Here is a 56,291-nt window from a genome sequence, read left to right as displayed (position 1 = left end):
ATCACCGACTTCGCGCCCACGAGCAGGTCGTACGCCTGGATGGTGCCGCCGCCCGAGCCGTACGCCACCAGCCGTCCCTCCGGGGCGAGTGCCGCGAGGGCCGGGGTGAGCAGCTCACCGCCGACCGCGTCCAGGGCGTAGTCGACCGGGGTGCCCCAGCTGCCGTCGGTGTACGTGACGACGTGGTCGGCACCGAGACCGCGGACGAAGCCGGCCTTGGCCGGGTCGGAGACGGCTCCCACGACCCGTCCGGCGCCGCGCGTCCTGGCCAGCTGCACGGCCAAGTGGCCGACGCCGCCGGCGGCCGCGGTGACCAGGGCCGCCTCGCCCGGCTGAGGGCGGGCCGCCTCCAGGGCGCCGAGGGCGACCAGGCCGCCGCGGACCAGGGCGACCGCGTCCACGGCGCCGGCGCCCCCCGGAACCGGGGAGGCCATGGCCTCGTGCAGGAGCGCGGCGTCGGCATACCCGTGGCCGGGGCAGAGCCCGGTCACCCGGTCGCCGGTGCCGAAGCGGGTGACGCCCTCGCCGACGGCCAGGACCTGCCCGGCGATCTCACCGCCGAGCGGGGCGGGTTCGGCCGCCTCGGTGACCTTGCGTACCGCCGGGAGCGTGACGCCGATCGCCTCCGCGCGCACGAGCAGCTCTCCGGGGCCGGGCTCGGGGAGCGGGGCCTCCTCCACGAAGAGGGGGCCACCTCGGGATTCGTAGCGGACGCGGCGCATCGCACCTCCGGGGTGGTCGTGCCTTCCGACGAAGTCGTTGGGGGGCCCAACGGTATAGGAGGATCATAGGAACACCCAACGATTTGCTGGTTAGGCTGCGGCCATGTCGGAAACCCCCCTCCCCGCGATCCGCTCCCTGCCCAGCTGGCTGCTCGGCCGCGCTGCCGCCCGCGGCCGGGCCCTGGTGGCCGAGGCGCTGGCCGAGGAGGACATGCGGATGTGGCACCACGTGGTGCTGTCCGCCGTCCGCGACCTCGGTCCCGTCGCGCAGGCCGACCTCGGCCGCGGGGTGGTGCTGGACCCCAAGGACCTGGTCGGCGTCCTCAACGACCTCCAGTCGGCGGGCCTGGTGGTGCGCGAGCCGGACCCGGTGGACCGCCGCAAGAACGCGGTGTCCCTCACGGAGTGCGGAGCACGGCTGCTGAAGCGCTGCGAGAAGGCGGCCCGCGCGGCCAACGACGAACTGCTCGCACCGCTGTCGGCGGCCGAGCGGGAGCAGTTCACGGGGATGCTGCTGCGGATATCGGGCACGGCGGACTGACGGCACCCCCGCGTCTTCGCGAAGGCGGGCCGAGACGGGGCCCTGCGGCGCAGGGGGGCGCCCCCGCAGGTCGGGGCCCCGCCGCCGTGTCGCGGAGGAACCGGTTCAGCCCTGGGCGGCCGCGGCCCGCAGGGTGATCCGGTCCTCACCCGCGTACACGTTCATGGAGCTGCCCCGCAGGAAGCCCACCAGCGTCAGGCCCGTCTCGGCGGCGAGGTCCACCGCCAGCGAGGACGGGGCCGACACGGCCGCCAGCACGGGGATGCCGGCCATCACGGCCTTCTGCGCCAGCTCGAAGGAGGCCCGGCCCGACACGAGCAGGATCACCCGCGACAGCGGCAGGTCCCCGTTCTGCAGGGCGCGGCCGACCAGCTTGTCGACCGCGTTGTGCCGGCCCACGTCCTCCCGGACGTCCAGCAGCTCGCCCTCCGCGGAGAACAGGGCCGCCGCGTGCAGGCCACCGGTCCGGTCGAAGACCCGCTGGGCCGCGCGCAACCGGTCGGGGAGGCTCGCGAGCAGCTCGGGGGTGATCCGGACCGGGGGAGTGTCGGCGATGGGCCACCGGGCCGTGGTGCGCACCGCGTCCAGCGACGCCTTGCCGCACAGGCCGCAGGAGGACGTGGTGTAGACGTTGCGCTCCAGCGTGATGTCGGGGACCACCACGCCGGGGGCCGTCTTCACGTCGACCACGTTGTACGTGTTCGACCCGTCGGCCGTCGCCCCGGCACAGTAGACGATGTTCGCCAGGTCCCGCTGCCCGGCCAGCACCCCCTCGCTCACCAGGAAGCCCGCCGCCAGCGCGAAGTCGTCCCCCGGGGTGCGCATGGTGATCGCCAGGGGCTTGCCGTTCAGCCGGATCTCCAGGGGTTCCTCGGCGACGAGCGTGTCGGGGCGGCTGGAGACCGCCCCGTCCCGGATGCGGAGAACCTTGCGTCGTTCCGTGACTCGTCCCATGTCCTGATCAGTCCCGGTTCTGTACGTGCTGGTAGCCGAAGCGGCCCTTGATGCAGAGGTTGCCGTGGGTCACCGGGTTGTCGTGCGGCGAGGTGACCTTCACGATCTCATTGTCCTGCACGTGCAGCGTCAGGTTGCAGCCCACGCCGCAGTACGCGCACACCGTGGTCGTCTCCGTCTGCCGCGACGCGTCCCACGTACCCGCCGCCCGCATGTCGAACTCGGACTTGAAGGACAGCGCGCCCGTGGGGCACACCTCGATGCAGTTCCCGCAGTACACGCACGCCGAGTCGGTCAGCGGCGCGTCGTGCTCCACGGCGATCCGGGCGTCGAAACCGCGGCCCGCGACCGAGATCGCGAAGGAGTTCTGCCACTGGTCGCCGCAGGCGTCGATGAACTTGTAGCAGAGGATGCACGTGTCGTAGTCGCGCACGTACAGGTCGTTGTCGATCCTCGGCTCCTCGTTCAGCCGCGCCGCGTCCGGGCCGAAGCGGTCCGGCTTCGCCTGGTACTCCTTGAGCCACCCGGCGACCCTCGGCGTCGTCGACAGGTCGACCGAGGACGCGAGCAGTTCCAGGACGGCCTTGCGGCTGTGCCGGGCGCGCTCGGTGTCCGCGTGCGCACCTCCATTCCCGGCTCGGCCTTGCGGGAGCAGGCCGGGACGAGCGTCCTGGCCCCCTCGACCTCGACGACACAGACCCGGCAGGCGTTCTTCGGCCGCAGGGTGTCGCCCTCGCACAGGGGAAATATTGTCCACAGTATGGAGGTTGGGGCGGCAAGGGTTCGCGCGCCGACCGTTCGGCGCATGCGGGATACCGCTCATCGCATACGGTCGACGTGCCGCCTTCTCAACTCCCGCGCGGATGTCTACCGTCCGGGGTTCATGAGTCCCCCAGTCGCGCCCCCGGGCTGGAGCCGCTGGCTCGTCCCGCCCGCCGCTCTCTCGGTACATCTCTCCATCGGCCAGGCCTACGCCTGGAGCGTGTTCAAGCCACCCCTGGAGTCCGCGCTCGGACTCAGCGGCACACAGAGCGCGCTGCCTTTCCAGCTGGGCATCGTCATGCTGGGCCTGTCCGCCGCGTTCGGCGGCACGCTCGTGGAGCGCAACGGCCCCCGCTGGGCCATGACCGTCGCCCTGGTCTGCTTCTCCTGCGGCTTCCTGCTCTCCGCGCTGGGCGCGTCGTTGGAGCAGTACTGGCTGATCGTCCTCGGCTACGGCTTCGTCGGCGGCATCGGCCTCGGCATCGGTTACATCTCACCCGTCTCCACGCTGATCAAGTGGTTCCCGGACCGGCCCGGCATGGCCACCGGCATCGCCATCATGGGGTTCGGCGGCGGCGCGCTCATCGCCTCGCCGTGGTCGGCACAGATGCTGGAGTCGTTCGGCAGCGACAGCTCCGGCATCGCGCTCGCCTTCCTCGTGCACGGGCTGTCCTACGCCGTCTTCATGCTGCTGGGTGTGCTGCTGGTCCGGGTGCCTCGCGCCGAGAAGCCCGCGCAGAGCGGGCCGAGTGTCCCCGCCGGCCCGCAGGTCTGTGCGAACCAGGCCGTCCGCACCCCGCAGTTCTGGCTGCTGTGGCTCGTGCTCTGCATGAACGTCACCGCCGGCATCGGCATCCTGGAGAAGGCCGCGCCGATGATCACGGACTTCTTCGCGGACACCTCCACCCCGGTGTCGGTGACGGCCGCCGCCGGTTTCGTCGCGCTGCTGTCGGCGGCGAACATGGCGGGCCGCATCGGCTGGTCGTCGACGTCCGACCTCATCGGCCGCAAGAACATCTACCGCGTCTACCTGGGTGCCGGCGCCCTGATGTACGCGCTCATCGCCCTGTTCGGCGACTCCTCCAAGCCGCTGTTCATCCTGTGCGCGCTGGTCATCCTCTCCTTCTACGGTGGTGGTTTCGCTACGATTCCCGCCTATTTGAAGGATTTGTTCGGTACGTACCAGGTCGGCGCCATCCACGGGCGGCTGCTCACCGCCTGGTCCACGGCCGGGGTCCTCGGGCCGCTGATCGTGAACTGGATCGCCGACCGGCAGGAGGAGGCGGGCCGGCACGGCGCGTCCCTGTACGGGCTGTCCTTCGTCATCATGATCGGACTGCTCGTCGTCGGCTTCGTCGCCAACGAACTGGTACGGCCCGTCGATGCCCGCCACCACGTCCCCGACCCGCAGGAGGCCGCCCATGTCCGGCGAGAGCAGTCAGAGTCCGCCTAGCCCGGACCGGCGGTGGCTGATCGCCTTCGCCTGGGTGTGGGTGGGGGTCCCGCTCGCCTACGGGGTGTACGAGCTCGCCCGCAAGGCGACGCAGCTGTTCACCGGGTAGGTGCCGGGCGGGACGGGCGCCGGTGCGCCGGGCGGGCCGCGGGGGAGCGGGATGGGCGTTCGACAGGTGTCCGGGCGTCAGAACTGCTGACCGAAGCTGACAACCCCGGCGCTCGATTCCTGTCGTCTTGGCTGGCGTCGTACCCGTGAGTCACTGATCAGACTGGTGGATCCGCTACCCAAGGCAACGAGGGGGACCCACCCAATGAACGGCTCGCGCATCGCCGCCGTCGGCCACTACCAGCCCGCCAAGGTGCTCACCAACGAGGACCTGGCGGCGCTGGTGGACACCAGTGACGAGTGGATCAGGAGCCGGGTGGGCATCCGAACCCGCCACATCGCCGGCCCCGACGAGCCGGTCGACGAACTGGCCGGCCACGCCGCCGCCAAGGCCCTGGCGGCGGCCGGGCTGACCCCGGCGGACATCGATCTGGTGCTGGTCGCCACCTCCACCGCCGTCGACCGCTCGCCCAACATGGCGGCCCGGGTCGCGGCCCGCCTGGGCATCCCGCAGGCCGCCACCATGGACCTCAACGTCGTGTGCGCCGGCTTCACCCACGCCCTGGCCACCGCCGACCACGCCGTCCGTGCGGGGGGCGCGAGCCGGGCGCTGGTCATCGGGGCCGACAAGATGTCCGAGGTGGCCGACTGGAGCGATCGCAGCACGTGCGTGCTCGTCGGCGACGGTGCCGGGGCCGCGGTGGTGGAGGCCGCCGACGAGCCGGACATCGGCCCGGTGCTGTGGGGCTCGGTGCCCGAGATGGGCAACGCGGTGCGCATCGAGGGCAACCCGCCGCGCTTCGCCCAGGAGGGGCAGAGCGTCTACCGCTGGGCCACCACGCAGCTCCCGCCCATCGCGCGCCGGGCCTGCGCGCGGGCCGGGGTGGAGCCGGCCGACCTCGCCGCGGTCGTGCTGCACCAGGCGAACCTGCGCATCATCGAACCCCTCGCGGAGAAGATCGGCGCCGTCAACGCGGTCGTCGCGCGCGATGTCACCGAGTCCGGCAACACCTCCGCCGCGAGCATCCCGCTGGCGTTCTCGAAGCTGGTCGAGCAGGGCGCCGTCGCCTCCGGCGACCCGGTGCTGCTGTTCGGCTTCGGCGGGAACCTCTCGTACGCGGGGCAGGTCGTGCGCTGCCCCTGAGCGTGCGCCGCCCCCGGCTGAGGGGTGGTGTGACGCGGTCAACTCCCCGAAACCCTGGCTCTTGTGCGCCGTAGACTGCAGACGAAAGACAATCAGTACCGACTCTGCGGCGATACCGGCTCGCGCCGCGCTGTGCACGGCCCTGCCGAGGAGGGGGACCGCGATGCTGTCGACAGGCCTGCCCCAGGGGGCGGTACCCAAGCTGGAACGCCCGGGTCCGCTGCGTGACCGTGTCTACGAGGCACTGCTCGAACTCATCACCACCCGTGCGCTCCAGCCCGGCCAGCATCTCGTCGAGAGCGAACTCGCCGGGCATCTCGGGGTCTCCCGGCAGCCCGTGCGCGAGGCGTTGCAGCGGCTCAACACCGAGGGGTGGGTCGATCTGCGGCCCGCACAGGGCGCGTTCGTGCACGAGCCGACGGAGGAGGAGGCCGATCAGCTCCTCACGGTCCGTACGCTCCTGGAGGCCGAGGCGGCCCGGCTCGCGGCGGCCAACGCCGACAGCGCGGGCATCGCCGCCCTGGAAGCGCTGTGCGCGGAGGGCGAGAAGGCCGTCGAGGCCGACGACGTGGACGGGGCCGTCGCCGTGAACGCCCGCTTCCACGCCAAGATCATGGAACTCGCCGGCAACGCGGTCCTCGCGGAACTGGCCGCCCAGGTCGACCGGCGCGTGCGCTGGTACTACACGCCGGTGGCCCGCCGGCGCGGCCACCAGTCCTGGATCGAACACCGCGAACTGATCGTCGCGGTCTCCGACCGGGACGAGCAGCGCGCCACCCAGCTGATGCGCGCCCACACGGAGCACACGCGACGGTCGTACCACGCGCGGGCGCGCTCCTAGGCGCCGGACCGTCCGGGGCGCCGGGCTGTCGGTGCCGCCGGATTCGTTTCGCCCGGCCCGCCGGTTGCCGGCGGGAAGGCGCGGGAGACGGCGGCCCCTGGACAGGGGCCGCCCTGCCCTCGCCTTTGTCCTGTGAGTGGAAGAAGTAGAGGGCAATTCCTGCGCGACTTCTTCCCACCCTCGGCAGCCGCTGCTACGTTCCCTCCGAAAGCAAGCCACCGAGGTAGCGGAAAACCGGCGCGCACAGGCCGATTGGGGCGGGGAGGGGCTCGTGAGACGCATGACCGCACGACCCGCGAACGCCCATCAGGCCCGACTGCTCAAGCTGTTGCGCGACGGCGGACCCAACTCCCGTGCCCAGCTCGGCGACCAGGTCGACCTCTCGCGGTCCAAGCTGGCCGTGGAGGTGGACCGGCTGCTGGAGACGGGGCTGGTCGTGGCGGACGGACTCGCCGCCTCGCGCGGCGGCCGCCGCTCCCACAACGTCCGGCTCAACCCCGAGCTGCGCTTCCTCGGCGTCGACATCGGCGCGACCTCGATCGACGTCGCCGTCACCAACGCCGAACTGGAGACCCTCGGGCACCTCAACCAGCCCATGGAGGTGCGCGAGGGCCCGGTCGCGGTCTTCGAGCAGGTCCTGGCACTGGCCGCGAAACTGAGGGCCTCCGGGCTCGCGGAGGGGTTCGACGGCGCCGGCATCGGCGTCCCGGGCCCGGTCCGCTTCCCCGAGGGCATCCCGGTGGCACCGCCGATCATGCCGGGCTGGGACGGCTTCCCCGTGCGGGAGGCGCTCAGCCAGGAGCTGGGCTGCCCGGTCATGGTCGACAACGACGTGAACCTCATGGCGATGGGGGAGCAGCACGCGGGTGTCGCCCGCAGCGTCGGTGACTTCCTCTGCGTCAAGATCGGCACCGGCATCGGCTGCGGCATCGTCGTCGGCGGTGAGGTCTACCGCGGTACGACGGGCAGCGCCGGCGACATCGGGCACATCCAGGCCGTGCCCGACGGACGCCCGTGCGCCTGCGGCAACCGGGGCTGCCTGGAGGCCCACTTCAGCGGCGCCGCGCTGGCCCGCGACGCCATGGAGGCCGCCCAGCAGGGGCTTTCGGCCGAACTGGCCTCGCGGCTGGACACCAACGGCCAACTCACCGCTGTCGACGTCGCCGCCGCGGCCTCCGCCGGTGACGCCACCGCCCTCGATCTGATCCGCGAGGGCGGCAACCGCACCGGCCAGGTCATCGCCGGCCTGGTCAGCTTCTTCAACCCGGGCCTGGTGGTGATCGGCGGCGGGGTGACCGGCCTCGGCCACACCCTGCTCGCCGCGATCCGCACCCAGGTCTACCGCCAGTCGCTGCCTCTGGCGACCGGCAACCTGCCCATCGTCCTGGGCGAGCTCGGTCCCAGCGCCGGAGTCATCGGCGCCGCCCGGCTCATCAGCGACCACCTGTTCTCACCCGCGTAGTCCCTTCACAGCACGGCTCACCAGCACAGCGCCCTGCTCTGCCCTGCCCTGCCCTGAAACACGCCTGCTCGACAAGCGCCCTGACACCGGCCCGTCCGCCAAGGGGAATCCGCATGGCACCAGAACCACCGCTGCTCAGCATGTCCGGCATCACCAAGTCGTTCCCCGGAGTCCGGGCCCTCGACGGCGTCGACCTCGACGTCCAGGCCGGTGAGGTGCACTGCCTGCTCGGCCAGAACGGAGCCGGCAAATCGACTCTCATCAAAGTCCTGGCCGGCGCCCACCAGCCCGACACCGGCCGTCTGCGCTGGCGCGGCGAGGAGGTCGCGCTCCGCTCGCCCATTGCGGCCATGCGCCTCGGCATCGCCACCATCTACCAGGAACTCGACCTGGTGGAGCACCTGTCCGTCGCCGAGAACGTCCATCTCGGGCATGAGCCGACCGCCGCGGGATTCGTCGTGCGCGGGAAGGTGGCCAGGGCGTCAACCGCCTCTCTGCTCAAGCGGCTTGGACATGCCGAGATCGACCCGGCCCGGCTCGTCGGGGAGCTTTCGGCGGCGCAGCAGCAGATCGTGTCCATGGCCCGGGCGCTCTCCCACGACGTACGGCTCATCGTGATGGACGAGCCGTCCGCCGCCCTCGACCCGGACGAGGTCGACAACCTCTTCCGCATCGTCGGCGACCTCACCGCCGCCGGAGTCGCCGTCGTCTACATCTCGCACCGCCTGGAGGAGATCCGCCGCATCGGCGACCGGGTGACGGTGCTCAAGGACGGCCGGGCCGTCGCGAACGGACTCCCGGCGAAGTCGACCCCGACCCGCGAGGTCGTCGCGCTGATGACGGGCCGCAACGTCGAGTACGTCTTCCCGGACCGGCGCGTCACACCGCCGCCCGCCGAACCCGTCCTGACGGTCCGAGGGCTCTCCAGACAAGGGGAGTTCGAACCGTTCGACCTGGAGGTGCGGCCGGGTGAGATCGTCGGCCTGGCCGGACTCGTCGGCTCGGGCCGCTCCGAGATCCTGGAGACCGTCTACGGCGCCCGCAGACCGACGACCGGTCAGGTGCTGATCGGCGGCAAGGCCCTGAAGCCGGGCAGCGTACGGGCCGCCGTCCGGGCCGGACTCGGGCTCGCTCCCGAGGAACGCAAGGCGCAGGCCCTGCTGATGCTGGAGTCCGTCACCCGCAATGTGTCGGTCTCGTCCATGTCCCGCTTCTCGCGCGGCGGCTGGATCGACCGGGGCGCCGAACTCGGCGCCGCCCGGGCCGCGACACGCGAACTGTCGCTCCGGCCCGACAACCCGTCCGTGCCCGTGCGCACCCTGTCGGGCGGCAACCAGCAGAAGGCCGTCCTCGCCCGCTGGCTGTTGCGCGGCTGCAAGGTGCTGCTGCTCGACGAACCCACCCGCGGCGTCGACGTCGGCGCCCGCGCCGAGCTCTACGCCGTCATCCGCCGGCTGGCCGACGAGGGTCTCGCCGTGCTGCTGGTCTCCAGCGAGGTGCCCGAGGTGCTCGGCCTCGCCGACCGCGTCCTGGTGCTGCGTGAGGGCCGTGTCGTCCACACGGCACCCGCGCGCGAACTCGACGAACACCGCGTACTCGACCTGGTCATGGAAGGAAGCCCGGCGTCATGACGCAGCCCGTCTCCCCGCCACGGGACAGCACGACCGACAAGGTGCCCCAGGCCCGGCCCCCCGCCTGGCACGGCGTGATCGCCCGCGCCGACGTCCGCACCCTCTCGCTGGTCGGTGTGCTCGCCGCGCTGATCCTCATCGGCGGCATCACCAAGCCCGACGAGTTCCTCGACACCCGCAATCTGCAACTCGTCCTCACCCAGGCGTCGGTGATCGGTGTCGTCACCGTCGGCATGACCTTCGTCATCGTCTCCGGCGGCATCGACCTGTCGGTCGGCGCGATCGTCGCCCTCGCCTCCGTATGGGCGACCACCGTGGCCACCCAGGAGTACGGCTTCGCCGGCATCCTCTTCACGGCGATCGTCGTCGGAGTCGGCTGCGGCCTGGTCAACGGGGTGCTCATCGCCTACGGCGCGATGGTGCCGTTCATCGCCACCCTCGCCATGCTGGCCTCCGCCCGTGGCCTCGCCCTGCAGATCACCGACGGCAAGACCCAGATCGTCACCGTGCCGTCCGTCCTGGACCTGGGCGAGCGCGACGCCTACGTCCTCGGTGTCCCGCCCCTGGTCATGGTGTTCGCCGTCGTCACCGTCATCGGCTGGCTGGTCCTCAACCGCACCACCTTCGGACGCCGCACGGTCGCCGTCGGCGGCAACCCGGAGGCCGCCCGGCTCGCCGGCATCGACGTCCGCCGCCAGCGCCTCTACCTCTACCTGCTGTCGGGGCTGTGCTGCGGCATCGCCGCGTTCCTGCTGATCGTCCTGGCCGGCTCCGGCCAGAACACCAACGGCAACCTCTACGAGCTCGACGCCATCGCCGCCGCGATCATCGGCGGCACCCTGCTCACCGGCGGCCGGGGCACCATCACCGGCTCCGTCCTCGGCGTCCTGATCTTCACCACGATCACCAACATCTTCGCCCTGAACAACCTGCAGAGCGACGTCCAGCAGATCGCCAAGGGCGCGATCATCGTCGCCGCCGTGCTGGTCCAGCGCCGTACCGCGAGCACGACCTGAGGAAAGGGTTCCCCGCCATGCCAGAGATCACGAGCCGCAGAGGGCTGCTCTTCGGAGCCGCCGCCGTCTCCGCCGGTGCCCTCCTCACGGGGTGCACCAGCAACGAGCCGTCCGACCCCGAGGACGAGCCGGCGGGCAACAACCAGCCGGCCGCCGACGACAAGCCCGGCAAGCCGGTCACCATCGGCTTCGCCGGCCCGCAGGCCGACCACGGCTGGCTCAACGCCATCAACGACAACGCCAAGAGCCGCGCCGAGAAGTACCCCGACGTCACCCTGGAGATCACCGAGGGCTCCAACGACACCGCCCAGCAGATCGGCCAGATCGAGACCCTCATCAACAAGAAGGTCGACGTCCTGGTCGTGCTGCCCGCCGACGGCAAGGCCCTCACCCAGGTCGGCCTCAAGGCGATGCGCGCCGGCATCCCGGTGATCAACCTCGACCGCATCTTCAACAGCCCGCAGGCGTACCGCTGCTGGATCGGCGGCGACAACTACGGCATGGGCCTCAACGCCGGGCACTACATCGGCGAGAAGCTGAAGGGCACGTCGGGCGCCCGCGTCATCGAACTGGCCGGCCTGGACAACCTGGAGCTCACCAAGCAGCGCACCCAGGGCTTCGACGACGCCCTGAAGAACTACCCCAACATCAAGAAGGTCGCCCGGCAGGCCGCCGAGTTCACCGTCGAGTCGGGGCAGGCCAAGATGGCCCAACTGCTCCAGGCGCAGTCGACGTTCGACGCGCTGTGGAACCACGACGACGACCAGGGCGTGGGCGCGCTGCGCGCCATCGAGCAGGCCGGGCGCGACGACTTCCTGATGGTCGGCGGCGCCGGCGCGCTCTCCGCCTTCCAGGCCATCAAGCAGGACGACGGGGTGCTCAAGGCGACGGTGCTCTACCCGCCGACCATGGCGGCCTCCGCGATCGACCTCGCCCGGGCCCTCGGCCAGAGCAAGGGCATCGGGGGCCTCGCCGAGTTCGAGATCCCGTCGTCGCTCACGCTCTACTCGGCCGTCGTCGACAAGACCAACGTCGACCAGTACATGTCCACCGGATTCAAGTGAGCCACCCCGCACCCCCCACGTGCGCCACCCCCACCAGGACGAGGAGGACATCCGTATGGGACAGCCGCAGCAGCCGTCGGAAGGGCCCGAGAAGGGCAAGCCACCCCTGCGCGTGGGAATGGTGGGCTACGCCTTCATGGGCGCCGCCCACTCCCAGGGCTGGCGCACCGCGGGCCGCGTCTTCGACCTGCCGCTGAACCCCGTGCAGGCCGTGATCTGCGGCCGGGACGCCGCCGCCGTCCGCGCGGCGGCCGACCGGCACGGCTGGGCCTCCACCGAGACCGACTGGCGGGCCCTCGTGGAACGGGACGACGTCGACCTCGTCGACATCTGCACCCCGGGCGACTCTCACGCCGAGATCGCCCTGGCCGCCCTGGCCGCGGGCAAGCACGTCCTGTGCGAGAAACCCCTCGCCAACACCGTCGAGGAAGCCACCTTGATGGCGCTGGCGGCGGAAGAGGCCCACACGCGGGGCCAGGTGGCGATGGTCGGGTTCAACTACCGCCGGGTGCCCGCCACCGCCCAGGCCCGCCGCATGGTCGCCGAGGGCCGCCTGGGCAGGCTGCGGCACGTGCGCGTGACATACCTCCAGGACTGGCTGGTCGACCCCGCGTTCCCGCTGACCTGGCGGCTGCGCAGGGAGCAGGCCGGCTCGGGCTCGCTGGGCGATCTGGGGGCGCACATCGTCGACCTCGCGCAGTACCTGGTGGGGGAGCCGCTGGCGGGTGTCTCGGCGCTGACCGAGACCTTCGTCAGGGAACGGCCCCTGCCCACCGGCGCGACCAGCGGGTTGTCCGCCGTCACATCCGCCGGCACCGGCCAGGTCACCGTCGACGACGCCGCGCTGTTCACGGCCCGCTTCCTCTCCGGTGCCCTCGCCACCTTCGAGGCCACCCGCTACGCCACCGGCCGCAAGAACGCCCTGCGCATCGAACTCAACGGGGAGCGCGGCTCGCTCGCCTTCGACCTGGAGCGGCTCAACGAGCTGTCCTTCCACGACGGCACCGAGCCGGGCGCCGAGGCCGGCTTCCGCCGGATCCTCGTCACCGAACCCGACCACCCCTACCTGGAGGCCTGGTGGCCGCCGGGCCACGGCCTCGGCTACGAGCACACCTTCGTCCACCAGGCGCGCGACCTCGTCCACGCGATCGCCGAGGGCCGCCGCCCCGAACCCTCCTTCGCCGACGGGCTGCAGGTGCAGCGCGTGCTCGCGGCGGTCGAGGAGAGCGCCGAGAAGAACTCCGTCTACACGCCGATCGCGGTCTGAGGAGGCCCCGAATATGCCGCGCACCTTCACCCTGTTCACCGGCCAGTGGGCGGACCTGCCCCTGGAGGAGGTCTGCCGCCTGGCCCGCGACTTCGGCTACGACGGCCTCGAACTCGCCTGCTGGGGCGACCACTTCGAAGTCGACAAGGCGCTGAGTGACCCCTCCTACGTGGGGTCGAGGCGACAGCTCCTCGACAAGTACGGCCTGAAGTGCTGGGCGATCTCCAACCACCTGGCCGGCCAGGCCGTCTGCGACGCCATCATCGACGAACGCCACCAGGCGATCGTGCCGGGAGCGGTGTGGGGCGACGGCGATCCGGAAGGGGTCCGGCAGCGGGCCGCGGAGCGCATGAAGGACACCGCCCGGGCCGCGGCCGCCTTCGGCGTCAACACGGTCATCGGCTTCACCGGCTCCGCCATCTGGCACCTGGTCGCCATGTTCCCGCCCGCCTCCGACGCGATGATCGAACGCGGCTACCAGGACTTCGCCGACCGCTGGAACCCGATCCTGGACGTCTTCGACGCCGAGGGCGTGCGGTTCGCGCACGAGGTGCACCCCAGCGAGATCGCCTACGACTACTGGACGACCCGGTGCGCCCTGGAGGCCGTCGGGAACCGCCCCGCGTTCGGCCTGAACTTCGACCCTTCGCACTTCGTGTGGCAGGACCTCGACCCGGTCGGCTTCCTCTGGGACTTCCGCGACCGGATCTACCACGTCGACTGCAAGGAGGCCCGCAAGCGCCTCGACGGACGCAACGGCCGGCTCGGTTCCCATCTGCCCTGGGGCGACCCGCGGCGCGGCTGGGACTTCGTCTCCGCCGGGCACGGGGACGTCCCGTGGGAGGACGTCTTCCGGATGCTGCGCTCCATCGACTATCAGGGCCCCGTCTCGGTGGAGTGGGAGGACGCCGGCATGGACCGGCTCCAAGGAGCTCCCGAGGCCCTGACCCGCCTCAAGGCGTTCGACTTCGATCCGCCCAGCGCGTCCTTCGACGCCGCGTTCAACAGCTGAACAGCGCGCCCGGCGCTGGTCGGGAGCGGGGACCGGCAGCATCGCCGATCCCCCCTCCGGCCTGCCCGGATCCCGCTTTGTCCTGGCACGGGAGGAAGTTCGGCCGAGTCGGTCGCAAGGGGTGTTCGCCCCGGACGGACGCGGTTACCGTCCTTGATGTGTTCAGGACACACACACCTCCGGGGTGACGGCGCACCCCGGCGCCCGCACCGCACGCCCACGCACCCACCCCGTACGGCCCACCCCGTTCCCGGAGGGATTTCGTGCACAGAACCGGACTCAGAAACACCCGCACTCCCAGGCGGCCCGGACTTCGCACCACCGTCGCCCTGTTCACCGGCCTGCTCCTCGCCGTGGGCACCCCGGCCGGCGTCGCCGGCGCCCACCCCGGACACCCCGAACACGACGAACCGGCAGCTGCCGAGGGCCAGTTCCAGCAGGTGCCGCTCGCCAAAGGCGAGCCCGAGACGGGCGAGCCGATGTCGCTCGCCGTGCTCCCGGACCGCAGCGTCCTGCACACCTCGCGCGACGGTACGCTGCGCCTCACCGACCAGGGCGGCGTCACCAAGGTCGCCGGCAAGATCCCCGTCTACAGCCACGACGAGGAGGGGCTCCAGGGCGTCGGCATCGACCCGGACTTCAAGAACAACCGGGCGATCTACCTCTACTACGCCCCGCCGCTGGACACCCCCGTGGGCGACGCCCCCGAGACCGGCACCGCAGAGGACTTCAAGAAGTTCGACGGCGTCAACCGCCTGTCCCGCTTCGTCCTCAACGCCAACGGCACGCTCAACATGTCCAGCGAGAAGAAGGTGCTGGACGTCGCGGCCTCCCGCGGCATCTGCTGCCACGTCGGCGGCGACATCGACTTCGACGCGGACGGCAACCTGTACCTGTCGACCGGCGACGACACCAATCCCTTCGCCTCCGACGGCTACACCCCGATCGACGACCGGCCGGGCCGCAACCCGGCCTTCGACGCCCGCCGCAGCTCGGCCAACACCAACGACCTGCGCGGCAAGATCCTTCGCATCAAGGTCGCCGAGGACGGCTCCTACACGATCCCGGAGGGCAACCTCTTCGCCCCGGGCACCGACAAGACCCGTCCCGAGATCTACGCGATGGGCTTGCGCAACCCGTTCCGGATGAGCGTCGACGACAAGACCGGCATCATCTACGTCGGCGACTACGGTCCCGACGCGGGCGCCGCCGACCCCAAGCGCGGCCCGGCGGGACAGGTCGAGTTCGCCAAGGTGACCAAGCCCGCCAACTTCGGCTGGCCCTTCTGCACCGGCGACAACGACCCCTACGTCGACTACGACTTCGCCACCAAGCAGTCCGGCGAGACGTTCGACTGCAACGCCCCGAAGAACACCTCGCCGTACAACACGGGCCTGGTCGACCTGCCGCCCGCGCAGGCCGCCTGGATCCCGTACGACGACGGCTCCGTGCCCGAGTTCGGCAGCGGCTCCGAGTCCCCGATGGCCGGCCCCGTCTACCGCTACGACCCCGAGCTCGACTCCGGCGTGAAGTTCCCCGAGGCCTACGACGGCGACTTCTTCGCCGGTGAGTTCGGCCGCCGCTGGATCAAGCGGATCGAGCAGACCTCCGACGGACCCGACGGGTCCGTCGCGAAGATCAACGACTTCCCGTGGACCGGCACCCAGATCATGGACATGGAGTTCGGCCCCGACGGCGCGCTCTACGTCCTCGACTACGGCGTCTCCTGGTTCCAGGGCGACGAGAACTCCGCGCTGTACCGGATCGAGAACGCCGAGGACGGCTTCTCGCCGATCGCCGAGGTGAGCGCCGACAAGACGTCCGGCGCGGCCGGCCTGAAGGTCACCTTCACCGGATCCGCCAAGGACGCCGACTCCCCGGTTCTCACCTACAGCTGGGACTTCGGCGACGGCACCAAGGGCGAGGGCCTCAACCCCACCCACCGGTACAAGAAGGCCGGCACCTACAGCGCCACCTTCACCGCCAAGGACCCCGAGGGCAACACCGGCAACGCCAGCGTCCGGATCGTGGTCGGCAACACCGAGCCCAAGGTGACGATCGAGACGCCGGCCAACGGCAGCCTGGCCGCCTTCGGCCGGCCCGTCCCGTTCAAGGTGAAGGTCACCGACCCCGAGGAGACGATCGACTGCTCCAAGGTCAAGGTCACCTACAGCCTGGGCCACGACTCCCACGCCCACGAACTGACCAGCGAGATGGGCTGCGAAGGCACCCTGAAGCCACCGCCCGGTGACGGCGGACACGACCCCAACGCCGACATCTACGGCGTGGTCGGCGCCAGCTACACCGACGGCGGCGCGAACGGCCAAGAGGAGCTGACCGGCACCGCCCGCACCGTCCTGCAGCCGCTGCACCGCCAGGGCGAGCACTTCACCACCCAGTCGGGCGTATCCGTCATCGACAAGACCGGAGCCAACGGCGGCAAGACCGTCGGCGACATCGACGACGGCGACTGGATCTCCTTCTCCCCCTACCGGTTCGACGGGCAGAAGAAGATGACCGTACGGGCCTCCTCCGGTGGCGCGGGCGGCTTCCTCGAACTGCGCACCGGCTCGCCCGAGGGACCGCTGCACGGCTCGGCGTACATCCCGCCGACCGGCGGCTGGGAGACCTTCCAGAACGTCGACGTGCCGCTGCGGTCGCTGCCGAGGAAGACCACCGACATCTACCTGGTCTTCAAGGGCGGCGAGGGCGCGCTGTTCGACGTGGACGACTTCGAGTTCTCCAAGGAGCCGTTCAAGGGCGGCAAGAAGGTCCTGGTCTTCTCCAAGACCGCCGGCTTCCGCCACGACTCCATCCCGGCCGGCATCACCGCGCTGAAGGAACTCGGCGGTCCCGCCGGCATCACCGTCGACGCCACCGAGGAGGCCAAGCAGTTCACCACGGCCAACCTCGCCAAGTACGACGCGGTCGCCTTCCTGTCCACCACGGGCGACGTCCTCAACGCCGACCAGCAGCAGGCGTTCGAGAACTACGTGAAGAACGGGGGCGGCTACATGGGCGTCCACGCCGCCGCCGACACCGAGTACGACTGGGAGTTCTACGGCGGCCTCGTCGGCGCCTACTTCCACTCGCATCCGGCCATCCAGAAAGCCACCGTCCGCGTCGAGGACCACGACCACCCGTCCACCGCGCACCTGGGCGAGACCTGGGAGCGCACCGACGAGTGGTACAACTACCGCACCAACCCGCGTGAGCAGGCCAAGGTCCTCGCCACCCTGGACGAGACCACCTACCAGGGCGGCACCATGAAGGGCGACCACCCGATCGCCTGGTGCCAGAGCTACGGCGGCGGCCGGTCCTTCTACACCGGCGGCGGCCACACCAAGGAGTCCTACGCCGACGAGGCCTTCCGCGCACACCTGCTCGGCGGCCTCCAGTACGCCACCGGCCAGGTCAAGGCGGACTGCAAGCCGAGCAAGGACTACCGGACGATCTTCAACGGCCGGACCCTGGACGGCTGGAAGCAGGCCGGCCCCGGCACGTTCGTCGTCAAGGACGGCGTGATGGAGTCCGAGGGCGGCATGGGCCTGCTCTGGTACCAGGCCAAGGAGCTGAAGTCGTACTCGCTCAAGCTCGACTGGAAGATGCGGGGCGACGACAACTCCGGGATCTTCGTGGGCTTCCCCGCCTCCGACGACCCCTGGTCCGCGGTGGACAAGGGCTACGAGATCCAGATCGACGCCACGGACGCACCCGAGCGCACCACGGGCTCCGTCTACTCCTTCAAGTCGGCCGACATCAAGGCCCGTGACCAGGTTCTGCGGCCGCCCGGCCAGTGGAACTCCTACGAGATCAAAGTCCGGGGCGAACGCCTCCAGGGGTTCCTCAACGGAGTCAAGATCAACGACTTCACCAACAAGGACCCCCGGCGGAGCCTGACCGACGGCTACATCGGCCTGCAGAACCACGGCGCCGACGACCAGGTCTCCTTCCGCAACATCCAGCTCAGGGAACTGCCCGTCCAGGGCCACTGAACGGCGGCGGGCGGGGGACGCCGGATCCCCGCCCGCCGTCTCCCTCCCTCTCACCCCGGGTTCGCGTACGACCAGGAGGCTGCCCATGTCCGCGTCCCTCTCCCGCCCGCGTGTGGGGGTGTGGCTGATCGGAGCCCGAGGCTCCGTCGCCACCACCGTCGTCACGGGGTGCGCCGCCGTCGCCGCGGGACTGCACCCGCCCACCGGCATGGTGACCGAAACACCGGCATTCACCGGCAGCGGCCTGCCCGCCCTGTCCGACCTCGTCTTCGGCGGCCACGACACCCTCGACTGCCCCCTGCCCAAACGCGCCGAGACCCTCACCGCCGGCGGCGTCCTCCCACCCGGCGTCGCCACCGCCGTCGCCGCGGAACTCGCCGCCGCCGACCGGGAGATCAGGCCCGGCGGCCCCACCCCGGGCGACACCAGGAGCGAGGCCGACCTGATCACGGCCTTCACCCACGACATCCGCGACTTCCTGCACCGCCACGCACTGGAACGGGCCGTCGTGGTGAACGTCGCCTCCACCGAACCCGCCTCCCACGGCCCCGAAGCCCCGCTGCCGGCCAGCACCCTGTACGCGTTGGCCGCCCTGCGCGCGGGCTGCCCCTATGTCAACTTCACCCCCTCCGAGGGCATCCACCACCCCGTCGCCGCACGCGAGGCCGAAGAAAGCGGCCTGCCCTTCGCCGGCCGGGACGGCAAGACCGGACAGACACTGCTGCGGGCCGTGCTGGGGCCGATGTTCACGCAACGGGCGCTCGAGGTCCGGGCCTGGTCCGGCACGAACCTGCTCGGCGGCGGCGACGGGGCGGCCCTCGCCGACCCGGCCGCCGCGGCGGCGAAGAACGCCGGCAAGGAACGCGTCCTCGCCGACACCCTCGGCACCGTCCCCGAGGGCGAGGTCCACATCGACGACGTCCCCGCCCTCGGCGACTGGAAGACCGCCTGGGACCACATCGCCTTCGACGGCTTCCTCGGCACCCGCATGATCCTCCAGACCATCTGGCAGGGCTGCGACTCGGCCCTCGCGGCGCCCCTGGTGCTGGACCTGGCCCGGCTGACCGCCCGCGCCCACGAGACGGGGCTGTCCGGCCCGCTCGACGCCCTCGGCTTCTACTTCAAGGACCCGGTGGGGGACGGGCCCCCGGGGCTGCCGGAGCAGTACGAGGCGCTGGTCCGGTTCGGGCGAAGCCTCGCGCAGTCCGGTGGAAAGGATCGTGGCACGCGGCCGGTGAAGGGCTCCGAGGAGACAGGGGAAGCCCCGTGACGCTGCGCGAGAGCCTGTGCGGGTGGCCCGGCGGTGCGCCCGGCATCGGCCCGGAAACCGGTGGCGGCGCCCAGGCCCCCCGCCCATGCACCGACCGCTCCCACCGGAACCGCGCCTGGGCGGAACTCCTGCGCCTGCCCGCCCTGTTCAGTGTCCCCGGGGACGCCCTGGCCGGTACGGCCGCCACCGGCTCGGCGCCCAACTCCCGCACGGTGCTCGCCGTCGCCTCCTCCCTGTGCCTGTACGAGGCCGGCATGGCCCTCAACGACTGGGCCGACCGCGACGTGGACGCCGTCGAACGCCCGCACCGCCCCCTGCCCTCCGGCCGCATCAGGCCGGCTGCCGCCCTCACCGCGGCCTGCGCCCTCACCGGAGCCGGACTGGCCCTGGCCGCCCGCGCGGGCCGCCCGGCCCTGGCCGTCGCCGCACCCCTGGCGGCGACCGTCTGGGCGTACGACCTCGGCCTGAAGCACACGCCCGCCGGACCCGTGGCCATGGGTGCGGCCCGCGGCCTCGACCTGCTCCTGGGAGCCGCGGCCACCACCGGCCGTACCCGCGAGGCCCTGCCCTCCGCCGCCCTCCTCGGCACCCACACCCTGGCCGTCACGACGGTCTCCCGCCAGGAGGCACAGGGCGGCTCACCCCTGCCACCCCTGGCGGCCCTCGCGACGACCGCTCTGCTCACCCGGCTGCTGACACGGCCCTCCGCAGCCCAGCCGAGACGCCCCCGGCAGGCCACCGTCACCGGGATGACCGGACCCCGGGCCGCCCGGCGCCCGGGGCAGGACCGGGCAGCGCCGCTCGCCACCGCCCTCGGGGCCGCCTACGCCACGACGACCGCCCGCCCCTACGTCCACGCCACCCTCAACCCCTCGCCTCCTCTCACCCAACACGCCGTCGGCGCCGGCATCCGCGCCACCATCCCCCTCCAGGCCACTCTCTGCGCGCGCTCCGGGGGCACGGTGTCCGCCCTCCTCATCGCGGTCCTCGCCCCCCTCGGAGCCCGGTTCGGGAAGAGGGTGAGCGTCACATGAGTCGTGATGCCCGCAGCTTCGAGAGCGGTGCCGGCTCCTCACGGGCATCCGGCGCCCAGACCGCCGCCTCGCCCCGTACCGCCCTCGCCCCACCCGGCACCCTCACCTCCCTCCGCTTCGGCTACGGCACCAACGGTCTCGCCGACCTCCGGCTCGACGACGCGCTCGCCCTCCTCGCCGACCTCGGCTACGACGGCGTCGGACTGACGCTCGACCACATGCACCTCGACCCGCTCGCACCCGGCCTCGCCGCCCGCACAAGCCGGGTGGCGCACCGGCTGGCCGCGCTCGGACTGGGCGTCACCATCGAGACGGGCGCCCGCTATGTGCTCGACCCGCGCCGCAAGCACGGCCCGTCCCTGCTGGACCCGGACCCCGCGGACCGGGCCCGCCGCGTCGACCTCCTCCTCCGGGCCGTCCGGGTCGCCGCCGACCTCGGCGCCCACGCGGTTCACTGCTTCAGCGGTGTCGTCCCCGACGGCACCGGCACGGACTCCGCGTGGAAGCGCCTCGCCGAGACCCTGACTCCTGTCCTGGACGCCGCCGCCTCCGTGGGCATTCCGCTCGCCGTGGAACCCGAGCCGGGCCATCTCCTCGGCACGCTCGCCGACTTCCACCACCTCCGCAGCGCCCTCGGCGACCCCGAACCCCTCGGCCTCACTCTGGACATCGGCCACTGCCAGTGCCTAGAACCCCTTCCACCGGCCGACTGCGTACGCGCCGCCGCGCCCTGGCTGCGGCACGTCCAGATCGAGGACATGCGGCGCGGCGTCCACGAGCACCTTCCCTTCGGGGACGGGGAGATCGACTTCCCGCCGGTCCTGGCGGCCCTCGCCGCCACCGGCTACCAGGGCCTGACCGTTGTCGAGCTGCCCCGCCACTCCCACGCGGGTCCCCACTTCGCCGCACACTCCCTCCCGTTCCTCCGCCACGCCGAGCGGACCGCGGCCACCACGCCGCCCGTCCCCGCCTTCCAGCAGACCGCGCCACCCCACGGCGCTCCCTCCGCCACCCATGAGGGGAGCAGCACCGGATGACCCGTCCCCGCACCACACCAGCGTCGAGAACCGAGCAGACCGAGAGCACCCAGGGCGCCCAGGACACCGCCCGGACCGCCGACGGCCCGGACGGCACCCCCCACCTCCCCAGCCGGGACACCGCCCCCGCCCTCGCCGACCTCCGCCGCCACCTCGCCACCCACCTCGACCCGGCCGCCGAGGCCTGGCTCGACCACGCCCTCGACGAGGCCGCCGCCCACCCCGGTCTCCACGGGCCCATCTCCGCATGGGAACTGCGCCTCGCCGAAGCCGGCCGGCGCTGCGGCCCGGCCTACGCAGACGCCGCGCGCGTCCTCATCCTCGACGCCGCCCGCGCCGACACCGACGCCCTGACCCGCGTCTACTTCCAGGGCACCGCCGACGAGCGCCGCGCCGTACTGCACGCCTTGCCCCACCTCGTCTCCGGCCCGGACGCCCTGCCGCTGACCGAGGACGCCCTGCGCGCCAACGACACCCGACTCCTCAGCGCCGCCCTCGGCCCCTACGCCGCCCGGCACCTGACCGCCCACCAGTGGCGGCACGCCGTGCTGAAGTGCCTGTTCACCGGCGTCCCCGTAGACCACGTCGCGGACCTGCCCCGGCGTGCCGCCGGTGACGGCGAACTCGCCCGGATGCTCGGCGACTACGCCGCCGAACGCGCCGCCGCCGGCCGAGCCGTCCCCGAGGACCTGTACCGCGTCCTGGACCTGACCGAGTCCGGCACCCCGGCCCCCGGCACGGGCCACCCCCACGGCAAGGAGTCCTGATGCGCATCTTCGACCCCCACATCCACATGACGTCCCGGACCACCGACGACTACGAGGCCATGTACGCCGCGGGTGTCCGTGCCGTCGTCGAGCCGTCCTTCTGGCTGGGGCAGCCGCGCACCTCGCCCGCCTCCTTCCGTGACTACTTCGACGCCCTTCTCGGCTGGGAGCCCTTCCGCGCCGCCCAGTACGGCATCGCCCACCACTGCACGATCGCCCTCAACCCCAAGGAGGCGAACGACCCGCGCTGCGCACCCGTCCTCGACGAACTGCCGCGGTATCTCGTCAAGGACAACGTGGTGGCGGTCGGGGAGATCGGCTACGACTCCATGACACCCGCCGAGGACACCGCCCTCGCCGCGCAGCTCCAGCTCGCCGCCGACCACGGGCTGCCCGCCCTCGTGCACACCCCGCACCGCGACAAGCTCGCCGGTCTGCGCCGCACCCTCGACGTCGTCCGGGAGTCCGCGCTGACCCCGGACCGCGTCCTGGTCGACCACCTCAACGAGACCACCGTCAAGGAGGCCAGGGACAGCGGCTGCTGGCTGGGCTTCTCCGTCTATCCGGACACCAAGATGGACGAGGAGCGGATGGTCGCGATCCTGCGCGCCCACGGTACCGGGCAGGTCCTGGTGAACTCCGCCGCCGACTGGGGCAAGAGCGACCCCCTCAAGACCCGAAAGGTCGGCGACCTGATGCTGGCGGAGGGCTTCGACGAGGACGACGTCGACCAGGTGCTGTGGCGCAACCCCGTCGCCTTCTACGGGCTCAGCGGCCGCCTGAACCTCGACGTCACCGCGACGGACGCCACCCACGAGGGCAACTCCGTCCTCCGCGGCGCGCCGAAGGACCCGCACGAGCCGGACAACGGCCCCGGCAGGCCGGCCGGCGTCCCCAACGCGGGGGCGTGAGCCATGCGCTTCCGCCACCCCGACGGTTCCACCGTCCACCTCGCCTACTGCACCAACGTCCACCCCGCCGAAACCCTCGACGGCGTCCTCGCCCAGCTGCGTGACCACTGCGAACCCGTCCGGCGCCGCCTGGGCCGCGACCGGCTCGGTATCGGACTGTGGCTCGCCAGGGACGCCGCCCACGCCCTCGTCACCGACCCGGCCGCACTGCGCAAGCTGCGCGCCGAGCTGGACCGGCGCGGCCTCGAGGTCGTCACCCTCAACGGTTTCCCCTATGAGGGCTTCGGCGCCGACGAAGTCAAGTACCGCGTCTACAAACCGGACTGGGCCGACCCGGAACGCCTCGACCACACCACCGCCCTCGCCCGCGTCCTCGCCGGGCTGCTCCCCGACGACGTCACCGACGGGACCATCTCCACCCTTCCCCTCGCCTGGCGCACCGCGTACGACGACGGCCGTGCGGAGATCGCCCGCACCGCGCTGCGCACCCTCGCCGAGCGCCTCGACGCCCTGGAGGAGCTGACCGGCCGCTCCATCCGGGTCGGCCTGGAACCGGAACCCGGCTGCGTCGTCGAGACGACCCACGACGCCATCGCCCCGCTCACCGCGATCGGCCACGACCGCATCGGCATCTGCGTCGACACCTGCCACCTCGCCACCTCCTTCGAAGATCCGCGCACCGCCCTGGACGCGCTCGCCGCAGCCCGCGTCCCCGTCGTCAAATCCCAGCTCTCCGCCGCCCTGCACGCCGAACACCCCCATCTCTGCGAGGTACGCGAGGCCCTCGCCGCCTTCGCCGAGCCCCGCTTCCTGCACCAGACCCGCAACGCCACGGCCGCCGGCCTGCGCGCCACCGACGACCTCGACGAGGCCCTCGCCGGTGCCCTGCCGGACGACTCACCCTGGCGCGCCCACTTCCACGTCCCCCTGCACGCGGCCCCCGCCGCCCCTCTCACCTCCACCCTGCCGGTCCTGGAATCCGCACTGACCCGGCTTGTCGGCGGCCCGGCCCCGCTCACCCGCCATCTGGAGGTCGAGACCTACACCTGGCAGGCCCTTCCGCCCGAGCTGCGCCCCAAGGGCCGCACCCAGCTGGCCGAGGGCATAGCCGCCGAACTGGCCCTCGCCCGCGACCTGCTGACGGACCTCGGCCTGAAGGAGCTGCCATGAGCAACGGCATCCATGAGCACCCCGGCCCGGCCACCACGGACCGCCCAACCCCCCTCCTGGTCCTCGACGTCGTCGGCCTCACCCCCCGTCTGCTCGACCACATGCCGCACCTCAAGGCGCTCGGCCTGTCCGGCTCCCGCGCCCCGCTGGGCACCGTCCTGCCCGCCGTGACCTGCGCCGCCCAGTCCACCTTCCTCACCGGCACCATGCCCTCGGAGCACGGCATCGTCGGCAACGGGTGGTACTTCCGCGAACTCGGCGACGTCCTCCTGTGGCGTCAGCACAACGGGCTCGTGGCCGGCGACAAGCTCTGGGACGCCGCCCGCCGCGCCCACCCCGGCTACACCGTCGCGAACATCTGCTGGTGGTACGCCATGGGCGCCGACACCGACATCACCGTCACCCCCCGCCCCGTCTACTACGCCGACGGCCGCAAGGAACCCGACTGCTACACCCGGCCTGCCGCGCTGCACGACGAACTCACCGCCGAACTCGGTACGTTCCCCCTCTTTCACTTCTGGGGCCCCGGAGCGGACCTCGTCTCCAGCCGGTGGATCATCGACGCGACCCGCCACATCATCCGCACCCGGCACCCCGACCTGACGCTCTGCTACCTCCCGCATCTCGACTACGACCTGCAGCGCTTCGGCCCCGACGACCCGCGCTCCCTGAAAGCGGCCACCGACCTGGACGCCGCCCTCGCCCCGCTGCTGGACGACGCCCGCGCCGAGGGCCGTACCGTCGTCGCCCTGTCCGAGTACGGCATCACCCGTGTGGACCGGCATGTCGACATCAACCGCGCCCTGCGCCGGGCCGGCCTGCTGGAGGTGCACACACAGGACGGCATGGAGTACCTCGACCCGATGGCGTCCCGCGCCTTCGCGGTCGCCGACCACCAGATCGCCCATGTCTATGTGCGCCGCCCCGAGGACCTGGACGCCACCCGGGCCGCCCTCGACGGTCTGCCCGGCGTCGAGCAACTCCTCGACGATCAGGGCAAGACGGCCCACCATCTCGACCATCCGCGCGCCGGCGAACTCGTCGCCGTGGCCGAACCCGACGCCTGGTTCACGTACTACTACTGGCTCGACGACGACCGCGCGCCCGACTTCGCGCAACTGGTCGAGATCCACCGCAAACCCGGCTACGACCCGGTCGAACTCTTCATGGATCCCCTCGACCCCTACGTCAAGGTCAAGGCGGCCACCGCACTGGCGCGCAAGAAGCTCGGCATGCGCTACCGCATGGCGGTCGTGCCCCTGGACCCCTCACCTATTCGCGGCAGCCACGGCCGCCTTCCGGCGAGCGACGACGACGGTCCGCTCCTCATCTGCTCCACCCCCCGCGCTGTCGGCGACCGCGTCGCGGCCACCGATGTGAAGTCACTGCTGCTCCGACTCGCCGGCCTCACCTGAGGTCATGACCCGCAGTGTCCGACTGGTCACAAGTGAAGCACTCACCACTGACAACGCCCCGCGATCACGAGGAGTTCCCCGCATGAGCCGCTTCTCCCAGCCCGACCCCGAGCTCGGTCACCGTCTCAGCAGACGAGGCATGCTCGGCGTGGCCGCCGGTGCCACCGCCGCCGCCCTGCTCGGCGCCGCGGCCCCCGCGACCGCCGACACGGCCGCCACCGCGTCCGGCGCCAAGGGCCGCGGCCGCCCCGTCCTGCCGCCCGGCCGGCTCGGCATCCAGCTCTACAGCCTGCGCGACAAGGTCTCCTCCCTCGGCTTCGGCCCCGTCTTCGCCGAACTGGAGCGGTACGGCTACGACGAGGTCGAGTTCGCCGGCTACACCCAGGGCTCGGCCGGTCCCATCACCCTCGCCCAGCTCAAGCGGCTGGCCCGCGACCACGGCCTGAACCCGATCGGCAGCCACGTCGGCTACTACTCCGACGACCCCGGCGCCTACACCTTCGCCCAGAACCTCACCAAGGTCCTCGACGACGCCCAGGCCCTCGGCCTCAAGCACATCGGCACCGCCTCCGGCCCGTTCCGCTACGGCTCGACCGTCGACGCCTTCAAGCGCGCCGCCGAGGACTTCAACACCTACGGTGCGGCGGCCAGGGCCCGCGGCATGAAGTTCTACCAGCACAACCACTCCGAGGAGTTCTCCTTCGCCACCGACAATCCCAGGGTCCGCCTCTACGACATCCTGCTCAAGGAGACCGACCCCGACCTCGTCCACCTGGAGATGGACATCTACTGGGCGTACGTCGGCCAGTTCCGCTTCTCCAAGCGGCCCGACGGCACGCCCGCGCCGTTCGACCCGCTGAACTACGTCCTGCGGCGGCCCGACCGCTACCCGCTCTTCCACGTGAAGGACGGCGAGAGCGACCCGTCGAACCCCTACGGCTACAAGATGACCGACGTCGGCGACGGGGACATCGACTACCAGCGGTTCATCTCGGCCGTGACCCGGCTGCGGGGCCACCGCATGGCCCACCACTGGCAGGCCGAGCACGACAACCCGGCCGAGTCCTTCACGTTCGCCCGCCGCTCCAGTGCCCACCTGCACTCCCTGAGGGAGAAGTGCTGACCGGCGTACGGACATGAGGAGACCATTCCCGGACGGGGGAGGGGCCTCCTCATGGGTGGAGCGGGCGTCAGCCCACGGTCTGTGGCCGCCGGCACGGTCGGGCGCCGGGCCGGCCTGCCGTGGTGATTCGGCCGGCTGCGGCGGCATGCCTCTCTTCGGCCCGGCCGCCCAGGGGCGTGTCCCGAGCAGGCCCGGGACAGGCTCAGCCGATGCCCTGCCGGTCCGGGCGCAGGGCGAACTCCCGGTCCGACGGGGTCGGGGCGGCCAGCCCGACGGCCTGCCGGAGCAGTTCGCGATGGCGCAGCAGCGGCTCGCGGCGTTCCGGCGGCGCGAGCAGGAGCAGATCGTCCAGGCCGGCCAGCATGCGCCGGGAGACCTGTGGGTTCCCGGGGGCGCAGGCCCGCACCTCGGTGAACCCGAGATCGACCAGCTCGGTCCACCCGGGCACGGGCTGCACCAGCCGCACCGCACCGGCCCGGTCCCGGTGCAGGGCGGCGTCCAGCGGCCGTCGGCTCAGCACGGCCAGGAACTGGACGATCCGGTCCAGCGCCTGCACGGCGGTCGTCGGATCGTTGATCGCGGACGACAGGGCGCGCAACGCGATGTCGGACAACTGCCGCAGCCCGAAACCGAGATCCTGGTGATAGGTCCGCTCCACCCCTACCGAGATCGCGTGACGCAGCACCCGGTGCGGCGGGACCGGCCCGCCGTGCACGGCCAGCAGGGGCATCCCGGGCACCACGAAGTCCCCGATCCGCGGGATCAGCCGCAGCACGACCCCGTACTGGCGCGCCACTCGCGCCAACCGCGCGATGTGCACGTCCCGCACCACCCCCGCCCGGCCCTCGTGCGGCACCCACGCGGTCTCGGGGCCGAGGACGGGAGCGTCCTGTCCGCCCACCGGCACCGGCATCGAGGCGGCCACCCGGAACGACTCCGAGGCGATCCGCGCGATCACATGGCTGATCCGCATCAGCCGCAGGGTGGTGTTCACGTACAGCACGAAAAGCAGCAGGCTCAGTCCGACCATGCAGAGGGTGAGGGCCGACTGCACCAGAGGTACCGACGTGACGGCCCGGGGGTCGTCGACACTGTCGAAGCTCGTCAGGACCAGCAGGGCCAGTACGAAGGTCGCCAGGAACACCGCGAAGGTCGCCTTGGTGATCCGGCTCCGGACGAAGAGCCGCACCACGCGGGGGGTGAACTGGCCACTCGCCATCTGCACGGCGACCAGCGAGATGCTGAAGACGACACCGATGAAGGTCATCATCGCCGAGCCGACCGCGCTCACCACGGCCTTCGCGTCGTCCGCGAACCGCAGCAGCTCGTCGAGCGTCCGGAAGTCCCGCTCCTCCCGGAGCGCGTCGACGAGGGCCGTGTCGAGCAGCTCCGCCCCCGCCCAGACCACGAAGATCCCCACCATCGCCGCGGTGGGGGCGAACCAGAACGTGTCCCGCAAGTGCTCCCGTAGCGGCGACAGGGCACGCGGGCGACGCCTCACCGAGGGGCTCTGCGTCACCATCCAGTCACTCATGGTGTGACCCTAGAGGTATCGGGGCGCGAGGTCCCGGACCCCCGCCAGGCGGACGGAAACGCAGGTGAAAGGCACTCCGAAAGCTTGGTATTGTTGTCCGTGTCGCCGCGGGGAACACCCCTGGCACGGCGACGGACACCTGGTCCGGGTGGCGGAATGGCAGACGCGCTAGCTTGAGGTGCTAGTGCCCTTTATCGGGCGTGGGGGTTCAAGTCCCCCCTCGGACACAGATCAGCTCGGGCGGGTCGAGATCTTCTCGACCCGCCCGAGCTGTCGTGCGTCGTTCCCGTGCCAGGCGTCGTTTCCGCGCACCGAGCCGTTCTGCGGCTCAGCGCCGGTACTCCCGCAGCTTGCGGTACAGCGTCGCCCGGCCGATCCCCAGCGCCGCCGCCGTGCGGGCCTTGTTGCCGCCGTGACGGCCCAGCGCCTCCAGGATCGCGGCGCGTTCGGCGTGCTCCATCGGGCTGAGCGGGCGCGCGGACGGTCCCTCCCGGACGGTGTCCGGCAGCTCTGCCCGGCGCACCGGACCGGCCATCCGCCGGTGCTCCGCCAGGGCCCGGACGACATGGGCCAGCTCGGTGACGTTGCCCGGCCACGGGTACAGCTCCAGGGCCCGCAGGGCGTCCAGAGTCCAGGTCAGCGGCGGCTGCCCGGGCGCGGGGCGCGGCGCGAGGGCCGGCAGCAGTTCCCGTACGTCCTCGGCGCGTTCCCGCAGCGGCGGCAGGGTCACCGAGCGGGCGGACAGCTTGTCCAGCAGGCGCTGGAGGCAGGGGCCGGCCGGCGCACCGGGCGTGTAGGTGACCAGCAGCCGGGCGTCCGGGTGCTGGTCCAGCAGGGAGTTGAGCGCGGCCACGCCGGGTTGCGCGAGGCGCTCGGCATGCCGGAGCAGGAGCGGCCGATCGGGCTGCCACGCGTGCAGGGCCCGGTCGAGTCCGGCGTCCTGCGCCGCGTCGGCGGCCTGGGCGGTGTCCGGTCCCCACAGCTCCCGCGCCAGTGCGGACTTGCCGGTTCCGCGTTCGCCGGTCAGCAGCAGCGGCCCCCGGGAGCGGGCCAGCTCCATGGCCCGCCCGACGGCGTGCCGCCAGGGGACCGAGGAGCCGGTCAGAGTGGCCGGCCGGCCGGGTGAGGCGGCCGCCGGGGGTGCCGGATCGTCGAGCGGTTCCAGGACGGCCACGACCCCGATGGCCGTGCCGTCCAGCCGTACCGGAGTGACGCGCGCGGTGCACCCTGCTCCCTCCGGCAACTCCGCCGGGCCCGTGACGTCGGCGCCCCGCGCGCCGGCCGCCGTACGCTCCAGCACGCCGAGCACCTCGGGCGTGAGCAACCGCTGCGCGGCGTCGCTGACCAGCCGGTTGCGGCCGTCGAGGGCCGCCACGGCCCGATCCCGCCCGCGCGCCGCACGCATGTAGGCGTCCAGCAGCACCCGCTCGGCCCGTCCCGCCCGCGTCCGCAGCTCCGTCTCGACCGCCGCGACCGTGGCCTCGGCGAACGCGGCCTGGGGGTGCGGCGGACCCGCGGCGCACAGCCGCGACGCGACCGTCACCGTGCCCAGCACCTGCCCGCTCTCCGGTGCGAGCACCGGGACGCTGACCGCGGACACCTCCTGCCACCGGTCGAGGAAGTGCTCGGGCCCGTGCACTTCGGCACGGCCCCGGGTGCGCAGGGCGAGGGCCGCGCTGTTGTTGCCGACCTCCTGCTCCGACAGGACGGTGCACGCCTCCAAGCCGGGCACGTTCCCCGCCGTCCACAGCACGCGCAGCCGCTCGTCGGTCAGGACCAGCAGCGACCGGCCCGCACCCAGGGCGGGCACGATCCGGTCGAGCACCGGCCGGGCGGCACCGAGCAGCTCCGACGCGCGGGGGCGCGACGGGCACGCCGGCGGCTCCTCCAAGTCGTGACGCACCCCGAAGAACCGGGCCCGCCGCCACGCCGCGACCACCTCCTGCGGCACACCCGCGGGCAGCGGACGGCCCGACAGGAACCGCTCGCGTGCGACACGGAGCGAGGGACGGACGGTGGCTGCGGAGGAGGGGTCTGTGGTGGTCACGGCACAGCCCACCGTAGCGGGTTCGGTTGAACGAAAAACAACTGTGGGTCCCGGTGCCCGCATTCACCGGCCCACGGTGTCTCTGCCGAACTCGGCCTCGCCAAGGCGCCGACGTGACACCGGCGGCGGCCCGGGCGGCGGGCGAGCCGTCCGCCAACCCGCGGGAGGTGACGGCGGAGGGGGGGGCGGGGCGTGCTGCTCGCGGCGTACGAGGGAGGACCGCCCTCGACGGCAAAGGTGCCGCCCTTCAGTCGGCACGCCCGCACCTTCCGTGACCGCGATCTCACGGCCCGTGCCTGATGTGTCGTCAGCGTGCCGCCGGAACCTGGCGCCCGTGGCTCCCAAAGGACCAGATCCGCAGGGACCCACGGGCATCGTGGACGCGGTCCGACCGGAGGCGTCGGCACGGACGGCCGTGCGGTTGCAGCGCCCGTGACCGGGGCGGAGGATGAAGGCAGGCCCTCCGGCCGCCATCACCGCCTCCCACCGCCTTGCGCAGGGCCGCACGCACGCGCACCGGGAGTCCCCATGGACCGAGCCGACCTCTCAGCGGTGTTCTACGGGGATGGCCCCGTCCCCGTCCTGTGGGCCACCCACTGCCCCGTGCACTTCGACGTGTGGCTGGCGTTCGCCCAGCCGCCGTCCTCGCGGGGGGACGCCCACGGTTCGGGGGCCGTGGCCCGGGCGGGAGAGCGGGGACGGCAGGACCTGATTCTCGCGATCCGTGAGGAGTACGGCGTCGAGCGGGTGCTGGAGCGTTTCCAGAACCGCGGGCTGATGGAGAAGTGCCGTCCCATCGCCGCCGGCAGTTTCGTGGCCGCACAGCTGACCCTGAAGGAGCTCGTCGGCGACGTCCTGCCGCTGACCAGTCTGGCCGGTGCGGTGCGTGTCGCCCACGAACTCGCTCGCTACGGCGGGACCGAAGGCATCGAAGCAGCCCTCGCCGGACACGTCAGGACCCCGGCCACCAGCGAGATCCACGACAGCATGGAACGCCGGCAGGAGCGCGGCCGCCACGTCACCTGGCTGTTGAGGCTGCTGCACCGCATCGTGCGCCACGCGAGGCCCGACCTGGGCGGGGGTGAGACGCGGGAACAGGCGGTGACCGGCGTGCTCGTCGACATGCTGGACGCCGTCGTCGTGGACACCGGCCCCGCGCACCGGCCGCACGCACCCGCCGGGCGGGTGGCCGACCGGAGACAGAAGTATCCGGTCGTCTCCGTGACGACGAACCGGCCCGCGACCGGAGCGGTCGTACGGTCCCGCCGGACCATCAAAGCCGACGCGGCGGAGCAGGTCTTCTCGGTCGACACCGCCTCCATCGGCTGGGCCGTCGTCGACAGCGGCATCGATCCACGGCACCCCGCCTTCCACGACTGGGACACCACCGGCCCGGCGCCGCAGCGACTCGAGACGCGTATCGCCCGTTCCTTCGACTTCACCGGCGTACGGGAGAGACTCTCCGCCGACGTGCTCGTGGGCGGTCTCGTCAACTGGGCGGCCGCCCTGCCGTCCGTCGAGACCACCCCGTCCCAGGAGCAGCCCGCACGGCCGCCGCCCGGCGACCAGCACGGCACCCACATCGCCGGCATCATCGGCGGCTGGTGGCCGGAGCTCGACTTCCGCGGCATCTGCCCGCGCATCCGGCTCTACGACTTCCGCGTCCTCGACGACGAGGGAGGGGGCGACGAGTTCTCCATCGTCACCGCGCTGCAGGCGATCCGTCACATCAACGAGCAGGCAGGGCGGTTCATCGTCGCCGGGGTCAACATCAGCCTGTCGGTCCCGCACGACGTCGCCAGTCACTCCACCGGGTGGACACCCGTGTGCGTCGAGTGCGACCGCCTGACACGGTCGGGCGTCGTGGTCGTCACCGCGGCGGGCAACGCGGGGTTCGCCGACACCGCGCGGACGGTGGGCGCCGACTACCGGGCCATCAGCATCTCCGACCCCGGAAACGCGGAGTCCGTCATCACCGTCGGCTCCACCCACCGCAGCAATCCGCACCGCCACGGCGTCAGCTACTTCTCCGGCCGGGGGCCCACCGGCGACGGGCGGCCCAAGCCCGACCTGGTGGCGCCGGGGGAGGACATCGACGGTCCCATCCCCGGCGAGGGCATCGCCGCCATGCACGGCACCAGCCAGGCTGCGGCCCATGTCAGCGGGGCCGCAGCCATGCTGCTGGCCCGCAACCGGGAGTTGCTCGGCCGCCCGGAACGGGTGAAGGAGATCCTGTGCGCCACGGCGACGGACCTGGCCCGTGAGCGCCACTTCCAGGGCCACGGGCTCGTCGACGTGCTGCGTGCCATTCAGTCCGTCTGACGGAACCGCCCACCAGCCAGGAGAGGACATGCTCACCTTCGATTTCCTCGACGCGCGCCACGGCGACTGCTTCCTCGTCCACTGGGGCACGCCCCACGAGCGGGTCATGCTCGTCGACGGCGGTCCCGGTGGCGTCTACCGGGCCACACTCCGCGGCCGGCTGCGGGAGCTCGGCGGACCGGACGGCGGTGACCGGCCGCACCTCGACGTCGTGTGCCTGTCCCACGTCGACGACGACCACGCCGGCGGGCTCGTCCGGCTCTTCCGCGACATGAGACAAGCCCAGCAGGACGGGGAAGACCCGCCGTACGCGGTGGACGCCCTGTGGTTCAACTCCGTGGAGGAACTCGTCGACCGGCGCGCCCCAGGGCTGAGCGCCTCCGTCCGGCCGCTCCTCGAACGCGCCGCCGCCGACGCGGCGGTCGGGGCGAGCTACAACCAGGGCCGCGACATCCGCACCGCGGCGACCGCGCTGCGCCTGGACGGCAACGCCCCGTTCGGCGGACCGCTCACCGAGGGCGCCGAGGCCGTCCTCGACGACCTGGACGTCACGGTCGTCGCACCGGACCAGGAAGCGCTGGTGGAGCTGGAGGAGCGGTGGCGCAAAGCGAAAGAGCGCGGCGATCCCGACGTCATCACCGCGGGCTACACCGACGGGTCGGTGCCGAACCTCTCCAGCATCGTCCTGCTGCTGCGCCACGAGGGCCGCACCGCCCTGCTCACCGGTGACGCCCGCGGCGACCGCGTCCTGACGGGGCTGCGCGAACTGGGCCTGCTCGACGACTCGGACCCCCTCCACGTCGACCTGCTCAAACTGCCGCACCACGGCAGCGACCGCAACGTGGAGGCGGGCTTCTTCGAGCAGGTGCGAGCCGACCACTACGTCATATCCGCCGACGGCGTCCGCCACCACCACCCCAGCGAGGACACCTTGCGCTGGCTCGTCGAGTCCCGGGCACCGGACGACGAGTACGTCATCCATCTCACCAACCACATCCCGTTCGCCGAGGAGGAACTGAGGCGACTGGGCGAGGGCCGCGCCTTCGGCGTCGACGTCCGGGCGCCCGCCGACCAAGCGCTCCTCATCACGATCGGAGACCGGCCATGACCACCTCCCGGCAGGCCCCCGCCCCTCCCGCGCCCCCGGGCGGCGCCGTACCGGACGCCGGGCCGCAGTGGGCCGTGGACTCGCCCGCCGCCGGCACCGGCCTCACGGCGCGTCCCTGCGGTGACGCCCTGCGCCCCGCAGAACCACCGGCCACCGCGCACCCGGTCGCGCTCGCCCTGTCCGGCGGCGGGTTCCGCGCCACCCTCGCCGCCCTGGGCTTCGTGCGGCTGCTGGCCGACACCGGGCTGCTCTCCCGGCTGCGGTACTCCTCGTCCGTGTCCGGCGGTTCGATAGCCAACGGCTGCCTGGCCACCGCCTGGCCGGCGCTGCGCCGGGAGAACTTCACCGCCCGCGCCGTCGACGAGCTGGTCATCGCGCCGGTCGTCGACCGCGTCTCCTCCCGCTCCCTCAAGCGCGCCCTCGTCCGCGGCCTGTGGCGAACCCTCGGCCCCTCGACCCGTACGGACCTCCTGGCCGGGCGTCTGGACGAGTGGTTCCTGCGGGAGACCGAACTGGAGCGCCTGGACCCGGAGGTGCGCTGGATCGTCAACGCCGCCAACCTGACCACCGGTGCCCGCTTCACCTTCGAACGCGACGTGTACGGCGACTACACCATCGGCCTGGCCCCCACAGCCGGCACGCGGCTGCGGCTGAGCCGGGCCGTGTCGGCCTCCGCCGCGGTCCCCGGCGCGTTCCCGCCCGTCGTTCTCGACCAGGCACCTTTCCCGTGTGCCGCCCAGCCGCCCGCCCTGCTCGACGGCGGCACGTACGACAACACCGGCCTGGAGGCCATCGACTCGGACCGCTACCGGCACACCTTCCTGTGCGTCCTCAACGCCGGAGGGCTGCTGCGCCCCGGAGTGTACGGCCGCGTGCCGGTGGTCCGGGACCTGGCCCGGGCGAACTCGCTGCTGTACCGGCAGAGCACCACGCTGCGGACACGTGCCGCCGTCGAACGCTTCGAGCACGCGAGGGCCTCGGGTCCGGACGGTGCGCTGCCACGCGGGGCCCGCCGCGGCATCCTCGTCCAGCTCTCCACCGACTTCCCGGTGAGCGGCCCGGACGCCCTGCGCCGCTGGCGCGCGGCCTTCCCCGAGAATCCGGCCTTCGACGGCCGCCATCTCGCCCTCGTCCCGACCGTGTTCGACCGCCTCGAACCCGGCCTCTGCCGTGCCCTGGTCCACCGTGGCTGGTGGCTGGGCGGCGCGGCTCTGGCGGCGTACCACCCCGAGCTGCTTCCGGACGACCTGACGGCGCTGCGCCCGCCGCAGTGATGACAGCCCTGCCGACGACCGCAAGCGCAGACCCGACCCGTCCGGTTTCGCGGACAGAAGGTGACCGCAAGCCTTCCTAGGGTCGTGACATGACTCAGACCCAGAGGATTCTTGTCACCGGCGCCACCGGAACCGTCGGCCGTCAGGTCGTCGCCGAACTGCTCCAGCGCGGGCACGAGGTTCGGGCCTTGACGCGCGACGCGGCGAGGGCCGCCCTCCCGGCCGGTGTCGACGTCATCGAGGGCGACCTGACCGAGCCCGGGAGCCTGGCCCCGGCCCTCGAGGGCGTCACCGGCCTCCATCTGATCACTTTCGGCGGTGCCGCCTTCAGCCCGCTGGAGACCGGCCCCCGGATCCTGGAGCTCGCCCGCTCGGCCGGTGTCCGACGCGTCACCGTGCTGCACGGCGGCGGGCCCACTCCCCTCGAGGACACGGTACGTGCCGAGGACGGCGTGGACTGGACCGTGCTGATGCCGGTGGAGTTCATGGCCAACGCCCTGGAGTGGGCGGACGGGATCGTCGCCTCGGGCGAGGTGCGGGAGCCGTTCGTGGACCGGCTCAGCGCCATGGTCCACGAGGGGGACATCGGCGCCGTCGCGGCCGTGGCGCTCACCCAGGAGGGGCACGGCGGCCAGGAGTACGTGATCACCGGCCCCGACGTGCTCACCGTCGGGGACAAGGTGAAAACGATCGCCGCCGCCGTCGGCCGGGATATCACCCTGGTCGAACTGACCGAGGAACAGGCCCTCGCGCAGTGGCGGGCGGCGGGCCTGCCCGAGGACGTCATCGGCTTCCTGAGGGAGACGTACGGGAACACGCCGGAGGTGGGCCGCACGGTCTCCGGCACCGTCGAGCGGGTCACCGGCCGCCCGGCACGCACCTTCGCCCAGTGGGCCGCGGAGCACACGGACGCCTTCCAGGGGCGGCCCTGACTGTCTCGTATTGAGACACCCGGACCGCAGCGAGATCCGTCAAGATCGGCAAGGGGGTGTGACCGCAGCAAGGTGCGGCCGTCGGCATGCGCGAAATCGGCGCCCGTACGGCCGCACACCCGAAGAAAGGTGACCACCATGGCCCTCGCACTGCTCCGGCGCCGGTGGCTCAAGAACACTCCCGCCGCAGCGGAGGGCCTCGCCCTCCCCTCCGGCGCGGGTGCCGTCGCCCGCGAGGTCGTCGACCCGATGGGCTCGCCCCTGGCCGCCGCGGACGTCACCGTCACCGCGCTGGACACCCACCGCGTCGCCGTCCGCGGCACGACCGACCCGTACGGCTACTTCCTCGCGGCACTGCCGCCCGGCCGGTACAGCCTGCTCATCTCGGCGGAGGGCCTGCGGCCGCACCGCGAGACGATCGAGACGGGCCCGGGCACCCCGACGACCACCGAGCGCGTCTGGCTGCAACCCGCCGAGGCGCTCCAGCTCCCGACGGCGGGGACCTGGCTCTTCGACCCGCCGCACACCGCCATCCGGTTCATCGCCAAGCATGTCGGCATGGCCCATGTGCACGGCCGCTTCGAACGCTTCGAGGGCGGCATCCGGATAGCCCCGGACATGACCGACTCCCGCGTGCACGTCCGCATCGACGCCTCCAGCATCACCACCGGCAACACCACCCGCGACAACCATCTGCGGTCCGCCGACTTCCTCGACGTCGAGCGCTTCCCCCACATAGACTTCACGAGCGCGCGCTTCGCCTACCGGGGCGGCAGCAAGTGGACGCTGCAGGGTTCCCTCACGATGCACGGCGTCAGCCGCTCGGTGGCCCTGGACACGACGTACCTCGGCACGGTCAACGGCGGCTACGGGCAGGAGCTGCGCTGCGCGGCCCTCGCCACGGCGGAACTCCACCGCGAGGACTACACGCTCAATTGGCGTTCCATGCTGGCCCGGGGCATCGCCGTGGTCGGCCCGACCGTCCAGCTGGAGCTGGACGTCCAGGCGATGTACCGCACCCACGACACCCCGACCCCGCCGGAGTAGGGGTCCGGCGTGGCCCTGCCGGGAGGCCCGGGCCGGACGGACGGGCCGAGCCTACCCGGCGTCCGGCCACACCTCCCGCGGCCGGGGCTGTTCCGGGTCGGACCGCCGCTCCGCCGCCCGGGCGTTCTCTCCCCGCAGGGCGGTCAGCCAGGGCCACAGATCGGGCAACGGCTGCCGCGCGCAGGCCAGTCGGTGCTCGATCCGGCAGCGCTGTGCTCCGTCCGGCGGGCACACGCCGTACACCGTGACCCGGCCGTCCGACAGAGTGATCCACCGGTGTTCCGCGGGCACGAGATGCGCCGGCACCTCCACCCCCGGCTCCAGCAGCACCCAGTCCTGATCCAGGGTCGCCACGTGATCCTGCGGCAACCGGCAGTGTGGACACGCGTACTGGCCGACCTGCAATCGGCGCGGCCCCTCTTCGACAGCCCCCATGCGGCCAGGGTCCGCAGCCGACGGCACGGTGAGTAGGGCGCGAACCGGACGAGGCGCCCGAATCGCACGGAGACCAGAGGGAAACAACGAGGCTCGACAGGTTCAGCCGGCAACCACCGCCCGGACGCCCGCGGCTGGAACGCGACGACGGCCCCGACGTCCCGCACCTCCACATGCGCCGGCCGGCTCCGTGTGACCTTCCCGCACTCACGCACATACCCGCCCAACACCGAGCGCCGGGCGTCCCCACGACGAGCGAAGGGAGAGGGCCGCGGAGGCCGGAACCGTACGCAGAAGGATCCTGTGCGGTGAGGACGTCGTCGAGGTGGCGGACCAGGTGATTCCCGGCTTCTAGGCCTGAACGGCGGCCGTCGTGGGCTCTGTCTCCGCCCCGAAGCCCGGCACGGGCCCCGCGAGGACCGGATCGCCGAACTCCGTGCGCAGCGCCTGGAAGGCGGTCACCTTGTCCGCGCCGAAGCGGCGAACGTGAGCGGCGTAGGCGTCGGGGGAGAGGAACGCCGACGGCCGGGACTTGGTGTGGAACTTGTCCGCGTACATCACCAGCCTCTCCTCCTCCGTCACCGCCATGTAGTCGGCGGGAGGCAGGGGCAGTTGCCGGCTCACGATGTCGTGCCGCGTGAGTCCCACTCCGGTGTGGTGGGAGCAGAAGCGGCAAAGGGTTTCGGGGAAGCCCTCCGCTTCGAGGATCTCGTGGCCGAGCAGGCCGTGCCTGATGTAGTTCTGGTGGTCCAGGCGTCCGGCGCCGTCGTAGAGGCGGTAGACGCCGATGTCGTGGAGGAGGCAGCCGGCGCGGACCAGATCGGCGTCGAGGTGCGAGAGGTGGGGCGCCGACAGGAGCTGCTCGGCGATCGTCCAGACGATCTCGCAGTGCGTGTGGACGAGGGTGAACGCCTCGGTGGTGGGCGCGTACTTCTCATGCAGCGCTCGGATTTGTGCGGGGCCCGGAATGCTCACCGCAGGAGCGTAACAACCGCCGATCCCGCCCGGTCCGACAGTTCCCGCGCCGCCGGTTTTCACGCGATGGGGTGGTGCTGCGGACGAGCGGGCACGGGCCGGCTGCGCGGGCCGTTCGAGCGGGTGACGGGGACTCCCGTCCGTGATCACCACTTCATCGGAGCACTCCATGGTCCTGCACTTCCACCGCAACCCCGACGGCACGACGACCGGGCGCAACGAGGCCAACGGCTTCACGGTGACGCACGTCGAAGAAGAAGAGGTGAAGCGGCAGTTGTACGAGGACGCCGGGTGGGAGTACTCGCCTCCACCGCCTCCGGTTCCACCCGGGGTCCACCGGTTCTCCCTGGTTCACGACGAGTTCCGGGCCGCCGGGTTCGGGGACGAGGGGTACGCGGGGGTGCGGGCGCGTCCGCCGGAGGGGTGTGTGCCGGTCGACCGGGGGTGCTTCGCCCTGGAGTGTGTGCGGCCCGGCAAGACGCTGCTGGACGCGGTCGCCGGTACCGTCGCCGAGGTCCGACGAGAGCACGGGCTGGTGATGAACAGTCTGGGCGTCGAGAAACCCCACGAAGGGTTCGGCGCGGACGACAAGAACGGGTACGCGGCGAAGAGCGTCGCGCACTTGGTGCTGATGGCCGCCGACCGCGCCCGACTGCTCGGGTACGGGCGCAAGGAATTGGTCCGGCTGCTCGATGCCACGGGGATCGAGTAGGGGGCGGAGGCGGCTGACGCCCGGCCGAAATCCCGTTGCCCAGGACACCACCTGCTGACAAGGTCGCGCCCATGCCCACCTTCTCCGCTCCCAACGGCACCAGTACACCGGGTTGTTCCCGCGGGCGGAGCTGGTCGTGCGGAGCGCGGCTGGGCACTTTCCGTGGCGGGACGGGGCGGGGGCGTTCGTGACGGCCCTGGCGGCCTTCCTCGGTCAGGCGTCCGCCCCGCTGCCCGGGACGTAGTCCGGGTCCACCTGCGCCGCCAGGTCCTCGCCCGTGCGGGCGTCCGCCCAGGCGTGGACGTTGCGCAGATGGAACTCGACCGCGTGGCGGTGGAGCCGGTCCCAGTCGCGCGGGTGGGAATCGACCGTCTCGCGCAGCACCCTGAGGGCGTGGCGGTTGTGCGGCTCCAGCGACGCCAGCGCGTCCGGGCCGGGCTCCGTGCGGCCCTGCTCGGCCGCGCGGACCCAGGGGGACTGCACCAGGTGGGTCAGCAGGTCGTCGCCCACCTGTTCCTTGAGGAAGAGCAGGTCGTCCTCACTGGTGACCTTGTTGCCGACGACCGCGATGCGGATGCCGAACTGTTCCGCGTGGTCGCGGTACTGGCGGTAGACGGAGACGCCCTTGCGGGTGGGCTCCGCCACCAGGAACGTGATGTCGAAGCGGGTGAACAGACCCGAGGCGAAGGCGTCCGCGCCCGCCGTCATGTCGACCACGACGTACTCGCCCGGGCCGTCCAGCAGGTGCCCGAGGTAGAGCTCGACCGCGCCGAGCTTGGAGTGGTAGCAGGCCACACCCAGGTCCGACTCGTCGAACTCGCCCGTGACCATCAGCGGGACACCGCCCGCCCGGCCGACGTGCCGGGCGTGCAGTTCGTCCTCGCCCAGCGGGCGCAGCAGGCGGGAGCCGCGGCCCGGCGGGGTCGTCTTGATCATCGCCTCGGGTGAGGTGATGCGCGCATTCGTGCCCCGCAGGTACCTCTTGATGTCGGGCAGGTGCGCGCCCAGAGGAGGCGCGGGCTTCTCCTCGCCGCCGAGCGCCTCGGCCAGGTGCTGGTTGATGTCGCCGTCGATGGCGAGGACCGGGGCGCCGGAGCGCGCCAGGTGGCGGGAGAAGAGCGCGGACAGCGTGGTCTTGCCGCTGCCGCCCTTGCCGACGAACGCGATCCTCACGACCGCCCCACCTTTTTGAAAATGGATGTCATGTGGTCAGGTTTAGGGAGTGATCCACGCCGGTGTCAAATCGGCTGCTCCGTACGGGATGTGGCGATGACCTGGCGTGGATCACCCGGTTGACCGGCGTGTTCCGCTTGATGAGGCACCTGTGCAGGTGAGTTTTCAGAGCATCAAGAGCCACCTCCGGTTCCTCACCGCCCTGGTCCTCGCGCCGTGTCTCACCGGCTGTCTGGTCGCTCCCGGTGGCAAGTCCTCACCGGAGGGCGGACCGTCGGGCGCCCGCCCCGACGTCCGGGGCGTGCTGCTCGACCCGTACGAGCGGACCCTGGTGGGCGCGGGAACGCGTCGCCGACCGGTCCGTTCAGGCGGGCAGCTTGGTGTCGACCACGCAGCTGACCTCGATGAGCTGACCGGGAAAGGTCAGTTCGGTGACGCCCAGGGCCGTGCTGACCGGGCGGTGGGCGCCGAAGTACGCCCGGTTGCCCCTCGCCACCACCTCGGCGTGGGCCACCAGTTCCACCACGTACAGCGTCTGGGACACGACCTGGTTGCGGGTGGCGCCGTAGTGGGCCAGGACCTTGTCGAGGTTGACGTAGGTCTGCTCCAACTGCGCGGCGATGTCGTCCTCGGGGTGGAAGGCACCCGACTCGTCGAACGAGAGCTGCCCGGAGACGTGGATCAGATCACCGGACCTGATCGCCTGCGCGTAGCCGAAGTGGTTCTCGGCCGGGATGCCGTGGTCGTAGACGTCGATGGTGGTCACCGTGGATGTCCTTCCGTCGTGCGCGAACCCGCGCTCTCTTGCGGTTACTCGGAAACCGTAGGAGAGTGGCGGCCGGCCTGGAAGAACGCACTTTTCCGTGACTGGGGAACCCGATGGTGACCAAGCAGTTGAGAGACCTGCCGGAGAACGCGGACCTGCGCAGGGCGGACTCCCTGGCGCGGGAGATCTTCTCGGACGTCGCCAACAAGTGGGCGCTGCTGATCATCGAGGCCCTCGGGGAACACACCCTGCGCTTCAGCGCGTTGCGCGACGAGGTCGAAGGAGTCAGCCACAAGATGCTGACCCAGAACCTGCGGATGCTGGAGCGCAACGGCCTGGTCTCCCGCAAGGTGCACCCCACCGTGCCGCCCAAGGTCGAGTACACGCTCACCGAACCGGGCCGGGCCCTGCGCGCCACGGTCGACGCGATCTGCGGCTGGACCCATGAGTACCTCGGTCAGATCGAGGCGGCGCGCGGCCGGTTCGACGCCTGACCGCCCCCGTCCCCGCCGTCAGCCCGCGACCAGTTCCCGCACCTGCCGCGGGGCCACCGGCTCCTCGACGCGCGAGGTCCGGTACAGCCACAGCACATCCCGCCCGAACGACCACACCAGCAGGCCCAGTGCCAGAGCCGCGACCCCGAAGTTGGCCGCGTGGGGCAGCAGACCGGCGCCCGCCAGCAGCAGGAGCACACCCTGGAGCGCGGCGACGGTCTTGCGGGCGGTGCTCGGCGGGAGTGCGGCGGTCAGCCAGGGCCACACCTTGGCCGCGGCGACGAAGACGTAGCGCATACCGCCGATCAGCAGCACCCACGGGCCCAGTTGCATGGACACGTACACGCTCAGCACCAGGATCAGGAACGCGTCGACCTCCATGTCGAAACGCGCGCCCAGCGGGGTCGAGGTGCCGGTGCGGCGGGCGACCTTGCCGTCCACGCCGTCGAGGATCAGCGCCACCGCCGTCAGACCGACGAACAGCGACACGGGCGGCGAACTCTGGAAGGAGTCGGCGACCAGGGCGGTGACCCCGCCGACGAGGGTGGCCCGGCCGAGGGTGACCCGGTTGGCGGCGCCGAACGAGCGCAGCCGCGAGCGGTACAAGGCCCGCGAGAGCACCGCCCAGGTGGCGATCGCGAACGCGAGGCCCGTCAGCCAGCCCGCCGGCCCCATCCCGATCGCCGTGCCGATCAGGGCCAGCAACAGGACCTGCACACCCGCCCCCAGGGCGGTCTCCTGCTGTACGAGCCTCGCGTCGTAAGTGTTGTTCAGGGCCACCGAACGTCCTCCGGCCGTGTGACAGAGTCGATCAACGCCGCTACGTTGTGCGCGGCCTGTGCACCCCTCGGTACGCAAGCAGCTTCCCGATCGTTCAGGAGGACTTCGATGAAGCACACCGGACGGGCGTTCTGGATCGACTCGCCTGGGCGAGGCGCGATCCGGGACGTCACCCTGCCCGCGCCCGGCGAGCACGAGGTGCTGGTCCGCACGCTGTTCTCCGGCGTGAGCCGCGGCACCGAGACGCTCGTCTTCCGCGGTGGCGTGCCCGTCAGCCAGCACACGGCCATGCGCGCACCGTTCCAGGAGGGCGACTTCCCGGGCCCGGTGAAGTACGGCTATCTCAACGTCGGGGTGGTGGAGGAGGGGCCCGAGGAGCTCACCGGACGTACGGTGTTCTGCCTCTATCCGCACCAGACGCGCTACGTCGTGCCGGCCACCGCGGTCACCCCCGTCCCGGACACCGTCCCCGCCGAACGGGCCGTGCTCGCCGGGACCGTGGAGACCGCCGTCAACGCCCTGTGGGACGCCGCGCCCCTGGTCGGCGACCGGATCGCCGTGGTCGGCGGTGGCATGGTCGGCTGCTCGGTGGCCGCCCTCCTGGCCCGGTTTCCCGGCGCCCGCGTCCAGTTGGTCGACGCCGACCCGTCCCGCGCGAAGATCGCCGAGGCGCTCGGCGTCGGCTTCGCCACCCCGCAGGACGCCGACGGTGAGCGCGACCTGGTCGTGCACGCCAGTGCCACGGAACAGGGCCTCGCCAGGTCGCTCGAGCTGCTCACCGCCGAGGGGACCGTCCTCGAACTCAGCTGGTACGGCGACCGGCAGGTCAGTCTCCCGCTCGGCGAGGCCTTCCACTCACGGCGGCTCGTCATCCGCAGCAGCCAGGTCGGCACCGTCTCCCCGGCCCGCGCGAACCGTACCTACGCCGACCGGCTCGCCGTCGCCCTGGACCTGCTCGCCGACCCCGCGCTCGACGCCCTGATCACCGGTGAATCCGCCTTCGAGGACCTGCCCGAGGTGCTGCCCCGACTGGTCTCCGGCGAGGTCCCCGCGCTGTGCCACCGTGTCCGTTACGACGAGAACGATGGGCGCGTCGGCTGACGATTCGTTCCCTCCGGTACGACTTCGCCACGCCAAGAGCGCCTGACCTGAGAAAAGACGTACCGAAGGCTGAACAAGGGAAGGCAAGGAGCCGTACTACTCGGCATCCCCGGCACCCGGAGCGGGGAGCAGACGCGCCGCACCTGGAGGGTCGTCCGTTGTTCAGCATCACCGTCCGCGATCACATCATGATCGCTCACAGCTTCCGTGGCGACGTCTTCGGACCGGCCCAGCGCCTCCACGGCGCCACGTTCCTCGTGGACGCCACGTTCCGGCGCGAACAGCTGGACGAGGACAACATCGTCGTCGACATCGGGCTGGCCACCCAGGAACTGGGCGCGGTCGTCAGCGAGCTGAACTACCGCAACCTCGACAACGAGCCCGACTTCGCCGGAGTCAACACCTCCACGGAGTTCCTCGCCAAGGTCATCGCCGACCGGCTCGCCGAGCGCATCCGCAAGGGGGCGCTGGGCGAGGGCGCCAAGGGCATCGCGGGCCTCACGGTCACACTGCACGAGTCGCACATCGCCTGGGCGAGTTACGAGCGTGCGTTGTGACCGACACGACGATCGAACGGCCCGGGCAGCCCGGACCGGCACCGGCGCGGCTGAATTATGTTCCCGTGCAGCACGCCTCCCTGAAGAACGCCGAGATCATCCCCATGTCCCTGCGCACCGTGCACTTCGTGCTCCCGGGAGGCGTCGACGACCCGGCGGCACCCAGCGGCGGCAACGCCTACGACCGGCGCGTGTGCCTGGATCTGCCCGGCTTCGGCTGGCAGGTCACCCAGCACGCCGTGGCCGGTGACTGGCCCCGGCCGGGGGCCGACGCCCGCACGGAGCTCGCCCGCACCCTGAGCGGACTGCCCGACGGGGCCGTGGTCCTGCTCGACGGGCTCGTGGCCTGCGGCGTGCCGGAGGTCGTCGTGCCCGAGACGGAACGGTTGCGCATGGCCGTCCTCGTCCACCTCCCGCTCGGCGACGAAACCGGGCTCGACGCGGCCGTGGCCGCCGAACTGGACGCCAAGGAGCGGACGGTGCTGCGGGCGGTGCCCGCGGTGATCGCCACCAGCGACTGGGCGGTCCGCCGCCTGGTCGCCCACCACGGCCTCCCTCCCGAGCGGGTCCATGTCGCGGCCCCCGGCGCCGACATCGCACCGCTCGCGCCCGGCACCGACGGTGTCTCGCGCCTGCTGTGCGTGGCCGCCGTGACCCCGCGCAAGGGCCAGCACCGGCTGGTCGAGGCGCTGGCCACGGTGACCGACCTGCCGTGGAGCTGCGTGTGCGTCGGCGGTCTGACCCAGGACCCGGAGTACGTCGCCCATCTGCGGTCCCTCATCCGCAAGCACGGGCTGGAGGACCGGCTGGAGCTGGCGGGGCCGAAGTCCGGTGCCGCGCTGGACGCCAGTTACGCCACCGCCGACCTGATGGTCCTCACCTCCTACGCCGAGACGTACGGCATGGCGGTGACCGAGGCCCTGGCCCGGGGCATCCCGGTGCTGGCCACGGACGTCGGCGGGCTGCCGGAGGCGGTCGGCCGCGCACCCGACGGCGGGGTGCCCGGCATCCTCGTCCCGCCGGAGAACCCCGCCGCCATCGCCGCCGAACTGCGCGGCTGGTTCGGTGAGGTGGACGTACGACGCCGGCTGAAGGCCGCCGCCCGCAGCCGCCGCGCCGCCCTCGGCGGCTGGGCGACGACCGCACAGAGCCTGGCGGCCGTCTTGCGCCGGCTTCCGACCGGACCCCGGAGGGCCGCATGACGAACCCGGTGACGACCCAGCAGAGCGGCACGATCCCGGTCCAGCCCGGCCCGAGGGAGGTCACGGTGACGGACGACGTGACTCCCGGCACGGGGCCGGGAGTCACGCCCGGGTCCGGGCAGGCCGGGAACACCGTGCCCCCGGGCGGGAAGCCCGGGCCGGGGACGGCCGGTGAGGCCGTGCGGCCCGGGCCGGGCTCCAGTGTCGCGTCCGGTCCCGGGCAGGCACCCGGTGCCGTCATCCCCGGCGCCGGTCCCAGCGGCAAGCCCGGCTCCCGGCCGACCGTGAAGCTGCGGGAGGCCGACCCCGACGACCCGCCCCGCTACGCACCCGAGTGGCTGGAGTTGCGGGAGCCGGCCGATGCCGCCGCGCGGGCGCACGACCTGATCGACCCGCTGCGGATCCGGCTCGCCAACCTGCCGGGCAAGTCGGGCGGCGTCGTCATCCACGACCTGGGCTGCGGCACCGGTTCGATGGGCCGCTGGCTCGCGCCCCGCCTCGACGGCGCCCAGCACTGGGTGCTGCACGACCGCGACCCCTACCTGCTGCACTTCGCCGCCGTCGCCTCCCCGCGCTCGGCCGCCGACGGCAGCCGGGTCTCCGTGGAGACGCGGCGCGGTGACATCGCCCGCCTCACCCCGGACGCCCTGCGCGGCGCGTCCCTGGTCACGGCGTCCGCCTTGCTGGACGTCCTCACCCGCGAGGAGATCGACACCTTCGCCGCCGCGTGCGCCGGAGCCGGCTGCCCCGCCCTGCTGACGCTGTCCGTCGCCGGACGCGTGGAACTGACCCCGTCCCACCCGCTGGACGCGGAGATCGCCCAGGCGTTCAACGACCACCAGCGCCGCGACGGCCTGCTCGGCCCCGACGCGGTCACGGCGGCGGCCGAGGCGTTCTCCGAGCACGGCGCGACCGTACGGCTGCACCCGAGCCCCTGGCGGCTCGGCCCCGAGCAGGCCGCGCTCACCGAACAGTGGCTGCGCGGCTGGGTCGGCGCCGCCGTGGAGGAGCGCCCCGAGCTGAGGGCCGAGGCCGACGTCTACCTGGCCAACCGGCTGGCGGCCTGTGCCGCGGGCGAGTTGCGCGTGACGGTCCACCACATCGACCTGCTGGCCCTGTCGCGCCCGGTGGGCGGAGCGTCATGAGTCCCCAGGCGACGGGAACGCGTCCGCGTGCCACGCCCACCGCCACCCGGCCGTCCGCGACCGGCAGCGGTAGCCGTGCGCCCGAGCTGTCCGGTGCGGCGGGTACGGTCCGGGCCGAGGTGGTCGTGCCGCGCCCGGCCGCGGACGACGAGAGCGAGCCCGTCGCCTCGCACCCGGCCGGACCCGGCCGGACGACGCGCGGAGCCCCGTCGCCCGGCCCCCTCCGCTCCGCCCTGGCACGCCTCGGCTCCTCTAGCGTCCGCACACACCTCGGCACCCTCGCCGGAATCGCCATCCTGGGCGTCCTGTTCTGGCGGCTCGGTACCGGTGTCTTCCTGGACGGGCTGCGGCGCATCGACGGTGTGTCGCTGCTGCTGGCGCTCGGCATCGGGATCGTCACCACCGTGTTCAGCGCGTGGCGATGGGCGATCGTGGCCAGAGGGCTCAGGATCCGGCTGCCGTTCGGCCCGGCCGTCGCCGACTACTACCGCGCGCTGTTCCTGAACGCGGCCCTGCCCGGCGGCGTCCTCGGTGATGTGCACCGGGCCGTGCGGCACGGACAGAGCGAGGGGGACCTGCGGCGGGGCGTGAAGGCCGTCGTCCTCGAACGGGCCGCCGGGCAGATCGCGTTGTTCGCCGTGGGGGCCGTCGTCCTGCTGACGATGCCGTCCCCGGTGCTCTCCGAGGCCCGGCACATCGCCCTGCTCACAGGCCTCGCCGCCCTGGGCGCGGCCGCCGTCGTCCTCGCCCTGCGCATGAACCGTTCGGCGCCCTCCCGCCGGGGCCGCGCGCTGCGCGCCGCCCTCGTCGAAGCCCGCGAGGGGCTGCTGTCGCGGCGGAACGGGCCCGGAGTGGTTGTCTCCTCCGTGGTGGTGCTGGCAGGTTACGTCGCGATGTTCGTACTCGCCGCCCGCGTCGCGGGGACCGCCGCCTCCGTGGCCGTCCTGCTGCCCCTCGCGGTCCTCGCTCTGCTGGCAATGGGCCTGCCGCTGAACGTCGGCGGCTGGGGACCGCGCGAGGGCGTCACCGCCTGGGCGTTCGGCGCCGCCGGCCTGGGTGCCGGACGAGGGCTCACCGTCGCGGTCGTCTACGGGGTGCTCAGCCTCGTGGCGAGCCTGCCCGGCGTGATCGTGCTCGTCGCCCGCTGGTACGCGGGCCTGAGGGCCGGGTCCCGGGCCGTCCCCGGGGCCCCGGCGCCACAGGGTGACTACGCCTCGGAGGTCAGCATCGAGAAATACGCCCCGAAGGAATCCGCGAGGCTCGCCAGGAGTTCCTTCCCCTTTTCCGCCGAACCCAGTGAAGGACGGCCGATGACACCCGAATCGGTATAGCCCGACATGCCGAGGGTGAGCAGATGACGCCGGTCGTCAGCGACGAAATCGGAAGTCTCATAACCGGGTCGGAGCATTTCGGGATGAGCGTGCAGAAGGACGGAGGTCTCTATTTCCCCCGCATGCATGTCGGTGAGCAGCGAGGTGACCACACCCGCCCGTTCGCGCGCCGCCTCCCAGTCCTCCGGGGCGGGGAAGAGCGCCATCCGCTCGCCGCGGGCGGAGGATTCCTGAACCACGTTGCCCAGCACGTAGTTGCCGCCGTGCCCGTTGACCACCACCAGGGCGTCGACCCCGGACCGGCGCAGCGAAGCCGCAATGTCCCGTACCACCGCATGAAGGGTCACCGAGGAGATGCTCACGGTCCCCGGCCAGGCCGCGTGCTCGTGCGAACACGAGATCGTCACCGGAGGAAGGAGGTGCACCGGGTACGCGCCGGCTATCTCCCGCGCGACGGCACAGGCGACGAGCGTGTCGGTCGCCAGCGGGAGGTACGGACCGTGCTGCTCGAAGCTCCCCACGGGAAGCACCGCGACCTGCCGTGAGACACCGGCGCCCCGCGTCCGTACGTCTTCCGTGGTGTCCGCCGGCACCAGATCACTCATAACGTCACGGCCTTTCGTCTCTGCTTAGGAACTCGAGAATCATGACAGAAAAAATTGGCGTACTCGGCAAGAAGTCGACGCAGCGGACCGGCGTGGAACGCGTCGTGAATGCGCCCTTGCCCACCGTGTACGGGAAATTCCAGGCGGTCGGCTACCTGGACCACGACCGCGGTGACGAACAGGTGGCGCTGGTCTACGGAGAGATCGGCACGGACGACGTCCTCATCCGGCTGCACTCGGAGTGCCTGACCGGTGACGCCTTCGGCTCCCAGCACTGCGAGTGCGGTGACCAGCTGGACGCCGCCCTGCGCGCGGTCGTCGCCGAGGGCGCGGGCATCGTCGTCTACCTCAGAGGGCATGAAGGCCGCGGCATAGGCCTGCTCGCCAAGCTGCGCGCGATGGCCCTGCAGGCGGAGGGTCTGGACACCGTCGAGGCCAACCTCGCCCTCGGCCTGCCGGTCGACGCCCGTGACTACGGTGTCGCCGCCCGGATCCTGGACGACCTGGGCGTGCGGTCGGTGCGCCTGATGTCCAACAACCCGCGCAAGCGCGAGGCACTGGTGGACCACGGCATCACGGTCGCCGAGCAGGTCCCGCTGCTGATCCCGCCGTGCGAGAACAACATCACCTATCTGCGCACCAAGCGGGAACGCCTCGACCACCACCTGCCCCACCTGGACGCGGTGGTCAGCTCCTCCTGACGCGTACGCTTCGTGGACGTCCGCCCCTTGAGCGCCGGCCCTCAGCGGCCGGCGCCTCACCCGGAGGCCCACCTGGTATGACCGAGCTCCATCTGTGGCTGCGCCACGAGGACCGCACGACCGAGCGACGCACTCCGATCGTGCCCGACGACGCCCGGCGGCTCGTCGGGCACGGAGTGCGACTGACCGTGGAGGAGTCCCCGCAGCGGGTCTTCCCGATCGAGGAGTACGAGGCGGCCGGCTGCCGTGTCGCGCCCGCCGGCTCCTGGGTGACGGCGCCCAGGGACGCCGTCGTGCTCGGCTTGAAGGAACTTCCCGACCGCCCGGCCGAGCTGACGCACCGACACATCTTCTTCGGCCACGCGTACAAGGGCCAGCCGGGAGCGGCGGACCTGCTGGGCCGGTTCGCCGCCGGGGGCGGGGCGCTGTTCGACCTGGAGTACCTGGTGGACGACACCGGACGGCGCCTCGCCGCCTTCGGTTTCTGGGCCGGCTACCTGGGTGCGGCGTTGGCGGTGCTCCGGCACCGGGGCCGGCTGCGGTCACCGCTGACGCCGACCACCAAGGACGACCTGGACGAGACGCTGCGGCCCGCCGCCGGGGACCGCGAGTTCACCGGCCTCGTCATCGGCGCCCTGGGCCGCAGCGGCCGCGGTGCCCGCGCGGCCTTCACCGCCGCCGGCGTCGATCCGACCTGCTGGGACCTCGCCGAGACCCGGGACCTGGACCGCCCCGCTCTGCTGCGGCACGACGTGATGGTCAACGCGGTGCTCGCCACCACCCCCGTCCCGCCCTTCCTCCGCGAGCGTGACCTCGACACCCCCGGCCGCCGGCTGCGCACCCTGTGCGACGTGACCTGCGACGTCGGCTCCCCGCTCAACGTCCTCCCGGTGTACGACGACACCACCGACTGGGACGAGCCCGTACGGCGGCTGCGCGACGACCCCCCGCTCGACCTGATCGCCATCGACAACCTGCCCTCCCTGCTGCCCCTGGAGTCCAGCGCCGACTTCTCGGCCGCCCTGCTGCCCCAGTTGCTCGACTTCGGCGTCTTCGGGCCATGGGGACGCTGCCTGGAGCGGTTCCGTGAGGCCTCCCGGGCCCACGGCCTGGACAAGGGGGAGCCCTTTGACCACTGAACCGCGGCGAGCGGCACCGTCCACGGATCGAGGAGAGCGCGATGGCCCGCTGCGTCTCGCGGACCCTCGCGCTGGGCGTCCGGCACATCCTGGACGGCTCCCCGCCGCCCGGCCTGAACCGCGCCGCCGGGACGGCCGCCCGGTCCGAGGGGTGGCCGCGTGAACCGGCCCGTGACGGGGTCGGGTTCACGTTCCGCGTCGACCGGTAGCCGGCGTCAGTCCGACAGGGCCTCGTGCACCATCCGCTTGAGGTCCTTGAAGACCGTGTGGGAGGTCTTGGGCCGCACCTGCGTCATGAACTGCACCGTCAGGTCGCGGCCCGGGTCCACCCAGAACGTCGTCGTGGCCACGCCGCTCCAGCTGAAGGCGCCGAGCCCGGACGGCACCAGGGTGCGGGACGGGTCGATCACCACGGAGCAGTTGAGGCCGAACCCGAGACCGTCGTTGCCGGGTTCGTCGTGGGCGGGGCGGCTGCCGAAAGCCCGCAGATCGGCACCGCCGGGCAGGTGGTTGCGGGTCATCAGATCCACCGTCTGCGGCGTGAGCAGCCGCACGCCCTCGAGTTCGCCCCGGCGGCGCAGCATCTCCATGAAGCGGTGGTAGTCGTGGGCCGAGCACACCATGCCGCCGCTGCCCGACAGAAACCGCGGACGGCCGCGCAACGGGAGCCCCGGGATCGGCTCGATGCCGCCGCCCTCCTTCTCCCCGTACATCTCGGACAACCGGGCCGCCTGCGCGTCCGTCACATGGAAACCCGCGTCCGTCATGCCGAGCGGCCCGAAGATCCGCTCGGCGCAGAACGCGTCGAGCGGCTGCCCGGACACGACCTCGATGATCCGGCCCAGGACGTTGCTCGCCACCGAGTAGTTCCACTCGGTGCCCGGCTCGAACTGCAGCGGCAGGCTTGCGTACACCTCGATCGTCTCGGCCAGGTCCGCGCCCGGCGGCACCGACGACTCCAGACGGGCCTCGCGGTACAGGGCGTCGACGGGGTGGGCGTGGTAGAAGCCGAAGGTCAGGCCCGAGGTGTGGGTCATCAGATGCCGGACGAGTACGGGGCCGTCGGCCGGGCGGGTCTCGACGTCGGCCCCGGAGCCGCTGACGTAGACCCGCGGGTCGGCGAAGGCGGGCAGATGGTCGGCGACCGGGTCGTCCAGCGACAGCCGGCCCTCCTCCACCAGCAGCAGCGCGGCGACGGCGGTGACCGGCTTCGTCATGGAGTAGACCCGCCACAGTGTGTCGGGCTCGACCGGGAGCCCGGCCGCGATGTCGCGCAGCCCGTGCGTCGTGAGGTGGGCGACGCGCCCGGCCCGGGCTATGGAGACGAGGAAGCCCGGAAGGCGCCCGTCGTCGACCAGCCGGGCGAAGTGCCTGTCCAGGCGGCCCAGCACCTGCGGATCCAGCCCGGCCTCATCCGGATCGACCTCTTGTCGCAGCTGTGCCATGGCTCTTCTCCCGTCGCGCTCGTCGAGGTGAGATCCGGCATACCCCGCCCGGACCGCCTCAGACCCCATCGTGGTGCAGGAACGGTTCATGATCGCGCAGGACCACGTGAGCGACGGCCCTGGGGCCGGGGCGCAGGACCGAGTGCCGTTCCTCCAGTGTCCAGCGAGACACGGGACGGGCAGCGGGGGGCGGGTGCGCCGGAGTCAGGGGGTTCCGTCCCGGGCGTTCAGTGCGCCGTCCGCTCCGACGTCAGGTACGCGATCACCATGTCGCCCAGCATGGCGCGGTGGTGCGCGCGCTGCGCCCGGTCGAGCAGGTCGCGACCGAACAGCGCGCCGAAGGTGTGCCGGTTGGAGACCCGGAAGAAGCAGAACGAGGAGATCATCGCGTGCAGGTCGACGGCGTCGACGTCGGCTGTGAACAGGCCCGACTCGCGACCCGACGCCAGGATCCGGCGGATCACGTCCAGGGCGGGGGAGCCGATCTTCCCGAGCTTCTCGGAGCCGGCGATGTGGTGCGCCTCGTGGATGTTCTCGATGCTGACCAGGCGAATGAAGTCGGGGTGCTGTTCGTGGTGGTCGAAGGTCACCTCGACGAGCCGCCGGATGGCCGCGACCGGGTCCGAATGGTCGACGTCGAGGTGCTGCTCGGCTTCCCGGATCACGCCGTACGCCCGCTCCAGTACGGCCGTGAACAGCTGTTCCTTGCCGCCGAAGTAGTAGTAGATCATCCGCTTCGTGGTGGAGGTGCGGGCGGCGATCTCGTCCACCCGGGCCCCGTCGAAGCCGGCCCGCGCGAACTCCCGGGTGGCGACGTCGAGGATCTCGGCCCGGGTGCGGGCGGCGTCACGGATGCGTTCGCCAGGTCGTGCCGGTTCTTCGACGCTGGTCATCAGGTTCCTTCGGGCAGGGGCCGGTGCCGGTGATTCCAGAAGCACGGGGGGCCTCCGGTGGGTCTTCCTGGGCCCGTGCTCGGCCGGCATGACCAACGTACTGGTTCGTACATGAGTCTCGAGGGCGGCCGGGCCGTCGGCCACACCACGGACGTCACCGGTGTCGCCGCGCCCTTCGTGCGGGCTGCCCGACGCGCCGCTGGAGCGGGTCGGGCAGCTGGACGCCGGAGCCCACGCCGTGCTCACCCCTCGGCGCCGGGAGGGCCACCGTCGTCGACGCCCTGCCCGAGCGGGCCGCAGTCCTGGCCGGAGCACGGAACCGGATGTCCGGGGCGGGTCGTGCGCTCGCCGCCTCGCCGGACCGGCGGGCCGAGCCGTTCGCGCACGCCGACGGCATCGTCCACGCCACACCCACCGGCATGGCAGCCCATCCGGGCCTGCCTCTGCCCGCCGTCCTGGTCCACTGCGGGCTGTGGGTGTCCAGGAGAGCGTCACCGTTGCCGACCCCTACGGACCGACGCGCAGCCGCGCCGTCACCACCCCGACGGCAAAGTCCGGATCCGCCCTCACCGTCGGCGCCGCGCCCACCGACGTCCCCGTCCACGCTCAGCACATCGCCCTGGCAACCGACGCCGTGGGGTCGCCGCCGCGCGCCGCTTCCGGACCGCGGGCGGCAGCCTGCTGCCCGCGTCCCGGCGAACTACCACGACGACCTCGCCGCGGTGGGCTGGAGACCTACCGCGCCCTCGGCATTCTCCGAGACCGCGACGTCCACGGCGTCTTCCGCCACCGCTGCACCCGCACCGTCGGCCGGGTCCTGCCCGAGCCGGCTCAGCGCGACGGCGGTTACCGGGGCTACGGCGCCGCCGACGCCCCGGTGCGGCCGGCCGCGCGGCACGCGGTGCGGGCGCTCACTGGCGGCTGACGGTCCGGGTGATGCCGGTGACGACGGTGGTGGCGAGGATCCAGCCCGTGAGCACGAGGGCGTAGGAGAGCCACTGGTACCAGCCGGTGGGGGCGAACGCGGCCTCCTGGCCGAACGAGATCACCGGCAGCAGCAGGTCGAGGGTGTAGAAGACCGGGTTGAACCGGGGGGCCTCGTCCGCCTTGAGCGGCTCGGGATGGTGCAGGGCGTAGGCGAGGGAGCCGATCACCAGCAGCGACACCAGCCAGCCCGCGGCCCGCAGGGGGCGGAAGCCGTAGCCGACGGTGGCGTCCTGCACATGGCCCCACAGCCGGCCGTACCAGGCCAGGGTGCCGCGCCGGCGGCGCTGCTTGGCGAGCTGGACGAGGCGGGCGGCGGGATCGTCGCCGATCCTGCGGTAGGCGGCGGTCAACTGCTCGTAGGCGTGCGGGACATAGCCCTCGCCGTCCCGCTCCAGCATCACCAGGCGCCGCTCGGCGGGCTCGTGCGGGGTGAGGGAGGTGTAGACGAGACTGTTGAGCAGGACCTCCTCCGGGACGACCTCCGGCTCCAGGAAGAGCACGTCCAGCTGGGCACGGCGCAGGTTGAGGGTGCCGGCCATGGGAGGGCTCTTGCGCAGCCAGAGTTCCCCTATGGCGCAGCTGCTGGCCCGCAGCGCCGCGTCACCGGGGTTCGCCAGGCGGGCGTGCGACAGGTCGAGCCGGCCCGCGATCCGGGCGCCGCGCAGTCCGATCCAGCCCAGGACGTCCGCGTCGCGCAGCAGGGCGTCGCCGTCCACCGTGAGCGTCTCCGCGTCGAGGGCGACCTCTCCGGCACCCGCCTCCAGCCGCGCGCCGTTGAGGTCGACGGTGCCGGCGACCGACGCGCCCGTCAGCCGCACCTCACCGCGCGTCCGCAGACCCGGCGCCGACAGGCCGTCCCCGACGGTCACGTGGTTGAGCTGGAGCGCGGGCTGGCCGGAGGGCGGTTCGTCGATGGCGGCACCGTCCATGAACAGCGCGCCGGAGATCTGCGCGCCGCCGAGCCGCACGGGCCCCTCGAACAGGCAGCCGGACATGCGCAGCACGCCCTCCACGCGCAGGGTGGCGGCGTCCAGGCCGGGCAGGGCGGAGCCGCGCAGGTTCAGCTGGCGCAGCCGCGCCGCGTACAGGACGGGCACGTCCTCGAAGAAACAGTCGCTGAGGCGCACGGCGTGGTCGACGTCGGCGTACTGGAGGTTCAGCGCCCCGGTGATCCGCGCGCCGGCCAGTCTGAGGGCGGCCGTCTCCCCGTCCTCCTGCGGGGCGCTGAGCAGCAGGGCCCGCACCACGGTCGCCCGCAGGGTCCGTTCGGGGCCCCAGTCGGCGCCGCGCGCGGGATCCTCGTCCGCCGGTCCCCGTAAGTCGACGTCCTCCCCGCGCGCGAAGGCGCGCCACACCCGCTCCTCGGCGGGCGTCATGTTGTCGATCTCCATCAGCGGGGACTCTGGCGCCCCCGGCCGGAGGCTGTCAACCCGCCTCCGGCCGGGGCCTGTTACGCCCTGGTGTTCCACTCCGCGATCACGGGCCGGCCGTGTTCGGTCGACAGCCGGCAGACCGTGCCGGTCTCCAGCCGGAACAGCCGCCCCTCCGCCGGGGACAGACCCAGCCGGCGGGCCGTCACGACGCGGAGGAAGTGGCCGTGGGCCATCAGCATCACGTCGCCCTCGGGCAGCGCCTTCGCCGCCCGGGCCAGGACCCGGTCGGCCCGCTCGCCGACCTCCTCGGGGGATTCGCCCGGTTCGCCGTCGGGGCCGGGCGGGCCTCCGTCGGTCCACAGGTCCCAGTCGGGGCGGGTGCGGTGTATCTCCTCGGTGGTGACGCCTTCGTAGGCGCCGTAGTACCACTCGTGCAGGTCCGCCTCCCGCACGGCCCCCGTCAGGCCGGCGAGTTCGGCGGTGCGCACCGCGCGGGCGAGCGGGCTGGTGAGGACCAGCGCGAAGGAGCGGTCCGCGAGGAGCGGGGCGAGCGACTTGGCCTGTTCCTCACCGTTCGGGGTGAGGGGCAGGTCCGTGAAGCTGGTGTGCTGTCCGCTCCGGCTCCACTCCGTCTCGCCGTGGCGGACCAGCAGCAGATCACCCACGTCCTACGCCTTCTTCGCGGACTCGACGGCGTGGCCGCCGAACTGGTTGCGCAGCGCCGCGATCATCTTCATCTGCGGCGAGTCGTCCTGCCGGGAGGCGAACCGGGAGTAGAGGGAGGCGGTGATCGCGGGCAGCGGCACGGAGTTGTCGATCGCGGCCTCCACCGTCCAGCGTCCCTCGCCGGAGTCCTGTGCGTAGCCCCGGAGCTCCTCCAGGTGCTCGTCCTCGTCGAGGGCGTCCACCGCCAGGTCCAGCAGCCAGGAGCGGATGACGGTGCCGTCCTGCCAGGAGCGGAACACCTCGCGGACGTTGTCCACCGAGTCCACGGCCTCCAGCAGTTCCCAGCCCTCGGCGTAGGCCTGCATCATCGCGTACTCGATGCCGTTGTGGACCATCTTGGCGAAGTGCCCGGCGCCGACCTTGCCGGCGTGGACGAAGCCGTACGGGCCCTCCGGCTTGAGCGCCTCGAAGATCGGCAGCAGCCGGTCGACGTACTCCTTCTCGCCGCCGACCATCAGGGCGTAACCGTTCTTCAGGCCCCACACGCCGCCGGAGACACCCGCGTCGACGAAGCCGATGCCGCGCTTGCTCAGCTCCTCGGCGTGCTTCTCGTCGTCCGTCCAGCGGGAGTTGCCGCCGTCGACCACCGTGTCGTACGGCTTCAACAGGCCCGCGAGCTGGTCGATGACGTGCTGGGTGGGCTCGCCGGCCGGGACCATGACCCAGACCGTGCGGGGTGCGTCCAGCTGGTTGACGAGGTCGGCCAGACTGTTGGCGTCGGACTTCTCGGGGTTGGTGTCGTATCCGATGACGGTGTGGCCGGCGTTGCGCAGGCGCTCGCGCATGTT

At 72.2% G+C, this 56,291-nt stretch carries 49 protein-coding genes, 1 tRNA gene and 4 pseudogenes (2 of these 54 only partly in view); 38 read left to right on the top strand and 16 right to left on the bottom strand.

Annotation, left to right across the window (positions count from 1 at the left end; genetic code table 11):
• Positions 1–722, bottom strand: the 5' portion of a protein-coding gene (locus tag ACIQHQ_RS08040; protein ID WP_402610887.1) for a zinc-binding alcohol dehydrogenase family protein. 196 nt of this gene lie to the left of the window's left edge; the window shows 722 of its 918 coding nt (coding positions 1–722); it begins with the start codon at positions 720–722; its stop codon lies beyond the left edge, outside the window.
• Between the two features lie 103 nt (positions 723–825).
• On the opposite strand from ACIQHQ_RS08040, the gene ACIQHQ_RS08035 reads away from it, so the two are divergent.
• Positions 826–1,263 carry a MarR family winged helix-turn-helix transcriptional regulator gene (locus ACIQHQ_RS08035; protein WP_402610886.1) on the top strand — a complete coding sequence of 146 codons (438 nt, stop codon included), beginning with the start codon at positions 826–828 and terminating at the stop codon, positions 1,261–1,263.
• Between the two features lie 105 nt (positions 1,264–1,368).
• On the opposite strand, the gene fdhD is transcribed toward ACIQHQ_RS08035, so the two are convergent.
• Both fdhD and ACIQHQ_RS08025 read right to left on the bottom strand, forming a co-directional pair.
• Positions 1,369–2,217: a formate dehydrogenase accessory sulfurtransferase FdhD gene (gene fdhD / locus ACIQHQ_RS08030; RefSeq protein ID WP_402610885.1), complete on the bottom strand. Its 849-nt coding sequence runs from the start codon at positions 2,215–2,217 to the stop codon at positions 1,369–1,371.
• Between the two features lie 7 nt (positions 2,218–2,224).
• A pseudogene (locus tag ACIQHQ_RS08025) lies at positions 2,225–2,958 on the bottom strand (2Fe-2S iron-sulfur cluster-binding protein); the annotation flags it as partial.
• Positions 2,959–3,100: 142 nt separating this feature from the next.
• Here ACIQHQ_RS08025 and ACIQHQ_RS08020 point away from each other — a divergent pair.
• The 19 genes from ACIQHQ_RS08020 (at position 3,101) to ACIQHQ_RS07930 (ending at position 26,699) form a co-directional block, all read left to right on the top strand.
• On the top strand, positions 3,101–4,432 hold the full coding sequence (locus ACIQHQ_RS08020; protein WP_402610884.1) for an OFA family MFS transporter: 1,332 nt from the start codon (positions 3,101–3,103) through the stop codon (positions 4,430–4,432).
• Positions 4,401–4,541, top strand: coding sequence for a hypothetical protein (locus ACIQHQ_RS08015; RefSeq protein ID WP_402610883.1), 141 nt, complete (start codon positions 4,401–4,403; stop codon positions 4,539–4,541). Before ACIQHQ_RS08020 ends, ACIQHQ_RS08015 begins: the two co-directional genes overlap by 32 nt.
• A gap of 204 nt (positions 4,542–4,745) precedes the next feature.
• Complete coding sequence (locus ACIQHQ_RS08010; protein WP_402610882.1) at positions 4,746–5,684, top strand: beta-ketoacyl-ACP synthase III; 939 nt, start codon at positions 4,746–4,748, stop codon at positions 5,682–5,684.
• 163 nt (positions 5,685–5,847) lie between these two features.
• Positions 5,848–6,525: a GntR family transcriptional regulator gene (locus tag ACIQHQ_RS08005; protein WP_402610881.1), complete on the top strand. Its 678-nt coding sequence runs from the start codon at positions 5,848–5,850 to the stop codon at positions 6,523–6,525.
• A 280-nt stretch (positions 6,526–6,805) separates the two neighbouring features.
• Positions 6,806–7,987: an ROK family protein gene (locus tag ACIQHQ_RS08000; RefSeq protein WP_402610880.1), complete on the top strand. Its 1,182-nt coding sequence runs from the start codon at positions 6,806–6,808 to the stop codon at positions 7,985–7,987.
• A gap of 113 nt (positions 7,988–8,100) precedes the next feature.
• The gene (locus ACIQHQ_RS07995; RefSeq protein ID WP_402610879.1) at positions 8,101–9,618 is read left to right on the top strand and encodes a sugar ABC transporter ATP-binding protein; all 1,518 of its coding nucleotides are present in this window, start codon (positions 8,101–8,103) and stop codon (positions 9,616–9,618) included.
• Positions 9,615–10,634: an ABC transporter permease gene (locus tag ACIQHQ_RS07990; RefSeq protein WP_402610877.1), complete on the top strand. Its 1,020-nt coding sequence runs from the start codon at positions 9,615–9,617 to the stop codon at positions 10,632–10,634. The genes ACIQHQ_RS07995 and ACIQHQ_RS07990 overlap by 4 nt, the downstream gene beginning before the upstream one ends.
• A gap of 17 nt (positions 10,635–10,651) precedes the next feature.
• Positions 10,652–11,698: a substrate-binding domain-containing protein gene (locus tag ACIQHQ_RS07985; RefSeq protein ID WP_402610876.1), complete on the top strand. Its 1,047-nt coding sequence runs from the start codon at positions 10,652–10,654 to the stop codon at positions 11,696–11,698.
• 55 nt (positions 11,699–11,753) lie between these two features.
• Positions 11,754–12,965: a Gfo/Idh/MocA family protein gene (locus tag ACIQHQ_RS07980; protein ID WP_402610875.1), complete on the top strand. Its 1,212-nt coding sequence runs from the start codon at positions 11,754–11,756 to the stop codon at positions 12,963–12,965.
• Between the two features lie 13 nt (positions 12,966–12,978).
• Positions 12,979–13,977, top strand: a complete 999-nt coding sequence (locus ACIQHQ_RS07975; protein ID WP_402610874.1) for a sugar phosphate isomerase/epimerase family protein — start codon at positions 12,979–12,981, stop codon at positions 13,975–13,977.
• A gap of 263 nt (positions 13,978–14,240) precedes the next feature.
• Positions 14,241–17,972: a ThuA domain-containing protein gene (locus tag ACIQHQ_RS07970; protein WP_402610873.1), complete on the top strand. Its 3,732-nt coding sequence runs from the start codon at positions 14,241–14,243 to the stop codon at positions 17,970–17,972.
• Between the two features lie 85 nt (positions 17,973–18,057).
• Positions 18,058–19,242 carry an inositol-3-phosphate synthase gene (locus ACIQHQ_RS07965; RefSeq protein ID WP_402610872.1) on the top strand — a complete coding sequence of 395 codons (1,185 nt, stop codon included), beginning with the start codon at positions 18,058–18,060 and terminating at the stop codon, positions 19,240–19,242.
• Complete coding sequence (locus tag ACIQHQ_RS07960) at positions 19,239–20,276, top strand: SCO3242 family prenyltransferase (protein WP_402610871.1); 1,038 nt, start codon at positions 19,239–19,241, stop codon at positions 20,274–20,276. Before ACIQHQ_RS07965 ends, ACIQHQ_RS07960 begins: the two co-directional genes overlap by 4 nt.
• Positions 20,273–21,313: a sugar phosphate isomerase/epimerase family protein gene (locus ACIQHQ_RS07955; RefSeq protein WP_402610870.1), complete on the top strand. Its 1,041-nt coding sequence runs from the start codon at positions 20,273–20,275 to the stop codon at positions 21,311–21,313. The genes ACIQHQ_RS07960 and ACIQHQ_RS07955 overlap by 4 nt, the downstream gene beginning before the upstream one ends.
• Positions 21,310–22,080 (top strand): EboA domain-containing protein, encoded by a 771-nt coding sequence (locus tag ACIQHQ_RS07950; protein ID WP_402610869.1) that lies wholly within the window; start codon positions 21,310–21,312, stop codon positions 22,078–22,080. Before ACIQHQ_RS07955 ends, ACIQHQ_RS07950 begins: the two co-directional genes overlap by 4 nt.
• Positions 22,080–22,991: a TatD family hydrolase gene (locus ACIQHQ_RS07945; protein WP_402610868.1), complete on the top strand. Its 912-nt coding sequence runs from the start codon at positions 22,080–22,082 to the stop codon at positions 22,989–22,991. Before ACIQHQ_RS07950 ends, ACIQHQ_RS07945 begins: the two co-directional genes overlap by 1 nt.
• A 3-nt stretch (positions 22,992–22,994) precedes the next feature.
• Entirely contained in the window at positions 22,995–24,161 is a 1,167-nt protein-coding gene (eboE, locus tag ACIQHQ_RS07940) for a metabolite traffic protein EboE (protein ID WP_402610867.1), read from the top strand.
• Complete coding sequence (locus tag ACIQHQ_RS07935) at positions 24,158–25,576, top strand: nucleotide pyrophosphatase/phosphodiesterase family protein (RefSeq protein WP_402610866.1); 1,419 nt, start codon at positions 24,158–24,160, stop codon at positions 25,574–25,576. Before eboE ends, ACIQHQ_RS07935 begins: the two co-directional genes overlap by 4 nt.
• 82 nt (positions 25,577–25,658) lie before the next feature.
• Complete coding sequence (locus tag ACIQHQ_RS07930) at positions 25,659–26,699, top strand: sugar phosphate isomerase/epimerase family protein (protein WP_402610865.1); 1,041 nt, start codon at positions 25,659–25,661, stop codon at positions 26,697–26,699.
• A gap of 202 nt (positions 26,700–26,901) precedes the next feature.
• On the opposite strand, the gene ACIQHQ_RS07925 is transcribed toward ACIQHQ_RS07930, so the two are convergent.
• A complete protein-coding gene (locus tag ACIQHQ_RS07925; protein WP_402610864.1) occupies positions 26,902–28,233 on the bottom strand; it encodes a DUF2254 domain-containing protein in 1,332 nt (443 codons plus the stop codon).
• Between the two features lie 142 nt (positions 28,234–28,375).
• Here ACIQHQ_RS07925 and ACIQHQ_RS07920 point away from each other — a divergent pair.
• Positions 28,376–28,460 (top strand) — tRNA-Leu (locus tag ACIQHQ_RS07920).
• Between the two features lie 101 nt (positions 28,461–28,561).
• Here ACIQHQ_RS07920 and ACIQHQ_RS07915 read toward each other — a convergent pair.
• On the bottom strand, positions 28,562–30,280 hold the full coding sequence (locus ACIQHQ_RS07915; RefSeq protein ID WP_402610863.1) for a sigma-54-dependent Fis family transcriptional regulator: 1,719 nt from the start codon (positions 30,278–30,280) through the stop codon (positions 28,562–28,564).
• A 528-nt stretch (positions 30,281–30,808) separates the two neighbouring features.
• Between ACIQHQ_RS07915 and ACIQHQ_RS07910 the strand changes: the two genes are divergently transcribed.
• From ACIQHQ_RS07910 to ACIQHQ_RS07890, 5 genes are all read left to right on the top strand, one after another.
• A complete protein-coding gene (locus tag ACIQHQ_RS07910) occupies positions 30,809–32,602 on the top strand; it encodes a S8 family serine peptidase (RefSeq protein ID WP_402610862.1) in 1,794 nt (597 codons plus the stop codon).
• Between the two features lie 28 nt (positions 32,603–32,630).
• A complete protein-coding gene (locus ACIQHQ_RS07905; RefSeq protein WP_402610861.1) occupies positions 32,631–33,710 on the top strand; it encodes a ComEC/Rec2 family competence protein in 1,080 nt (359 codons plus the stop codon).
• The gene (locus ACIQHQ_RS07900; protein WP_402610860.1) at positions 33,707–34,984 is read left to right on the top strand and encodes a patatin-like phospholipase family protein; all 1,278 of its coding nucleotides are present in this window, start codon (positions 33,707–33,709) and stop codon (positions 34,982–34,984) included. The genes ACIQHQ_RS07905 and ACIQHQ_RS07900 overlap by 4 nt, the downstream gene beginning before the upstream one ends.
• A gap of 89 nt (positions 34,985–35,073) precedes the next feature.
• On the top strand, positions 35,074–35,916 hold the full coding sequence (locus tag ACIQHQ_RS07895; protein WP_402610859.1) for an NAD(P)H-binding protein: 843 nt from the start codon (positions 35,074–35,076) through the stop codon (positions 35,914–35,916).
• A 138-nt stretch (positions 35,917–36,054) separates the two neighbouring features.
• A complete protein-coding gene (locus ACIQHQ_RS07890) occupies positions 36,055–36,963 on the top strand; it encodes a YceI family protein (protein WP_402610858.1) in 909 nt (302 codons plus the stop codon).
• Between the two features lie 51 nt (positions 36,964–37,014).
• Here the strand turns inward: ACIQHQ_RS07890 and ACIQHQ_RS07885 are convergent, their stop codons facing one another.
• Positions 37,015–37,398, bottom strand: a complete 384-nt coding sequence (locus tag ACIQHQ_RS07885) for a DUF6083 domain-containing protein (protein ID WP_402610857.1) — start codon at positions 37,396–37,398, stop codon at positions 37,015–37,017.
• Positions 37,399–37,749: 351 nt separating this feature from the next.
• Positions 37,750–38,373: an HD domain-containing protein gene (locus ACIQHQ_RS07880; protein ID WP_402610856.1), complete on the bottom strand. Its 624-nt coding sequence runs from the start codon at positions 38,371–38,373 to the stop codon at positions 37,750–37,752.
• 169 nt (positions 38,374–38,542) lie between these two features.
• Here ACIQHQ_RS07880 and ACIQHQ_RS07875 point away from each other — a divergent pair, with 169 nt between their 5' ends.
• Positions 38,543–39,085, top strand: a complete 543-nt coding sequence (locus ACIQHQ_RS07875; RefSeq protein WP_402611602.1) for a hypothetical protein — start codon at positions 38,543–38,545, stop codon at positions 39,083–39,085.
• Between the two features lie 213 nt (positions 39,086–39,298).
• Here ACIQHQ_RS07875 and ACIQHQ_RS07870 read toward each other — a convergent pair whose 3' ends face one another.
• Both ACIQHQ_RS07870 and ACIQHQ_RS07865 read right to left on the bottom strand, forming a co-directional pair.
• Positions 39,299–40,258, bottom strand: a complete 960-nt coding sequence (locus ACIQHQ_RS07870; protein WP_402610855.1) for an ATP-binding protein — start codon at positions 40,256–40,258, stop codon at positions 39,299–39,301.
• A gap of 364 nt (positions 40,259–40,622) precedes the next feature.
• Positions 40,623–41,024, bottom strand: a complete 402-nt coding sequence (locus tag ACIQHQ_RS07865; protein ID WP_402610854.1) for a RidA family protein — start codon at positions 41,022–41,024, stop codon at positions 40,623–40,625.
• A gap of 113 nt (positions 41,025–41,137) precedes the next feature.
• Between ACIQHQ_RS07865 and ACIQHQ_RS07860 the strand changes: the two genes are divergently transcribed.
• Complete coding sequence (locus ACIQHQ_RS07860) at positions 41,138–41,518, top strand: winged helix-turn-helix transcriptional regulator (protein WP_402610853.1); 381 nt, start codon at positions 41,138–41,140, stop codon at positions 41,516–41,518.
• An 18-nt stretch (positions 41,519–41,536) separates the two neighbouring features.
• On the opposite strand, the gene ACIQHQ_RS07855 is transcribed toward ACIQHQ_RS07860, so the two are convergent.
• On the bottom strand, positions 41,537–42,298 hold the full coding sequence (locus ACIQHQ_RS07855; protein ID WP_402610852.1) for a CDP-alcohol phosphatidyltransferase family protein: 762 nt from the start codon (positions 42,296–42,298) through the stop codon (positions 41,537–41,539).
• Between the two features lie 108 nt (positions 42,299–42,406).
• On the opposite strand from ACIQHQ_RS07855, the gene ACIQHQ_RS07850 reads away from it, so the two are divergent.
• From ACIQHQ_RS07850 to ACIQHQ_RS07830, 5 genes and pseudogenes are all read left to right on the top strand, one after another.
• Positions 42,407–43,399, top strand: a complete 993-nt coding sequence (locus ACIQHQ_RS07850) for a zinc-binding alcohol dehydrogenase (RefSeq protein WP_402610851.1) — start codon at positions 42,407–42,409, stop codon at positions 43,397–43,399.
• A gap of 158 nt (positions 43,400–43,557) precedes the next feature.
• Positions 43,558–43,956: a 6-pyruvoyl trahydropterin synthase family protein gene (locus ACIQHQ_RS07845; RefSeq protein WP_402610850.1), complete on the top strand. Its 399-nt coding sequence runs from the start codon at positions 43,558–43,560 to the stop codon at positions 43,954–43,956.
• Complete coding sequence (locus tag ACIQHQ_RS07840; protein ID WP_402610849.1) at positions 43,953–45,158, top strand: glycosyltransferase family 4 protein; 1,206 nt, start codon at positions 43,953–43,955, stop codon at positions 45,156–45,158. The genes ACIQHQ_RS07845 and ACIQHQ_RS07840 overlap by 4 nt, the downstream gene beginning before the upstream one ends.
• Positions 45,155–46,303, top strand: coding sequence for an SAM-dependent methyltransferase (locus tag ACIQHQ_RS07835; RefSeq protein ID WP_402610848.1), 1,149 nt, complete (start codon positions 45,155–45,157; stop codon positions 46,301–46,303). The genes ACIQHQ_RS07840 and ACIQHQ_RS07835 overlap by 4 nt, the downstream gene beginning before the upstream one ends.
• Positions 46,300–47,367, top strand: a pseudogene (locus ACIQHQ_RS07830) (lysylphosphatidylglycerol synthase transmembrane domain-containing protein); the annotation flags it as partial. The gene ACIQHQ_RS07835 and the pseudogene ACIQHQ_RS07830, both read left to right, overlap by 4 nt.
• Before the next feature lie 143 nt (positions 47,368–47,510).
• Here the strand turns inward: ACIQHQ_RS07830 and ACIQHQ_RS07825 are convergent.
• Positions 47,511–48,239 (bottom strand): creatininase family protein, encoded by a 729-nt coding sequence (locus ACIQHQ_RS07825; protein ID WP_402610847.1) that lies wholly within the window; start codon positions 48,237–48,239, stop codon positions 47,511–47,513.
• 41 nt (positions 48,240–48,280) lie between these two features.
• On the opposite strand from ACIQHQ_RS07825, the gene ribA reads away from it, so the two are divergent.
• The 3 genes and pseudogenes from ribA to ACIQHQ_RS07810 all read left to right on the top strand — a co-directional run.
• The gene (ribA, locus tag ACIQHQ_RS07820) at positions 48,281–48,940 is read left to right on the top strand and encodes a GTP cyclohydrolase II (RefSeq protein WP_248501678.1); all 660 of its coding nucleotides are present in this window, start codon (positions 48,281–48,283) and stop codon (positions 48,938–48,940) included.
• A 77-nt stretch (positions 48,941–49,017) separates the two neighbouring features.
• The gene (locus tag ACIQHQ_RS07815) at positions 49,018–50,079 is read left to right on the top strand and encodes a saccharopine dehydrogenase (RefSeq protein WP_402610846.1); all 1,062 of its coding nucleotides are present in this window, start codon (positions 49,018–49,020) and stop codon (positions 50,077–50,079) included.
• A 29-nt stretch (positions 50,080–50,108) separates the two neighbouring features.
• Positions 50,109–50,288, top strand: a pseudogene (locus ACIQHQ_RS07810) (saccharopine dehydrogenase); the annotation flags it as partial.
• A 6-nt stretch (positions 50,289–50,294) separates the two neighbouring features.
• Here the strand turns inward: ACIQHQ_RS07810 and ACIQHQ_RS07805 are convergent.
• Both ACIQHQ_RS07805 and ACIQHQ_RS07800 read right to left on the bottom strand, forming a co-directional pair.
• Complete coding sequence (locus ACIQHQ_RS07805; protein WP_402610845.1) at positions 50,295–51,524, bottom strand: serine hydrolase domain-containing protein; 1,230 nt, start codon at positions 51,522–51,524, stop codon at positions 50,295–50,297.
• 227 nt (positions 51,525–51,751) lie between these two features.
• Entirely contained in the window at positions 51,752–52,417 is a 666-nt protein-coding gene (locus tag ACIQHQ_RS07800) for a TetR family transcriptional regulator (RefSeq protein WP_402610844.1), read from the bottom strand.
• A gap of 120 nt (positions 52,418–52,537) precedes the next feature.
• On the opposite strand from ACIQHQ_RS07800, the pseudogene ACIQHQ_RS07795 reads away from it, so the two are divergent.
• Together ACIQHQ_RS07795 and ACIQHQ_RS07790 are read left to right on the top strand one after the other, a co-directional pair.
• Positions 52,538–52,947 (top strand): annotated as a pseudogene (locus ACIQHQ_RS07795) (shikimate dehydrogenase); the annotation flags it as partial.
• Positions 52,890–53,342 carry a hypothetical protein gene (locus tag ACIQHQ_RS07790; protein WP_402610843.1) on the top strand — a complete coding sequence of 151 codons (453 nt, stop codon included), beginning with the start codon at positions 52,890–52,892 and terminating at the stop codon, positions 53,340–53,342. The pseudogene ACIQHQ_RS07795 and the gene ACIQHQ_RS07790, both read left to right, overlap by 58 nt.
• On the opposite strand, the gene ACIQHQ_RS07785 is transcribed toward ACIQHQ_RS07790, so the two are convergent.
• The 3 genes in view from ACIQHQ_RS07785 to gnd are tightly spaced (at most 59 nt apart) and all read right to left on the bottom strand, a layout consistent with a single transcriptional unit that may run on beyond the window.
• Positions 53,329–54,795, bottom strand: coding sequence for a membrane-associated oxidoreductase (locus ACIQHQ_RS07785; protein WP_402610842.1), 1,467 nt, complete (start codon positions 54,793–54,795; stop codon positions 53,329–53,331). The two genes, ACIQHQ_RS07790 and ACIQHQ_RS07785, sit on opposite strands and share 14 nt — an antisense overlap.
• 59 nt (positions 54,796–54,854) lie before the next feature.
• Complete coding sequence (locus ACIQHQ_RS07780) at positions 54,855–55,442, bottom strand: histidine phosphatase family protein (RefSeq protein WP_402610841.1); 588 nt, start codon at positions 55,440–55,442, stop codon at positions 54,855–54,857.
• Positions 55,443–55,445: 3 nt separating this feature from the next.
• On the bottom strand, positions 55,446–56,291 hold the 3' portion of the coding sequence (gnd, locus tag ACIQHQ_RS07775) for a phosphogluconate dehydrogenase (NAD(+)-dependent, decarboxylating) (protein WP_402610840.1). It continues 39 nt past the right edge of the window; 846 of the gene's 885 nt are visible here — the last part of the coding sequence; its start codon lies beyond the right edge, outside the window; it ends in the stop codon at positions 55,446–55,448.

The organism is Streptomyces sp. NPDC092370, assembly GCF_044755265.1.
Taxonomy (GTDB): Bacteria; Actinomycetota; Actinomycetes; order Streptomycetales; family Streptomycetaceae; genus Streptomyces.
Note: the sequence above shows the minus strand (reverse complement) of the source record. Positions and strands in the feature narration are given on the sequence as shown.

Bases quoted from the DNA above. Each gene is read 5' to 3' on its own strand.
- ACIQHQ_RS07885 (WP_402610857.1), bottom strand. From the start codon at position 37,398: ATGGGGGCTGTCGAAGAGGGGCCGCGCCGATTGCAGGTCGGCCAGTAC.
- ACIQHQ_RS07980 (WP_402610875.1), top strand. From the start codon at position 11,754: ATGGGACAGCCGCAGCAGCCGTCGGAAGGGCCCGAGAAGGGCAAGCCA.
- ACIQHQ_RS07950 (WP_402610869.1), top strand. From the start codon at position 21,310: ATGACCCGTCCCCGCACCACACCAGCGTCGAGAACCGAGCAGACCGAG.
- ACIQHQ_RS07975 (WP_402610874.1), top strand. From the start codon at position 12,979: ATGCCGCGCACCTTCACCCTGTTCACCGGCCAGTGGGCGGACCTGCCC.
- ribA (WP_248501678.1), top strand. From the start codon at position 48,281: ATGACAGAAAAAATTGGCGTACTCGGCAAGAAGTCGACGCAGCGGACC.
- ACIQHQ_RS07995 (WP_402610879.1), top strand. From the start codon at position 8,101: ATGGCACCAGAACCACCGCTGCTCAGCATGTCCGGCATCACCAAGTCG.
- ACIQHQ_RS08020 (WP_402610884.1), top strand. From the start codon at position 3,101: ATGAGTCCCCCAGTCGCGCCCCCGGGCTGGAGCCGCTGGCTCGTCCCG.
- ACIQHQ_RS07860 (WP_402610853.1), top strand. From the start codon at position 41,138: ATGGTGACCAAGCAGTTGAGAGACCTGCCGGAGAACGCGGACCTGCGC.
- eboE (WP_402610867.1), top strand. From the start codon at position 22,995: ATGCGCTTCCGCCACCCCGACGGTTCCACCGTCCACCTCGCCTACTGC.
- fdhD (WP_402610885.1), bottom strand. From the start codon at position 2,217: ATGGGACGAGTCACGGAACGACGCAAGGTTCTCCGCATCCGGGACGGG.
- ACIQHQ_RS07815 (WP_402610846.1), top strand. From the start codon at position 49,018: ATGACCGAGCTCCATCTGTGGCTGCGCCACGAGGACCGCACGACCGAG.
- ACIQHQ_RS08035 (WP_402610886.1), top strand. From the start codon at position 826: ATGTCGGAAACCCCCCTCCCCGCGATCCGCTCCCTGCCCAGCTGGCTG.
- ACIQHQ_RS07900 (WP_402610860.1), top strand. From the start codon at position 33,707: ATGACCACCTCCCGGCAGGCCCCCGCCCCTCCCGCGCCCCCGGGCGGC.
- ACIQHQ_RS07910 (WP_402610862.1), top strand. From the start codon at position 30,809: ATGGACCGAGCCGACCTCTCAGCGGTGTTCTACGGGGATGGCCCCGTC.
- ACIQHQ_RS07800 (WP_402610844.1), bottom strand. From the start codon at position 52,417: ATGACCAGCGTCGAAGAACCGGCACGACCTGGCGAACGCATCCGTGAC.
- ACIQHQ_RS08005 (WP_402610881.1), top strand. From the start codon at position 5,848: ATGCTGTCGACAGGCCTGCCCCAGGGGGCGGTACCCAAGCTGGAACGC.
- ACIQHQ_RS07890 (WP_402610858.1), top strand. From the start codon at position 36,055: ATGGCCCTCGCACTGCTCCGGCGCCGGTGGCTCAAGAACACTCCCGCC.
- ACIQHQ_RS07835 (WP_402610848.1), top strand. From the start codon at position 45,155: ATGACGAACCCGGTGACGACCCAGCAGAGCGGCACGATCCCGGTCCAG.
- ACIQHQ_RS07925 (WP_402610864.1), bottom strand. From the start codon at position 28,233: ATGAGTGACTGGATGGTGACGCAGAGCCCCTCGGTGAGGCGTCGCCCG.
- ACIQHQ_RS07785 (WP_402610842.1), bottom strand. From the start codon at position 54,795: ATGGAGATCGACAACATGACGCCCGCCGAGGAGCGGGTGTGGCGCGCC.
- ACIQHQ_RS07825 (WP_402610847.1), bottom strand. From the start codon at position 48,239: ATGAGTGATCTGGTGCCGGCGGACACCACGGAAGACGTACGGACGCGG.
- ACIQHQ_RS07895 (WP_402610859.1), top strand. From the start codon at position 35,074: ATGACTCAGACCCAGAGGATTCTTGTCACCGGCGCCACCGGAACCGTC.
- ACIQHQ_RS08015 (WP_402610883.1), top strand. From the start codon at position 4,401: ATGTCCGGCGAGAGCAGTCAGAGTCCGCCTAGCCCGGACCGGCGGTGG.
- ACIQHQ_RS07985 (WP_402610876.1), top strand. From the start codon at position 10,652: ATGCCAGAGATCACGAGCCGCAGAGGGCTGCTCTTCGGAGCCGCCGCC.
- ACIQHQ_RS07990 (WP_402610877.1), top strand. From the start codon at position 9,615: ATGACGCAGCCCGTCTCCCCGCCACGGGACAGCACGACCGACAAGGTG.
- ACIQHQ_RS07935 (WP_402610866.1), top strand. From the start codon at position 24,158: ATGAGCAACGGCATCCATGAGCACCCCGGCCCGGCCACCACGGACCGC.
- ACIQHQ_RS07930 (WP_402610865.1), top strand. From the start codon at position 25,659: ATGAGCCGCTTCTCCCAGCCCGACCCCGAGCTCGGTCACCGTCTCAGC.
- ACIQHQ_RS07945 (WP_402610868.1), top strand. From the start codon at position 22,080: ATGCGCATCTTCGACCCCCACATCCACATGACGTCCCGGACCACCGAC.
- ACIQHQ_RS08000 (WP_402610880.1), top strand. From the start codon at position 6,806: ATGACCGCACGACCCGCGAACGCCCATCAGGCCCGACTGCTCAAGCTG.
- ACIQHQ_RS08010 (WP_402610882.1), top strand. From the start codon at position 4,746: ATGAACGGCTCGCGCATCGCCGCCGTCGGCCACTACCAGCCCGCCAAG.
- ACIQHQ_RS07905 (WP_402610861.1), top strand. From the start codon at position 32,631: ATGCTCACCTTCGATTTCCTCGACGCGCGCCACGGCGACTGCTTCCTC.
- ACIQHQ_RS07850 (WP_402610851.1), top strand. From the start codon at position 42,407: ATGAAGCACACCGGACGGGCGTTCTGGATCGACTCGCCTGGGCGAGGC.
- ACIQHQ_RS07875 (WP_402611602.1), top strand. From the start codon at position 38,543: ATGGTCCTGCACTTCCACCGCAACCCCGACGGCACGACGACCGGGCGC.
- ACIQHQ_RS07955 (WP_402610870.1), top strand. From the start codon at position 20,273: ATGAGTCGTGATGCCCGCAGCTTCGAGAGCGGTGCCGGCTCCTCACGG.
- ACIQHQ_RS07965 (WP_402610872.1), top strand. From the start codon at position 18,058: ATGTCCGCGTCCCTCTCCCGCCCGCGTGTGGGGGTGTGGCTGATCGGA.
- ACIQHQ_RS07805 (WP_402610845.1), bottom strand. From the start codon at position 51,524: ATGGCACAGCTGCGACAAGAGGTCGATCCGGATGAGGCCGGGCTGGAT.